The 52917-nt window shown below is 68.7% G+C and carries 60 protein-coding genes and 1 riboswitch (1 of these 61 cut by a window edge); of the genes, 29 read left to right on the top strand and 31 right to left on the bottom strand.

The window, feature by feature from the left end; translation table 11 throughout:
- Nucleotides 1-31: 31 nt before the first annotated feature.
- From LRK53_RS14190 to crcB, 6 genes are all read right to left on the bottom strand, one after another.
- A complete protein-coding gene (locus tag LRK53_RS14190; RefSeq protein WP_027494037.1) occupies nt 32-439 on the bottom strand; it encodes an MAPEG family protein in 408 nt (135 codons plus the stop codon).
- 116 nt (nt 440-555) lie between these two features.
- A complete protein-coding gene (locus LRK53_RS14185; protein ID WP_338109826.1) occupies nt 556-681 on the bottom strand; it encodes a hypothetical protein in 126 nt (41 codons plus the stop codon).
- A gap of 202 nt (nt 682-883) precedes the next feature.
- Nucleotides 884-2239 (bottom strand): dihydrolipoyl dehydrogenase family protein, encoded by a 1356-nt coding sequence (locus tag LRK53_RS14180; protein ID WP_027494036.1) that lies wholly within the window; start codon nt 2237-2239, stop codon nt 884-886.
- A 224-nt stretch (nt 2240-2463) separates the two neighbouring features.
- Nucleotides 2464-3582: a cyclopropane fatty acyl phospholipid synthase gene (gene cfa, locus LRK53_RS14175; protein WP_027494035.1), complete on the bottom strand. Its 1119-nt coding sequence runs from the start codon at nt 3580-3582 to the stop codon at nt 2464-2466.
- A 32-nt stretch (nt 3583-3614) separates the two neighbouring features.
- Nucleotides 3615-3953, bottom strand: a complete 339-nt coding sequence (locus LRK53_RS14170) for a DUF190 domain-containing protein (protein ID WP_027494034.1) — start codon at nt 3951-3953, stop codon at nt 3615-3617.
- Between the two features lie 15 nt (nt 3954-3968).
- Nucleotides 3969-4355 carry a fluoride efflux transporter CrcB gene (gene crcB, locus LRK53_RS14165; RefSeq protein ID WP_027494033.1) on the bottom strand — a complete coding sequence of 129 codons (387 nt, stop codon included), beginning with the start codon at nt 4353-4355 and terminating at the stop codon, nt 3969-3971.
- 70 nt (nt 4356-4425) lie between these two features.
- Nucleotides 4426-4528, bottom strand: a riboswitch (Fluoride riboswitch).
- A gap of 76 nt (nt 4529-4604) precedes the next feature.
- On the opposite strand from crcB, the gene LRK53_RS14160 reads away from it, so the two are divergent.
- Complete coding sequence (locus LRK53_RS14160) at nt 4605-5873, top strand: multidrug effflux MFS transporter (RefSeq protein WP_027494032.1); 1269 nt, start codon at nt 4605-4607, stop codon at nt 5871-5873.
- A gap of 264 nt (nt 5874-6137) precedes the next feature.
- Here the strand turns inward: LRK53_RS14160 and LRK53_RS14155 are convergent, their stop codons facing one another.
- On the bottom strand, nt 6138-7280 hold the full coding sequence (locus tag LRK53_RS14155; protein ID WP_027494031.1) for a DUF2235 domain-containing protein: 1143 nt from the start codon (nt 7278-7280) through the stop codon (nt 6138-6140).
- Between the two features lie 106 nt (nt 7281-7386).
- Here LRK53_RS14155 and LRK53_RS14150 point away from each other — a divergent pair, with 106 nt between their 5' ends.
- The 4 genes from LRK53_RS14150 to chaB all read left to right on the top strand — a co-directional run bounded on the left by LRK53_RS14150 (nt 7387) and on the right by chaB (nt 9713).
- Entirely contained in the window at nt 7387-8232 is an 846-nt protein-coding gene (locus LRK53_RS14150) for an isocitrate lyase/PEP mutase family protein (RefSeq protein WP_027494030.1), read from the top strand.
- A 33-nt stretch (nt 8233-8265) separates the two neighbouring features.
- Entirely contained in the window at nt 8266-8727 is a 462-nt protein-coding gene (locus LRK53_RS14145; RefSeq protein WP_027494029.1) for a carboxymuconolactone decarboxylase family protein, read from the top strand.
- 63 nt (nt 8728-8790) lie between these two features.
- On the top strand, nt 8791-9381 hold the full coding sequence (locus tag LRK53_RS14140) for a DNA-3-methyladenine glycosylase (protein ID WP_027494028.1): 591 nt from the start codon (nt 8791-8793) through the stop codon (nt 9379-9381).
- Between the two features lie 104 nt (nt 9382-9485).
- Nucleotides 9486-9713: a putative cation transport regulator ChaB gene (chaB, locus tag LRK53_RS14135; protein ID WP_027494027.1), complete on the top strand. Its 228-nt coding sequence runs from the start codon at nt 9486-9488 to the stop codon at nt 9711-9713.
- A gap of 28 nt (nt 9714-9741) precedes the next feature.
- Here the strand turns inward: chaB and LRK53_RS14130 are convergent, their stop codons facing one another.
- From LRK53_RS14130 to LRK53_RS14110, 5 genes are all read right to left on the bottom strand, one after another.
- Nucleotides 9742-10242 carry a hypothetical protein gene (locus LRK53_RS14130; protein WP_027494026.1) on the bottom strand — a complete coding sequence of 167 codons (501 nt, stop codon included), beginning with the start codon at nt 10240-10242 and terminating at the stop codon, nt 9742-9744.
- An 83-nt stretch (nt 10243-10325) separates the two neighbouring features.
- Nucleotides 10326-10622, bottom strand: a complete 297-nt coding sequence (gene minE / locus LRK53_RS14125; RefSeq protein WP_027494025.1) for a cell division topological specificity factor MinE — start codon at nt 10620-10622, stop codon at nt 10326-10328.
- Between the two features lie 5 nt (nt 10623-10627).
- A complete protein-coding gene (minD, locus tag LRK53_RS14120; RefSeq protein ID WP_235642335.1) occupies nt 10628-11443 on the bottom strand; it encodes a septum site-determining protein MinD in 816 nt (271 codons plus the stop codon).
- A 37-nt stretch (nt 11444-11480) separates the two neighbouring features.
- Nucleotides 11481-12251 (bottom strand): septum site-determining protein MinC, encoded by a 771-nt coding sequence (gene minC, locus LRK53_RS14115; RefSeq protein WP_027494023.1) that lies wholly within the window; start codon nt 12249-12251, stop codon nt 11481-11483.
- Nucleotides 12248-12871, bottom strand: a complete 624-nt coding sequence (locus LRK53_RS14110; protein ID WP_027494022.1) for a GNAT family N-acetyltransferase — start codon at nt 12869-12871, stop codon at nt 12248-12250. Before LRK53_RS14110 ends, minC begins: the two co-directional genes overlap by 4 nt.
- A 192-nt stretch (nt 12872-13063) precedes the next feature.
- Between LRK53_RS14110 and LRK53_RS14105 the strand changes: the two genes are divergently transcribed.
- The 7 genes from LRK53_RS14105 to LRK53_RS14075 all read left to right on the top strand — a co-directional run bounded on the left by LRK53_RS14105 (nt 13064) and on the right by LRK53_RS14075 (nt 21374).
- Complete coding sequence (locus tag LRK53_RS14105; protein ID WP_027494021.1) at nt 13064-14287, top strand: sensor histidine kinase; 1224 nt, start codon at nt 13064-13066, stop codon at nt 14285-14287.
- A 104-nt stretch (nt 14288-14391) separates the two neighbouring features.
- Nucleotides 14392-15033: a response regulator gene (locus tag LRK53_RS14100; RefSeq protein ID WP_007507744.1), complete on the top strand. Its 642-nt coding sequence runs from the start codon at nt 14392-14394 to the stop codon at nt 15031-15033.
- A gap of 225 nt (nt 15034-15258) precedes the next feature.
- The gene (locus LRK53_RS14095) at nt 15259-16626 is read left to right on the top strand and encodes an SRPBCC family protein (RefSeq protein WP_235642334.1); all 1368 of its coding nucleotides are present in this window, start codon (nt 15259-15261) and stop codon (nt 16624-16626) included.
- A 161-nt stretch (nt 16627-16787) separates the two neighbouring features.
- Nucleotides 16788-17729 carry an ABC transporter ATP-binding protein gene (locus LRK53_RS14090; RefSeq protein WP_027494019.1) on the top strand — a complete coding sequence of 314 codons (942 nt, stop codon included), beginning with the start codon at nt 16788-16790 and terminating at the stop codon, nt 17727-17729.
- Nucleotides 17726-18460, top strand: coding sequence for an ABC transporter permease subunit (locus LRK53_RS14085; RefSeq protein WP_027494018.1), 735 nt, complete (start codon nt 17726-17728; stop codon nt 18458-18460). Before LRK53_RS14090 ends, LRK53_RS14085 begins: the two co-directional genes overlap by 4 nt.
- A gap of 4 nt (nt 18461-18464) precedes the next feature.
- Complete coding sequence (locus LRK53_RS14080) at nt 18465-20381, top strand: GldG family protein (protein WP_027494017.1); 1917 nt, start codon at nt 18465-18467, stop codon at nt 20379-20381.
- Between the two features lie 111 nt (nt 20382-20492).
- Nucleotides 20493-21374, top strand: a complete 882-nt coding sequence (locus LRK53_RS14075) for a cytochrome c oxidase assembly protein (RefSeq protein ID WP_027494016.1) — start codon at nt 20493-20495, stop codon at nt 21372-21374.
- A 15-nt stretch (nt 21375-21389) separates the two neighbouring features.
- Here the strand turns inward: LRK53_RS14075 and LRK53_RS14070 are convergent, their stop codons facing one another.
- Entirely contained in the window at nt 21390-21920 is a 531-nt protein-coding gene (locus LRK53_RS14070) for a copper chaperone PCu(A)C (RefSeq protein ID WP_027494015.1), read from the bottom strand.
- Nucleotides 21917-22534 (bottom strand): SCO family protein, encoded by a 618-nt coding sequence (locus tag LRK53_RS14065; RefSeq protein ID WP_027494014.1) that lies wholly within the window; start codon nt 22532-22534, stop codon nt 21917-21919. Before LRK53_RS14065 ends, LRK53_RS14070 begins: the two co-directional genes overlap by 4 nt.
- A gap of 79 nt (nt 22535-22613) precedes the next feature.
- On the opposite strand from LRK53_RS14065, the gene LRK53_RS14060 reads away from it, so the two are divergent.
- Both LRK53_RS14060 and LRK53_RS14055 read left to right on the top strand, forming a co-directional pair.
- Complete coding sequence (locus LRK53_RS14060; RefSeq protein WP_037090528.1) at nt 22614-22991, top strand: DUF423 domain-containing protein; 378 nt, start codon at nt 22614-22616, stop codon at nt 22989-22991.
- Between the two features lie 50 nt (nt 22992-23041).
- A complete protein-coding gene (locus tag LRK53_RS14055) occupies nt 23042-23452 on the top strand; it encodes a hypothetical protein (RefSeq protein ID WP_027494012.1) in 411 nt (136 codons plus the stop codon).
- A gap of 9 nt (nt 23453-23461) precedes the next feature.
- Here the strand turns inward: LRK53_RS14055 and LRK53_RS14050 are convergent, their stop codons facing one another.
- The 3 genes from LRK53_RS14050 to LRK53_RS14040 are packed head-to-tail and all read right to left on the bottom strand — an operon-like array spanning nt 23462 to nt 25327.
- Complete coding sequence (locus tag LRK53_RS14050) at nt 23462-24235, bottom strand: CPBP family glutamic-type intramembrane protease (protein WP_235642333.1); 774 nt, start codon at nt 24233-24235, stop codon at nt 23462-23464.
- Between the two features lie 25 nt (nt 24236-24260).
- Nucleotides 24261-24455 carry a type II toxin-antitoxin system antitoxin gene (locus LRK53_RS14045; RefSeq protein ID WP_027494010.1) on the bottom strand — a complete coding sequence of 65 codons (195 nt, stop codon included), beginning with the start codon at nt 24453-24455 and terminating at the stop codon, nt 24261-24263.
- Between the two features lie 8 nt (nt 24456-24463).
- Nucleotides 24464-25327 (bottom strand): SPFH domain-containing protein, encoded by an 864-nt coding sequence (locus tag LRK53_RS14040; protein WP_027494009.1) that lies wholly within the window; start codon nt 25325-25327, stop codon nt 24464-24466.
- A 147-nt stretch (nt 25328-25474) separates the two neighbouring features.
- Between LRK53_RS14040 and purT the strand changes: the two genes are divergently transcribed.
- Nucleotides 25475-26656 carry a formate-dependent phosphoribosylglycinamide formyltransferase gene (gene purT, locus LRK53_RS14035; protein WP_027494008.1) on the top strand — a complete coding sequence of 394 codons (1182 nt, stop codon included), beginning with the start codon at nt 25475-25477 and terminating at the stop codon, nt 26654-26656.
- A 331-nt stretch (nt 26657-26987) separates the two neighbouring features.
- Nucleotides 26988-28505 carry an FMN-binding glutamate synthase family protein gene (locus LRK53_RS14030; RefSeq protein ID WP_027494007.1) on the top strand — a complete coding sequence of 506 codons (1518 nt, stop codon included), beginning with the start codon at nt 26988-26990 and terminating at the stop codon, nt 28503-28505.
- 89 nt (nt 28506-28594) lie between these two features.
- Here LRK53_RS14030 and LRK53_RS14025 read toward each other — a convergent pair whose 3' ends face one another.
- The 4 genes from LRK53_RS14025 to LRK53_RS14010 form a co-directional block, all read right to left on the bottom strand.
- Nucleotides 28595-29302: an arginyltransferase gene (locus tag LRK53_RS14025; protein ID WP_027494006.1), complete on the bottom strand. Its 708-nt coding sequence runs from the start codon at nt 29300-29302 to the stop codon at nt 28595-28597.
- Between the two features lie 45 nt (nt 29303-29347).
- On the bottom strand, nt 29348-29737 hold the full coding sequence (locus LRK53_RS14020; protein WP_027494005.1) for a putative signal transducing protein: 390 nt from the start codon (nt 29735-29737) through the stop codon (nt 29348-29350).
- Between the two features lie 13 nt (nt 29738-29750).
- Entirely contained in the window at nt 29751-30617 is an 867-nt protein-coding gene (locus tag LRK53_RS14015) for an acyl-CoA thioesterase (protein ID WP_027494004.1), read from the bottom strand.
- Nucleotides 30618-30764: 147 nt separating this feature from the next.
- Nucleotides 30765-31319 carry an N-acetylmuramoyl-L-alanine amidase gene (locus tag LRK53_RS14010; protein WP_027494003.1) on the bottom strand — a complete coding sequence of 185 codons (555 nt, stop codon included), beginning with the start codon at nt 31317-31319 and terminating at the stop codon, nt 30765-30767.
- A 90-nt stretch (nt 31320-31409) separates the two neighbouring features.
- On the opposite strand from LRK53_RS14010, the gene LRK53_RS14005 reads away from it, so the two are divergent.
- The 3 genes from LRK53_RS14005 (at nt 31410) to LRK53_RS13995 (ending at nt 34596) form a co-directional block, all read left to right on the top strand.
- The gene (locus tag LRK53_RS14005) at nt 31410-31937 is read left to right on the top strand and encodes an alpha/beta hydrolase (protein WP_027494002.1); all 528 of its coding nucleotides are present in this window, start codon (nt 31410-31412) and stop codon (nt 31935-31937) included.
- Nucleotides 31934-34120, top strand: a complete 2187-nt coding sequence (rlmKL, locus tag LRK53_RS14000) for a bifunctional 23S rRNA (guanine(2069)-N(7))-methyltransferase RlmK/23S rRNA (guanine(2445)-N(2))-methyltransferase RlmL (protein ID WP_027494001.1) — start codon at nt 31934-31936, stop codon at nt 34118-34120. Before LRK53_RS14005 ends, rlmKL begins: the two co-directional genes overlap by 4 nt.
- Before the next feature lie 62 nt (nt 34121-34182).
- Complete coding sequence (locus LRK53_RS13995) at nt 34183-34596, top strand: hypothetical protein (RefSeq protein WP_027494000.1); 414 nt, start codon at nt 34183-34185, stop codon at nt 34594-34596.
- Between the two features lie 60 nt (nt 34597-34656).
- Here the strand turns inward: LRK53_RS13995 and LRK53_RS13990 are convergent, their stop codons facing one another.
- Together LRK53_RS13990 and LRK53_RS13985 are read right to left on the bottom strand one after the other, a co-directional pair.
- Nucleotides 34657-35976, bottom strand: coding sequence for an IS4 family transposase (locus LRK53_RS13990; RefSeq protein ID WP_027493999.1), 1320 nt, complete (start codon nt 35974-35976; stop codon nt 34657-34659).
- A gap of 121 nt (nt 35977-36097) precedes the next feature.
- Nucleotides 36098-36544: a DUF6491 family protein gene (locus LRK53_RS13985; RefSeq protein ID WP_027493998.1), complete on the bottom strand. Its 447-nt coding sequence runs from the start codon at nt 36542-36544 to the stop codon at nt 36098-36100.
- Nucleotides 36545-36760: 216 nt separating this feature from the next.
- Here LRK53_RS13985 and egtB point away from each other — a divergent pair, with 216 nt between their 5' ends.
- A complete protein-coding gene (gene egtB, locus LRK53_RS13980; RefSeq protein WP_235642332.1) occupies nt 36761-38011 on the top strand; it encodes an ergothioneine biosynthesis protein EgtB in 1251 nt (416 codons plus the stop codon).
- Nucleotides 38008-38994, top strand: a complete 987-nt coding sequence (gene egtD / locus LRK53_RS13975) for an L-histidine N(alpha)-methyltransferase (RefSeq protein WP_027493997.1) — start codon at nt 38008-38010, stop codon at nt 38992-38994. The genes egtB and egtD overlap by 4 nt, the downstream gene beginning before the upstream one ends.
- A 120-nt stretch (nt 38995-39114) precedes the next feature.
- On the opposite strand, the gene LRK53_RS13970 is transcribed toward egtD, so the two are convergent.
- The 3 genes from LRK53_RS13970 to LRK53_RS13960 all read right to left on the bottom strand — a co-directional run bounded on the left by LRK53_RS13970 (nt 39115) and on the right by LRK53_RS13960 (nt 41951).
- The gene (locus tag LRK53_RS13970) at nt 39115-40620 is read right to left on the bottom strand and encodes a S10 family peptidase (protein ID WP_027493996.1); all 1506 of its coding nucleotides are present in this window, start codon (nt 40618-40620) and stop codon (nt 39115-39117) included.
- 82 nt (nt 40621-40702) lie between these two features.
- On the bottom strand, nt 40703-41329 hold the full coding sequence (locus LRK53_RS13965) for an NADPH-dependent FMN reductase (protein ID WP_027493995.1): 627 nt from the start codon (nt 41327-41329) through the stop codon (nt 40703-40705).
- Between the two features lie 25 nt (nt 41330-41354).
- Entirely contained in the window at nt 41355-41951 is a 597-nt protein-coding gene (locus tag LRK53_RS13960; RefSeq protein WP_027493994.1) for a LysE family translocator, read from the bottom strand.
- 91 nt (nt 41952-42042) lie between these two features.
- On the opposite strand from LRK53_RS13960, the gene LRK53_RS13955 reads away from it, so the two are divergent.
- Nucleotides 42043-42942 (top strand): LysR substrate-binding domain-containing protein, encoded by a 900-nt coding sequence (locus LRK53_RS13955; protein ID WP_027493993.1) that lies wholly within the window; start codon nt 42043-42045, stop codon nt 42940-42942.
- On the opposite strand, the gene trxC is transcribed toward LRK53_RS13955, so the two are convergent.
- The gene (gene trxC / locus LRK53_RS13950; RefSeq protein ID WP_027493992.1) at nt 42943-43386 is read right to left on the bottom strand and encodes a thioredoxin TrxC; all 444 of its coding nucleotides are present in this window, start codon (nt 43384-43386) and stop codon (nt 42943-42945) included.
- 84 nt (nt 43387-43470) lie between these two features.
- Here trxC and LRK53_RS13945 point away from each other — a divergent pair, with 84 nt between their 5' ends.
- Complete coding sequence (locus LRK53_RS13945; RefSeq protein ID WP_027493991.1) at nt 43471-43947, top strand: hypothetical protein; 477 nt, start codon at nt 43471-43473, stop codon at nt 43945-43947.
- A 13-nt stretch (nt 43948-43960) separates the two neighbouring features.
- Here LRK53_RS13945 and msrB read toward each other — a convergent pair whose 3' ends face one another.
- Together msrB and LRK53_RS13935 are read right to left on the bottom strand one after the other, a co-directional pair.
- Nucleotides 43961-44563 carry a peptide-methionine (R)-S-oxide reductase MsrB gene (gene msrB / locus LRK53_RS13940; RefSeq protein ID WP_027493990.1) on the bottom strand — a complete coding sequence of 201 codons (603 nt, stop codon included), beginning with the start codon at nt 44561-44563 and terminating at the stop codon, nt 43961-43963.
- 146 nt (nt 44564-44709) lie between these two features.
- Entirely contained in the window at nt 44710-46431 is a 1722-nt protein-coding gene (locus LRK53_RS13935) for a cytochrome c biogenesis protein DipZ (protein ID WP_235642331.1), read from the bottom strand.
- A gap of 205 nt (nt 46432-46636) precedes the next feature.
- On the opposite strand from LRK53_RS13935, the gene LRK53_RS13930 reads away from it, so the two are divergent.
- On the top strand, nt 46637-47224 hold the full coding sequence (locus tag LRK53_RS13930; protein WP_051257656.1) for an RNA polymerase sigma factor: 588 nt from the start codon (nt 46637-46639) through the stop codon (nt 47222-47224).
- Between the two features lie 4 nt (nt 47225-47228).
- Entirely contained in the window at nt 47229-47882 is a 654-nt protein-coding gene (locus tag LRK53_RS13925) for an NrsF family protein (RefSeq protein WP_027493988.1), read from the top strand.
- 190 nt (nt 47883-48072) lie between these two features.
- Here LRK53_RS13925 and LRK53_RS13920 read toward each other — a convergent pair whose 3' ends face one another.
- Nucleotides 48073-48555: a YajQ family cyclic di-GMP-binding protein gene (locus LRK53_RS13920; RefSeq protein ID WP_235642330.1), complete on the bottom strand. Its 483-nt coding sequence runs from the start codon at nt 48553-48555 to the stop codon at nt 48073-48075.
- 137 nt (nt 48556-48692) lie between these two features.
- Here LRK53_RS13920 and LRK53_RS13915 point away from each other — a divergent pair, with 137 nt between their 5' ends.
- Both LRK53_RS13915 and LRK53_RS13910 read left to right on the top strand, forming a co-directional pair.
- A complete protein-coding gene (locus tag LRK53_RS13915) occupies nt 48693-49661 on the top strand; it encodes a BaiN/RdsA family NAD(P)/FAD-dependent oxidoreductase (RefSeq protein WP_235642329.1) in 969 nt (322 codons plus the stop codon).
- A 73-nt stretch (nt 49662-49734) separates the two neighbouring features.
- The gene (locus LRK53_RS13910) at nt 49735-50619 is read left to right on the top strand and encodes an NAD(P)-dependent oxidoreductase (RefSeq protein ID WP_235642328.1); all 885 of its coding nucleotides are present in this window, start codon (nt 49735-49737) and stop codon (nt 50617-50619) included.
- Between the two features lie 81 nt (nt 50620-50700).
- On the opposite strand, the gene LRK53_RS13905 is transcribed toward LRK53_RS13910, so the two are convergent.
- Nucleotides 50701-51579 carry a PhzF family phenazine biosynthesis protein gene (locus LRK53_RS13905; protein ID WP_027493986.1) on the bottom strand — a complete coding sequence of 293 codons (879 nt, stop codon included), beginning with the start codon at nt 51577-51579 and terminating at the stop codon, nt 50701-50703.
- Between the two features lie 177 nt (nt 51580-51756).
- On the opposite strand from LRK53_RS13905, the gene LRK53_RS13900 reads away from it, so the two are divergent.
- On the top strand, nt 51757-52365 hold the full coding sequence (locus tag LRK53_RS13900; RefSeq protein ID WP_027493985.1) for a rhomboid family intramembrane serine protease: 609 nt from the start codon (nt 51757-51759) through the stop codon (nt 52363-52365).
- 95 nt (nt 52366-52460) lie between these two features.
- A protein-coding gene (locus LRK53_RS13895; RefSeq protein ID WP_235642327.1) for a histone H1-like repetitive region-containing protein crosses the window boundary here: on the top strand, nt 52461-52917 show its 5' portion. It continues 140 nt past the right edge of the window; only the first 457 of its 597 coding nucleotides appear in the window; it begins with the start codon at nt 52461-52463; its stop codon lies off the right edge, out of view.

Below are 52917 nucleotides of genomic sequence, written 5' to 3'. Positions count from 1 at the left end.
AACCCGCGCGGCTTTCGATGGCCATCCGCGACTACAGGCCGAGCAGCAGCCAGGTCCAGTAGAGGCCGATGCCCATTTGTATGGCGAAGGCGGTGAAGCGGGCATTGACGGCGATGACGCTGGTCGAGGTCAGATGGATGCCGGACTGGACGATCCGGGCGCCCAGCAGCCAGGGTGCGAGCGTATCCGTGACTTCCGTCCGGCCCACCACGATGGCGACCAGCAGCAGGCCGCCGAAGACCGGCAGGCTCTCGACGCAGTTGGCGTGTGCGCGGGCGAGCCGCTGCATGAACGGCGAAAGATTCGAGTTGTCGGGCTTGAACTCATTCGAACGGACGCGGCCCGTGGCAACGAGGTAGCCGCGCAGCGCCTCCATGACGGCCAGCAGGAGCAGCGTCCAGGCGAGAAACAGGGTGAGTATCAGGGCTGAGGTGGTCATGTCCGGTCTGCGATTCGCGTGTGGTGATGTTTCGGGGGTGCAGGTGATTGAATCAAATTGATCACCTGCCTCTACTTTGCTCGAAGAGCCGACTTGATTTCCTCCGTTCCGTTATTTCAGTAGCGCCCGGCAAACCATGCCACCCAGTAGCGCAGGGCGTTGGCATAGCTTCGCGCGGTATTGGCCGGCGCTGCTTCTGTCAGGATGTCGTGCACGGCCGCCGCCGCGCTGGCGTCCAGCATGACCGGATCCGGCATGGGAAGGGCATCGGCGTGCGGCAACCGGTCGTGTGACGTCATATATCGATCATCTTGGCGCCCCTGACTACTGCGTCGGTCCACGGAGCGGATGCCTTGCCCGAGGTGGCCGGGTGTACGCGCCGAACTGGCCGTGCCGTTCTCGCATCGGCGGCTCGCCCCGCGCGAGCGCGTCGTCGCGCCGGAACTACACCATCGAACTAATGTCGGAGGCGAAGCTCGGATAGGCAAAGATGGTGGCCTTGATCTGCTTGGCGGTCAGGCCCGCACCCATCGCCATCGCGAACAGGTTGATTTGTTCCTCGGCACCGGGCCCCAACACATGCGCGCCCAGGATCAGGCCCGTCCCGCGCTCGACGAGCGTCTTGTAAGCGCTTCTGCGCGCCCCGACGCGCAGCGAGGAATACCAGCCACTGGTTTTCTCGAATTTGACGTCGAATTGGAGGCCGCGCTCGTGCGCCGTGGCTTCGGACAGTCCGACGGCGGCCACCGGCGGCAACGTGAACACAACACTCGGGATCGGCGGGTATCGGATCGCGTGCTCGTCTTTGCCGGCCAGTAGGTTCTTGCCCGCAATGCGTGCCTCGTAAGCCGAAACCGGCGTAAGGTTCGGACCGCTATCGGCGCAATCGCCGGCGGCGAAAATCGCGGGATTGGTGGTTCGCATGTAGGGACTCACCGTGATGCCGCGCCGACCGCTTTCGACGCCCGCCGCCGCCAGATTCAGGTGCTCGATGTTCGGCACCCGGCCGCCGCCATGCACGACACGCTCGCAGGTGAGGGTCTCGACGCCAAAGGGCGTTTCATAGGTCACGGTATATGCCTCGCCGGTCTGCTCGATCTTCCGGACCTTGGCCTGGGTTTGCAGATGGATGCCCAATGCGGTCGTGGCATCGGCCAGGAGATCGACCAGATCCGGATCGAAATTGCCCAAGGGGCGCTCGGCCATCTCCAGGACGGTGACTTCGCTGGCTCCCGCCCGCTTGGCCACATGGGCGAACTCCATGGCGATGAAGCCGCCGCCGACGAAGGCGATCTTCTGTGGCGTCTCCGGCAGCTCAAGAAACTCGGTGCTGGTGAGCAGCAGATCTTCGCCGGGGATGTTCAGCGTCATCGGCCGTGCGCCGGTAGCCAGGTGGAAGTGCTTCGCGCGCAGCGTGGCGCCGTTGACCTCGACCGTATCCGGACCGGTAAAACGCACGTCGCCGTGCAGCGTGGCCACTCCTGCGCGCTGCATTCCCGCCTCGATCCGCGACGGCATGACATCGGTAAAGCTGCGCTTGAACGCCATCATGGCGGGCCAGTCGATCGAGGTGTGGGCGTCAAGCCCTTTGCCCTTCAGGTTGTGCGCCCATTCCACGCCTTCGGTGACGGCGATCAGCATCTTTTTGGGGTCGCACCCGCGCAACGCACAGGTGCCACCATAGGGCAGGCTGTCGATGATGGCGACGTTCCAGCCCGCCTTCGCGGCCATCCGGGCGACACCATTGCCGCCGGTGCCGGCGCCGATCACGAGCAGGTCATAGTCGTATGTATCGGTCATGGCATTCTGTCCAGTCCCGTCTGGTTATTCAGTCGTCCAACAACGAGATCGCGCCGCCTCTGACGCCACGCTTGCCTCGCTTGCAGGGGCGTCTTGTGTCCCCGGGGCTTTCTGGCGCAAGTGGTCATCGTACATCGCCATCCGGCCGCCGTTCGGGCGGCACAGGGACTGGCCGTGTGGCGTTTCTTTGCCATGACGGCCGCGCAGGCAACCGCGCGGCCCGCTCAGCGCGGCACGCGATACCCGCCGGGCACCCCGTGCGGGCTCAAGGTGAGTTGCCACAGCTGGTCGCGGCGGCTGCGGAACACCGCGGCGGAGACGGCCAGGTAGTAGCGCCACATGCGCCGGAAGCGTTCGTCGTAGCTGGCCGGCAGGCTGGGCCAGGCGGCTTCGATGTTGGCGCGCCAGGCGCTCAGGGTGCGGTCGTAGTCGGCACCGAAGTTGTGCCAGTCCTCGACCACGAACAGGTCCTCCAGTGCGACGGTGAGCTGGCTGGCGGCGGGGATCATCGAGTTCGGGAAGATGTACTTCTCGATCCACGGGTCGGGCTGCGCCGGCGCGCCGTTGCTGCCGATGCAATGCAGCAGCGAGAGGCCGCCGTTCTTCAGGCAGCGGCGCACGGTTTCGAAGTAGGCGCGGTAGTTCCTGCCACCGACGTGCTCGAACATGCCGATCGAGTACACCGCGTCGAACTGTTCGTTGACCTCGTGGTAGTCCTCGAGGCGGATCTCGATCGGCAGGCCGGCGCACAGCTCGCGCGCGTAGTCGGCCTGCTGCTGCGACACGGTGATGCCGACGCCCTCGACGCCGTAGCGTTCGGCTGCGTACTTCAGCGCCTCGCCCCAGCCGCAGCCGATGTCCAGCACGCGCTGGCCGGTCTTCAGCTGCAGCTTGCGGCAGACCAGGTCGAGCTTGGCCGCCTGCGCGTCGTCGAGGTTGTCGGCCTTGGCCCAGTAGCCGCAGGAGTACACCAGGCGCTTGCCCAGCATGGCCTGGAACAGGTCGTTGCCGAGGTCGTAGTGGGCCTTGCCGATCTCGAACGCGCGCTCGCCGCGCTGCAGGTTGACGAAGCGCGCCTTGAGGTGGGCGAGCAGGGTGTCGAGCGTCTTCAGTTCCTGGTCCAGCCCGGCGGTGAGCAGGCGGGTGAACAGCGCGAGCAGGTCGTCGGCGTCCCACCAGCCGTCCATGTAGGCCTCGCCCAGGCCCAGCGAGCCGTGCGCGAACACGCGCGCGTACAGGCGCTCGTCGCGCACGCGCAGGTCGGTCGGGGCGTCGCCGTCGATGCGGATGCCGGCGTGTTCGAGCAGCTCGCTGGCGCGATTCTTCAGGTCGTCCTGGCTCATGCGTGGCCTCGCTGTAGGAAAGGCTCGTGCGGTCAGTGCCCGCCGAGTACCGCAAAGCTTGCCGGCGAATATGCATACGTTGCGTCGACGCCGGCGCGGCGCACCAGTTGCAGCAGCAGCTCGGCCTGCTCTTCGCGCAGCAGGAACTCGATCTTCACCGGCAGGTCGTCGGCCAGCTCGAAGAACTGCTCCTCGTGCAGCACGCCATGGCGGCCGAAGCCGGTGACGGCGCGGAACACCGAACCGCCGCCGATGCCATGAGCCCGGGCCTGTTCCAGCAGCCACTCGGACAGCAGCATGCCATCGTGCTTCGCGCGCGAGTGGCAGTAGAAGGTCAGATGCACGCCATGTTGCAGGGTTTCCCGGTTCATGCGGTGCTCCAGGGTTCAGTGGCGCAGCAGGCTGCGGGTGAGCGCGATGCCGAGCACGGTCATCGCCAGCGAGCCGGCCACGTGCACCGCCACGTGGCCGCTGAACCACAGGTATTGCTGGCGCAGCAGCAGGGTGGCCGACTCCGCCGAAAAGGTAGAGAACGTGGTCAGCCCGCCGAGGAAGCCGGTGAACACGAACAATCGCAGCGCCGGCGACAGTGTCTGGAAGTGGTCGAACAGGCCCATCACGCAGCCCATCAGCAGGCCGCCGGCAAGGTTCGCCGCCAGTGTGCCCAGCGGCAGGGTGGGAAAGACGGGGTTGAGCAGCACGCCCAAGCCCCAGCGCAGCCAGCATCCCAGGGCGCCGCCGATGCCGATTGCCACAAATCCATTCAAGCCCACGTGCATGCCTCCTGACAATCCAAGGTGTCCGGTTGCCGCGGCAGCAGGCACGCCTGCGCCACCGGTAACCGGGGCTGCAGGCATCATCAGCTTCGACGCGGGGCGCTAAGCGGTTGGTTCCGGCGTGCCCATGGGCACGCCGGAACGGGAGGCATGCCATCTCCGATGGGGAATCCTAGTCGATCCGGCGACCCCGCCGTCAAGCGCAGGCATCTATACTGCGCGGCCCCGCCGATGCCCCGCGCCGCCATGACCCCAGCCCGCCGTCCCGTGCGCCGCAGCCTGCCGTGGCTGCTGGCTGCGCTGTCGATGATCGGGCCGTTCTCGATCGACGCGGTGTTCCCGGCATTCCCGCTGGTCGGTGCGCGTTTCGGCGTGGATGCCGCGGCGCTGCAGCAGCTGATCAGCGTGTACCTGGCCACCTACGCCGCGATGAGCCTGTTCCATGGCGCGATCTCCGACGCGGTGGGGCGCAAGCCGGTGATCGTCGCCGGCCTGCTGGTGTATGCGGCGGCGTCGGTGGGCGCGGCGGTATCCAGCTCGTTCGCCATGCTGCTGACCTGCCGCGCGCTGCAGGGCATGTCCGCCGGCGCCGGGCTGGTGGTGGGCCGGGCGGTGATCCGCGACAGCCTGGAAGGGCCGGCCGCGCAGCGGCTGATGTCGCAGGTGATGATGATCTTCGGGGTGGCGCCGGTGATCGCGCCGATGGTCGGCGCGCTGCTGCTGTCGCTCGATGGCTGGCACGGCATTTTCTGGCTGCTGGCCGTGTTCGCGCTGTTGCTGGCGCTGGCCCTGCAGCGGTTCCTGGACGAAACCCATCCGCCGGCACGGCGCACGCGGTTTGCGCCGCGACCGCTGCTGGCCGGCTACCTGTCGTTCGGCCGCGACCGGGTGTTCTGGCCGCTGCTGGTTTCCAGCTCGGTGAATTTCGCCGGCCTGTTCCTGTACATCGCCTCGGCGCCGCACATCGTGCGCGGGCTGCTGCAGCTGTCGGCGCAGGGTTTTCCGTGGTTGTTCGTGCCAGTGGTGAGCGGGCTGATCGGCGGCGCCTGGCTGTCCGGCCGGATGGCCGAGCGCCGCAGCGCGAAGTTCACCGTGAGCCTGGGTTATGCGGTGATGCTGCTGGCGTGTGCGGCGCACCTGTTGCTGGCGCTGGCGCTGCCTGCGCCGCGGCTGCCGTGGTCGATGCTGCCGCTGATCCTGCACGCCATCGGCGTGCAGCTGGCATTCCCCACGCTCACGCTGCTGCTGCTGGACCGCTTCCCGCACCATCGCGGCGGGATCTCCTCGGTGCAGGCCTTCGCCAGCCTGATGCTGTGCAGCTTCGTGGCGGGGGTGATGTCGCCGCTGCTGTCGGGCGACATGCTGCAGCTGGCGCTGGGCGCGTCGGCGCTGACCCTGCTCGGCGTGCTGGCGTGGTGGTGGTACTACCGCATCACGCGCCGGGCGCTGGAGCAGCCGCTGGCCGACGTCGATACGGTCGCCGGGATCCAGGCGGGGATCGCCGAGCCGCGCTGAGAGGTTGTGATTTTTCCAACCTCTCAGGCCGGCCACGGCGAGGGCATGGCGAGGGCATGGATGCCCGAGTTGAGGCAACGCAGGGAGCGGTTGCCCGATGCCCGAGTTGAGGCAACGCAGGAGCGGTTGCCCGAGGGCCGGGCATGAAACAGTCACGCCAGTGACTGTTTCATGTGAGCGAGTCCGGGCGTGTACCGGACTCGCGACTGAAGAAAACCACAGGATGTGGTTTTCTTCACAAGCTCTGAGGCGTCGCCGCACCGGCTACGCCGGTGAATCCGGCATGGCCGCGGGGACGCGCGCTACGGCATCCGTCAATACCAGTGTGCTGCTGTCGGCCAGGGCCCTGACCAGCGAAGGCGAGCGATAGCTGCCATCGGCGAGCCAGCGTTGCCATACCGAACCGTCGATTTTCTCGTTGACGCCGGTGCCGAGCATGCGGTCGAACGGTGGCTTGAATACCTTGTAGAGGCCGTCCATGAATTCCGCGTACGAATTGCGCGGCACGCCGCTGGCGGCGTCGTCTTCCGGCATGAACAGCGCATGGCAGGCCAGCCCGGCGGCGATCGCCTTGCGCTGCAGCCAGGCCAGCGGCAGCCCGGGCAGCGGGTCGGGTCGGCGTCCGGCACCGTCGCAGTCGTTGCCGCCGCCGACGTCGGCGTGCGCGCCGATGAACCAGCGCTGCTCGATTTCGATCTGCTCGGCCTTCTTGGAGGTCAGTGTTTCGCCGGGCTTCACCGTGTACGGGTTGCGCGTCCATACCGTGGGCGCAAAGTCGGCGCGGTGCTCGTCCAGCGCCAGCGCCTGGTAGGCGTACTTCACGATCTTGCTGAGTTCGGTGTCGTGGAACTGGTAGCGCTTGCGCGCGTAGGGAAACCACGAGGCGGTGCCCGGGATGCCGAGCGAGCCGACGGTGTCCCACACGCCGATGAAGTGGATATCGACCACGATCGAATGGTCGGCGCGGAATTCCACCGCGACCGGATCGTCGGGCCTGCAGCGGGTGTCGCGATAGACGTCGTACGCGGCAGCGACGTCGGCCCTGGCCACGCTGCCGTGGCGGTCGCAGCGGAGCAGGCCGCATTTGCGGATCATCCCGCCGAGGCTGCGTGCGGTATAGGCGCCGCGGCTGAAGCCGAACAGGTAGAGCAGGTCGCCGGGCTGCCAGGTTTCGCACAGCCAGCGGTAGCCATCGAGCACGTTGCCGGACAGGCCGTAGCCGAACGCGCCGCCAAGCAGGTGGGCGATGCCGCGCTTTACGCCCACGCCGGGAATGTAGTTGACCAGCTGCGCATGGCCGCCCCCATCGCGCGGCGCGATCAGCCGGCGCAGGCGCTCCACGTTGGTGTCCGACTCGGGCTTGTTCCAGGTGCCGTCGAACAGCAGTGCGAGCCGGCGTGCGGTCATGGTGCCTCCAGCGGGATTGCGCAGGGCAACTCTAGGCCTCGGTGCTGCGCCGGGCCAGTGCCGGGCGCAGCCCGCAGGTGTACTCTATGCGCCCTGACAACAGGCGATGGCAGACGCCACGGTGGACAGGCAGGTCGACAAGGCGCACGCGTTCCGCAGGATGCATGACCGTACGGCGATCCTGCTGCTGCCCAATGCGTGGGATGCGGGCAGCGCGCAGCTGTTCGCGCAGCGCGGCTTCGCGGCGATCGCCACCACCAGCGCCGGCATGGCCTGGTCGCTCGGCTACGCCGACGGCGAGCAGGCACCGCTGACCGAGGTGCTGGCGGCGATCGCGCGGATCGTGCGGGTGGTCGACCTGCCGGTGACGGCGGACATCGAGACCGGCTATGGCGAGACACCGGAGGCGGTGGCCGCCACGGTGCGCGCGGTGATCGCGGCCGGCGCGGTGGGCATCAACCTGGAAGACGGCCGTCCCGGCCACGGCCCGCTGCGACCCGTCGCGGAAGCCGCGGCGCGGATTCGCGCTGCGCGTGGCGCCGCCGAGGCGGCCGGCGTGCCGATTGTGATCAACGCGCGGGTGGACAACTGGATGCAGCACGTCGCCGACCCGGCCGTGCCGCTTGCCGATGCCGTGCAACGTGCGCAGGCTTATCTGGCGGCGGGTGCCGACGGCATCTATCCGATCGGGCTGGGCGACCGCGCCACACTGGCCGCGCTGGTGCGCGCGGTCGACGCAGCGGTCAACGTGGCCGCCGGCCCCGGCATGCCCGACCTGGCCGAGCTGGCCCGGCTCGGCGTGGCCCGCGTCAGCACGGCCACGCGCTTTGCCACGCTGGCGCTGGCGGCGGTGGATCGCGCGGCGGCAGCGCTGCTGGAGAGCGGTCGCTTCGACGGTTTGGCCGCCACCTTCACCTATGCGGACGCACAGCGGCTGTTCGAGCGCGGCTGAGCGGCGCAGCAGTTTTTCATCGAGGAGTCTGTAGTGAGCAAGCGTATCGAGTACGGCAAGGTGGCACCCACGGGCCTGAAGGCCATGCTGGGCCTGGAGATGTATGTGCAGGGCTCCGGCCTGGAGCATTCGCTGGTCGAGCTGGTGAAGATGCGGGTGTCGCAGATCAACGGTTGCGCGTACTGCCTGGACATGCACAGCAAGGACGCGCGCGCTGCCGGCGAGACGGAGCAGCGCCTGCACGTGCTGGCGGCGTGGCGCGAGGCGCCGTTCTACTCGGCACGCGAGCGGGCCGCGCTGGCCTGGGCCGAGGCGGTCACCCTGGTGTCGACGAACGAACTGCCCGATGCCCTGTACGAGGAGGTGCGCGCGCAGTTCGACGAAAAGGCGATGGTCGACCTCACCCTGGCCATCATCACCATCAACGGCTGGAACCGGCTGGCGATCGGTTTTCACGCAGACGTGGGCAGCTACCAGCCGAAGCCGGCGGGCTGAGCATGGCGCCGCTGCGGCCCCGTCGCTGGCCGGCACCGGCTTCCGCGCTGTGGCCGCGCAGGCATGCCTGACCGACCCGTAGCGCTGGGTCGCGCCTTCTACCGGCGCGACCCGCGCGCGGTCGCCCCCGACCTGCTGAACAAGGTGCTGTTGAATGCGGACGGCCGCAGCGGTCGCATCGTGGAAACCGAGGCCTACTGCGGGGTGGCGGATCCGGCCGCGCATTCCTGGCGCGGCCGCACGGCGCGCAACGCGACGATGTTCGGCACGCCGGGGCTGCTCTACGTGTACTTCACTTACGGCATGCACTGGTGCTGCAACCCGGTGTGCGGCGAGGAAGGCGAAGGCGTCGCGGTGTTGCTGCGTGCACTGGCACCGCTGGGCGGGCTGGCCGCGATGCGGGCGGTGCGGCCCGGTTGCCGCCACGACCGCGACCTGTGCCGCGGGCCGGCGCGGCTGTGCCAGGCCATGGGCATCGGCCGCGCACAGGATGGCCTCGACCTGGTCGGCGGCGCCGGCGGCTTCAGCATCGTCGACGATGGCGTGCCGCCGCCCGTTGCGCCGGTGGCTACTACGCGCGTCGGCATTACCCGCGCGGCCGACGAACGCTGGCGCTGGTACGTGCCGGGCGAGCCGCACGTCTCGCGTCGCTGAACGGCGTCGCCGTGTTGTCGTGGCGAGCACGTGCGGTTGACGGTGGCTTGATCGCGCATGGCCCACGGTGGTCGGCATCACTCGTCCATTGCGGGGTCCGCGCCGTGCCTTACGCATCCATCAGCGAACTGCCCGACAGCGTGCGCGAGCACGTGCCGAAACATGCACAGGAAATCTACAAGGAGGCGTTCAACAGCGCCTGGGACGACTACGCCGACAAGGATCATCGCCGCGGCAGCGAGTCGCGCGAGGAGGCCGCACACAAGGTGGCCTGGGCCGCGGTCAAGAAGAAGTACGAGAAAGGCGGCGATGGCGACTGGCACGCCAGGTAGCCGGGATTCGGGATTCGGGATTCGCGTGTCACGCGTGCGGCAGGCCGCGTGCCTTGAGGAAGTCGCGGGCATTGTCGGCGTCGCGCTCGAACCAGGCGCGCGCCGAGCCGAGCCGGAACGTGTAGCCCCAGGCATCCATGTCGCGCATCAGGCGCTCGCACCCCACGTCGGGCAGTTCGTCGGCCAGCACGATCTGCAGGCAGCAGGTGGCGTCCTCCTCCTCGATCGAATCGGTGGCGTCGGTATGGACGTCTGGACGTCTTTCCGGTGGCAGCACGATCAGGTGGCAGGCCTCGTGCAGCAGCGAGTGCACCGGGGTGTCGTCGCGGGCGTAGACGGTGCTGCCGATGATGCCGGCCTCCTCGTCGCCCCAGAAGCTGCCTGGAATCGGTTCACCGGGCGCCACGCGCTGGAGCTTGAGGCCGAAGCGATCGAGCAGGGCAGCAGGCGCATCGAAGCCGATCTGGCCCAGGCGCAGCACGCTGCTGGCCGGGTCGTCGCCGCGGGCGGGAGGAGTGTCGGGGAGCATGGGCGTGCGCGACGGGCGCAGGTGGCTTCGGGGCAAGAGAGGACCGGGCGACGCGGCGTCGCCAAGGACGGAATGGCGCTGGCTCAGCCGGTTTTGGCTTCGCCCTTGGTTTCGCTGCTGGCGGCCTGCTTGCCTTCCGGCAGGGTGACCGAGAGTTCGAGGATCTCGTGGCCGCTGTCGCGCTCGAAATTGATGTTGATCGCCTCGAGGTCGACGTGGACATACTTCTTGATCACTTCGAGCAGCTCGTTGCGCATCATCGGCAGGTAGTCAGGCGCACCGCGGGTGGAGCGCTCCTGCGCCACGATGATGCGCAGGCGTTCGCGCGCCACGCTGGCGGTGGCTTCGGGCTTGCGCTTGAGGAAATCGAGAATGCCCATCGTGATCAACCTCCGAATACGCGCTGGAGAAAGCCTTTCTTCGGTACGTCGATGAAGCGCAGCGGGCGCTCTTCGCCGAGGATGCGGGCGACCGTGTCGCTGTAGGCCTGGCCAGCCTGCGAGGCCGCGTCGACGATCACCGGGATGCCGTTGTTGGAGGCGGTCAGCACGTTCTCCGATTCGGGGATCACGCCGACCACCTCGATGCCGAGGATCTCCTCGACGTCCTTCACGCTGAGCATCTCGCCGATGGCCACGCGCGCGGGGTTGTAGCGGGTCAGCAGCAGGTGCTGGGTGACCGGGCTCTCGCCCTTCTCGGCGCGCCGGGTCTTGCTGGCGAGCAGGCCAAGGATGCGGTCGGAGTCGCGCACCGAGGACACTTCCGGGTTGACCACCACCACCGCGTGGTCGGCGAAGTACATCGCCAGGTGGGCGCCTTTCTCGATGCCGGCGGGGGAGTCGCACACGACGTACTCGAAGCCCTCTTCGGACAGGCCGTCGAGCACCTTCTCGACGCCCTCCATGGTCAGCGCGTCCTTGTCGCGGGTCTGGCTGGCGGCCAGCACGTACAGGTTGTCGTAGCGCTTGTCCTTGATCAGCGACTGCTTCAGCGCGGCCTCGCCGTGCACGACGTTGACGAAGTCGTACACCACGCGCCGCTCGCAGCCCATGATCAGGTCGAGGTTGCGCAGGCCGACGTCGAAGTCGATCACCGCGGTTTTCTTGCCGGCCATGGCCAGGCCGGTGGCGAGCGAGGCGCTGGTCGTCGTCTTGCCGACGCCGCCTTTGCCGGAGGTGACAACGATAATCTCAGCAGTCAAGGGCCCATCTCCGCGTAGTTGTTCTTGTTGTGGGTGGCTACAGTCTGGCAATCAGCAGCTTGTCGCCTTCGAGCCAGCATTGCACGGACTGGCCCTCGAGGTCGCCGGGAATCTGTTCGAACACGCGATACTGCCCGGCAATCGCCACCAGTTCGGCGCGAAAGTCGGAGACGAAGATGCGCGCCTTGCCGTCGCCCTGTGCGCCGGCCATGGCGCGACCGCGCAGGCTGCCGTAGATGTGGATGTTGCCGTCGGCGATCACCTCGGCGCCGTTGGCGACGGCGCCGGTGACGATCAGGTCGCGCTCGCGCGCATAGACCTGCTGGCCCGAACGTACCGAACCGGCATGGTGCTGGGCACCGTGCATGCTGCCGGACGGCGGCGCGGACAGGATCGGCTCGCGCTGCACCGCCGGGGCCGGTTCGGCGCGCGGCGCCGGTTCGGCGGGTGACGCGCTGCCCGCGGCCGGCTCGTAGGCGGCGCGGAACTTGGCGATCAGCGGCAGGCCCATGCGTTTGGCCAGCGCCTCGGTCTCGCTGGTGCCGTAGGCCAGGCCCACCGGCAGCATGCCGGCGCTGCGCACCGCCTCCAGCAGCGCGTCGACGGCGCCATCGTCGGGCAGGCCGGACAGGTGGCTCAGGTCCAGTACCACGGCAGCGCGGGCGAACATCTGCGGGGCGGCGCGCACGCGGCGCTCCAGTTCGTCGCACAGCGCGGCGGCGTCGACCCGGCGCACGCGCACGCAGGCAATACCGACCTGGCCGAAGCGCAGGTCGCAGGCATCGGTGACTTCTGCTTTTGCATTCACGGGCGCCGCTCCCCGGCGAGGCGGCGCGGGGTGGTGGCGTCGTGCAGGGCAGGACGTTCGCGCTCGGCCAGCCACGGCACGTCGGGCAGGCCGCCATGTTCGAGCCAGGTGTCGCGCACGTAGGCGTAGCTGGGCAGGTCGCGGGCGAGCAGGCTGACCTGCGGGCCGTGCTTGCCCATGCGCTGCTGGCCGACTTCCTGGAAGCCGTAGGTGCCATGGAACAGCACCACCACGTCGTCGCGCGGCTCCAGGAACACCTCGCAGGTGAGCAGCGGCACGCGCACCTCGGCGTAGCTGTGCACATCGCAATAGAAGATGCGGCCCAGGCCGTGGCGGCGGTAGGCGTTGGCGATCACGATGCGGTCGATGTAGACGAACTGCGGATAGTGCTCGGCGAACCAGCGGTAGTTCGGGCTGGCGTAGTCGCCGCCTTCGCGCAAGGCGATCAGGAACCCGGCCAGGTGGCCGTCGATCTCGGCCACGCGGAAATACTCGGCGTGCTCGTAGAAATAGCGCAGCTGGGCCGCATCGAGGGCGAGGATGGAGCGACCGGCGGCATTGTTGAGCGCCAGTACGGCATCCAGGTCGTGCTCGCGCACGTCGCGGATGGCAAGGGCCATTCGTTGCTCCGCAATGGTGGATTCGGGTGCGAGGTCGGGCCACAGCCTCGCGCAATGGCCCATTATGACATGCGGCCGTGAGCCTTACATCTCGCAAGGGCACATGTAAAAGCTTCGTAAAGCCGGCATCGTCGCCCGCGGCATGACTTCCCGCGCATTGCGCGAAGCCCCGTCACGACCAATGATGCGCGGATGCGCTGGCCATTCATCAACCACATCCGCCTGCTCCGCTATGCGGGCTTCTTCACCTACCTGTCGGCGGGCACGCCGCTGGTCACCAGCTGGGCCACCGAAAGGCTCGACCAGCTGCATCGCCCGAACTTCTCGTTGCTGCTGTGGACGCTGTGCTACCTGATCTTCGGCCTGATGTACTGGCTGCTGACCAGCAACCTCGGTTCGCGCCGCTATCCGGGGCTGAAATTGCTGGGGCTGACCCTGATGACCGCGGCGGCCGTCGCGGTGGGCTGGTACAGCCACAGCGGCCTGTCGGCGATGCTGATGGTGGTGGCCTCGCTGGTGCTGCCGTGGCTGCTGCCGTTCTGGCTCGCCGCTTCCTGGCTGGTGCTGCAGCACCTGAGCCTGGTGGCGGTGTTCGCCACCTTCCCCGAATACGACCACAGTATCGCGGTGGGCTTCATCCAGGCCAGCATCTACCTGGGCATCTCGGTGCTGGTGTTCATCACCTCGACCGTGGCCAGCCAGCAGGCCGAGCAGCGCGAGGTGCAGCGTCGGCTGAACTCCGAGTTGCGCGCCACCCGCGCGCTGCTGGCCGAGTCCAGCCGGATCGCCGAGCGCATGCGCATCGCGCGCGACCTGCACGACCTGATCGGCCACCACCTGACCGCGCTGAGCCTGAACCTCGAAGTGGCCAGCCACCTCAGCAACGAGGCGGCGTGCGCGCACGTGCGCAAGGCACAGGGTACGGCCAAGCTGCTGCTGGCCGACGTGCGCGAGGTGGTCAGCGAGCTGCGCCAGGACGATGCGATCGACCTGACCCAGGCGCTGCGCAGCCTCACCGAAGGCGTGCCCGGCCTGAATGTGCACGTGATCATGCCGCCGCGCTTCAGCGTGGAGGACCCGCGCCGCGCGCAGGTGCTGCTGCGCTGCGCGCAGGAAATCATCACCAACACCGCCAAGCACGCCGGCGCGCGCAACCTGTGGCTGAACTTCGCCTACGCGGGGGAAAACCTGCTCGGCCTGCACGCGCGCGACGACGGCCGCGGCGCGGAGAACGTCGAGCCGGGCAACGGCCTGTCCGGCATGCGCGAGCGGCTGGCCGAATTTGGCGGCAGCGTGGTGCTGGACACCGGCCTCAGCCAGGGCTTTGCATTGACCGTGCGGCTGCCGCTGGGTGAGCACATCGCACTGGCGCACGCGCCGACCCGGCTTGAGCCGCCGGCGCTGAATGTGTCGTAATCTGGCAGCCGCGCGGCGCGCAAAAATGCGCCGGTGTCGGCAGCGGTCCGGCCCGGTGGCTGTCAACATCACTTTCTTGAGTCATGTCTGCCCGAGGATCCGCGATGATTTCCGTTTGTCTCGTCGACGACCAGAATCTGGTGCGCCAGGGGGTTCGCTCGCTGCTCGACCTCGCCGAGGACATCCGCGTGGTGGCCGAGTGCGCCGACGGCGCCCAGGCCGTGCAGGACATTCCGCGGGTCAAGCCGGACGTGGTGCTACTGGACCTGCGCATGCCGAACATGAGCGGGCTGGAGGTGCTGCAGGCGCTGTCCGCCCGCAACGAGCTGCCGCCGACGATCATCCTGACCACCTTCGACGACGACCAGCTGGTGCTGCAGGGGCTCAAGGCCGGCGCGCGCGGCTATCTGCTGAAGGACGTCTCGCTGGAACAGCTGGTCGAGGCGGTGCGCACCGTGGCCGGCGGCGGCTCGCTGGTGGCGCCGATGGTTACCCAGCGGCTGATGGCCGGGGTGGCGCGGATGCAGAACAGCTTCACCAGCCTGGAGCAGCCCGACCCGCTGACCGAGCGCGAGACCGAGATCCTGCGCCTGCTGTCCGGCGGCTACAGCAACAAGGAGATCGCCAACTCGCTGAAGGTGGCCGAGGGCACGGTGAAGAACCACGTGTCCAACATCCTGTCCAAGCTCGGCGTGCGCGACCGCACCCGTGCCGTGCTGAAGGCGCTGGAAATGGGCATCGTCTGAGGCGATCGGGGCCGCTGCGGCGGCCACGCCGTGGCCCGCTTTTGGCCTTCCGGATGGCATGCGACGGGCGATAGCGTTCCGGCCCGCGAGCAAGTAACATCCGTTGCTTCGGCGTTTGCCGACCCCCTGCCGTGGCCTACGGGTGAACCCTCGGGCGGGCCCGCGTGGACGGCTGGGGCAACCCTAATCTAGGTATGGCGTAAAGACGCTTCGGAGAACTCTGGAATGATGCGTGTCTTTGAATTTCTTGCTGCCCTGGTCATTGTGGCGGTCATCGGCGTCCTGGCGGCTGTGGTCATGCCCGGCAGTGGCCACGTGGAACGCCAGCTGGTCGTCGGCAAGGACATGCGGCAGGTCTACGACGTGCTCAACAACTACCGGCGGCTGCCCGACTACTCGGTGCTGCGCTCGTACGACCCGCGCATCGAGTTCAGCTTCTCTGGCAAGACCTACGGCCCGGGCGCCGAGATCAGCTGGGCCAGTACCGACCCGAAGGTCGGCAAAGGCGGCCTGACCATTGCCAGCGCCACCCCGGATTTCAACAAGATCGACAGCAACACCAAGTCCGCCAGCATCGTCTGGAACCTGGACAACAGCTGGCGCGGCCTGGACAAGCATTTCACGCTGGACCTGGAGCGCCAGGGCAGCCGCGGCCAGCTGACCCAGGTCACCTGGTCGTATGACGTCGCCTACGGCTGGAACCTGGTCAACCGCTTCGCCAACCTGTACATCCACGGCGATCCGGACTCGTTCATCCAGTTCAGCCTGAACAACCTGCAGAACGTGCTGGCCGGCGTGCCGAACATCGACTACAGCCAGCTGATCCCGTACATCGAACAGACCCAGCCCACTCCGGTGCTGCTGGTGTCCACCTCGATCCAGCGCAAGGACGGCATGGAGGCGGTGGAAGACGCCATCGCCAAGGCCAATACTGAAATCCAGGCGGCCGCCAAGAAGCTCGGCGTGAACGTCACCGGCTCGCGCATCCTGATCACCACCAACTACGGCGACCAGACCTACAGCTTCGACGTGGCGTTCCCGATCGACTCCAGCACGCTGACCATCAACGGCCAGAGCGAGCAGCTGACCGCGGCGACGCCGCCCGCGCTGGATGCCGCCGGCGCGCCGGCCGAGGCCAGCAGCGCCGCTGTCGCCGCGGACGCCAACGCCGCCGCCGGCAGCCGCGACCGCTACGGCCGCCTGGTGGTGGACGGCAACGTGCGCGCCACGCTGGCCTTCGGCGGCGCGGCGTTGAAGGGCGTGTGGACCGGCACCTTCGCCGGCGTGCCGCAGACCCGCGACATGCTCAAGGCCTACGCGCAGACCCACGGCTACAAGTACGACGAGGTGGTCAACCGCCCGTACGACGTGATCGCCACGCCGGAAGTGAAGGATGCCGGCGGCAACATCACCGCCTACGCCAAGTACAACGTGTTCCTGCCGATCAGCAACGCGCCGGAGCACACGCCGGAGCAGGAAGCCGGCCTGCAGCCGCCGACGCTCGACGAGGGCGCCCCGGCCGCAGCGGGCTCCGCCCCGGCACCGGCCGCCAGCGCCGCCAAGCCGGCCGCGGCGGCCAGCGCGGGCAAGTAAGCCGGCATCGCTGCGGCGCATGAAAGGCCCTTCCGTTCGGAAGGGCCTTTTTCTATTCGGGCCGCGAGCCGGCGTCTTGCGGTACATTGCGGGGCGATCCGCGGCGACGGCAGGCGGGTTCGCCCGCGCCATGCGCGCACCCGCCCAGCCCACCATCGGACATGATCGAAACCGACCAGCTCACCCGACGCTATGGCAACCTGACCGCAGTGGATGCGCTGAGCATCCGTGTCGAGCCGGGGCAGGTGCTGGGGCTGCTCGGACCCAACGGCGCGGGCAAGTCCACCGCGATGCGCATGATCGCCGGGTTCCTGGTGCCCAGCTCGGGCACCGCGCGGGTGTGCGGGCACGATGTCGGCCGCGAGCCGCTGCAGGCCAAGCGCGCCCTGGGCTATTTGCCCGAAGGCGCGCCGAGCTACGGCGAGATGACCGTGCGCGAATTCCTGCAGTTCATCGCGCGCATGCGCGGGCTGAGCGGCGAGGCCGCTTACCGCCGCTTCGACGCGGTGGTGCAGCAGTTGCAGCTGGAGGAAGTGCTGGGCTTGTGCATCGACACGCTGTCGAAGGGCCTGCGCCGGCGCGTCGGGCTGGCCCAGGCGATCCTGCACGACCCGCCGGTGCTGATGCTGGACGAACCCACCGATGGCCTCGACCCGAACCAGAAGCACGCGGTGCGCCAGCTGATCGACGTGATGGCGCGCGACCGCACCATCCTGATCTCCACCCACCTGCTGGAGGAGGTGCACGCGCTGTGCAACCGGGTGGTGATCATTGCCCGCGGCAAGCTGCTCGCCGACGCCACCCCGGCCGAACTGGAGGCGCGCTCGCGCTATCACGGCGCGGTGTCGTTCAGTGCGCCGGGCAGCGGCATGTCGCAGGAAATGCTGGGCCGCCTGCCGCAGGTGGCGGCGATCGAGGTGGATCCGCTGGACGGCCGCATCACGGTGTTCCCGAAGCCGGGTGCGCGGGTGCTGGAGCCGGTGGAGACGCTGCTGCGCGAGCAGGGCCTGGAGGTGTCGGAGATCCAGCTCGAGCGCGGCCGGCTGGACGAGGTGTTCCGCCAGATCACCACCGGCGGCGACGTCGCGGAGGGGCGCGCATGAGTCCGGTCAATGCGGTATTGCGGCGCGAGCTGCGCAGCTACTTCGTGACGCCGGTGGCGTACGTGTTCCTGGTGATCTTCCTGGTGCTGGCCGGCATCCTCACCTTCTATGCGGGCGACTTCTACGAGCGCGGCCAGGCCGACCTGCAGCCGTTCTTCACCATGCATCCGTGGCTGTACCTGATCCTGGTGCCGGCGATCACCATGCGCATGTGGGCGGAGGAAGCCAAGGGCGGCACGCTGGAACTGCTGCTGACCCTGCCGCTGACGCTGTGGCAGGCGATGCTGGGCAAGTTCCTCGCCGCATGGCTGTTCATCGGGCTGGCCTTGCTGCTGACCTTTCCGATCTGGATCACCGTCAACTACCTCGGCTCGCCGGACAACGGCGTGATCCTGGCCGGCTACCTGGGCAGCTGGCTGATGGCCGGCAGCTTCGTGGCGATCGGCGCCTGCCTGTCCGCGCTGACCCGCAGCCAGGTGGTGGCGTTCATCCTGACTGCGCTGGTATGCGTGCTGCTGATTCTGGTTGGCCAGCCGCAGGTGCTGGATTTCTTCTCCGGCACGCTGCCGCGCAAACTGATCAACGCGGTGGCGCACCTGTCCATGCTGCGGCACTTCGAGGCGATCGCACGCGGCGTGCTGGACGCGCGCGACCTGATCTATTTCCTGCTCAGCACGCTCGGCTGGCTGGCCGCCGGCGTGTTGCTGCTCGACCTGAAGCGGACGCGCTGACGCCATGCCCCGCTCGCGCCTGCATCGACTGCTTGCCACCCCGCTGCACCTGACCCGGCGCGGTGCGCTGTACGGTGCGCTGGCGCTGCTGCTGCTGCTGTTCGTGCCGCTGATCGTGGCCAGCAGCCGCTGGTTGCATGCCTCGCGGGTCGACCTCACCACCGACAAGCTGTACACGCTGACGCCGGGCACGCTGCACATCGTCGACACGCTGCAGCGGCCGTTGCGGCTGACCCTGTACTTCTCCGAACACGCCACCCGCGACCTGCCGCAGCTACGCAGCTACGAGCAGCGCGTACGCGAGATGCTGCAGGAGATGGTGGCGCGTTCGCATGGGCGCATCCGGCTGCAGATCATCGACCCGGTGCCGTATTCCGACGACGAGGCCAGCGCCGAGGACAACGGCCTGACCGCAGCGAACGGCGGCAGCAACGGCGAGCGGGTGTTCTTCGGCCTGGCCGGCAGCGCCATGTCCGGCGGCCTGGAGAACGAGGCCATGGACGATCGCATGCCGGAGAAGGCACTGGCGATCGCGTTCTTCGATCCGGCCCGCGAGGCCTTCCTGGAATACGACATCGCCAGGCTGCTGTACGAGTTGAACCAGACCAGCAAGCCGCCGATTGGGGTGATCAGTTCGCTGCCGGTGCAGGGCAACCCGGTGCTCGGCGCGCCGCCGTGGGCGGTGTTGCAGCAGTTGGGCCAGCTGTTCGACGTGCAATCGCTGGATGCATCGACGTTGCGCAGCATCGACGAGCACATCAAGGTGCTGCTGCTGATCCACCCCAAGCGGCTGCCGCCCGATGCGCAGTACGCGATCGACCAGTACGTGCTGCGTGGCGGCCACCTGGCGGTGTTCGTCGACCCTGATGCGGAGCTCGACGCCTCGCCGTATGCGCCGGACAGCACCACCTTTCCCGACCACGGCTCGGACCTGCCGCGGTTGTTCAAGGCCTGGGGTGTGAGCTACGACCCGCACAAGGTGGTGCTGGACCGCGCCCGCGCGCTGCAGATCGAACTGGCCGGCAGCAGCCTCAACCATCCGGCGATGCTCGACCTGGGCACGCAGGAGCTGAACCGCAACGACGTGGTCACCGCCAGCCTGCAGCGGATCAACGTGTCCACCGCCGGCTACTTCGACCTCGCTGCGAATGCGCACGCGCGGCTGCTGCCGCTGCTGCAGAGCAGCGCCGAGGCCGAGGTGGTGCCGACCCAGCGGGTGCTGGACGCGAGCAGCGACCCCACCTCGCTGCTGCAGGATTACAAGCCCGACAACGCGCACTACGTGCTGGCGGCGCGCCTGCGTGGCACCTTCGACAGCGCGTTCCCCGAGCGTGCCGGCGTGGCGGGCCACCGCGCCAGGTCGGCGCCGGATGCCGAGGTGATCCTGGTCGCCGACACCGACCTGCTCAGCGACCGGCTGTGGGTGGAGCCGCAGACCATCCTCGGCCAGACCATGATGCGGGTGTTCGCCAACAACGGGGATTTCGTCACCAACCTGGTGGACAACCTCAGCGGCTCCTCGGCGTTGCTGTCGATCCGCGGGCGCTCCACCTCGCAACGGCCGTTCACGCGGGTACAGGCGCTGCGCAACGTGGCCGACCAGAAGTTCCTGCAGAAGGAACACGAACTGGAACGGGAGCTGGCCGACACCCGCCGCCGGCTGGATGAACTGCAGCCGGCCAAGGGCAGTCATGCCAGCACCGCCACCACCGAGCAGCGCCGCGAGATCGAACAGTTCCGCCAGCGCCAGCTGGCGATCAACAAGGAACTGCGCGACGTGCAGCACCAGCTCAATGCCGAGATCGACGCACTGGGCCTGCGCCTGAAGTTCATCAACATCGTGCTGGTGCCGGCGTTGGTGGTGCTGCTGGGCCTGCTGTATGGCTGGCGACGAACCCGCCACGGCCGGCGGCGGCGTTGAGTCGGCTCTTGCGCGGCAACCCGGCGCGAGCCCGAGGCTGACTCCTCCGGCGCGCGGCATTATGCTGGGCGGTCGCCGGCCGTTACCGGTGCAGACCGAAGTGCCGTTGCAGTGACCGCTACCTTGCTGAAATGGATCGTGCCATGGGAGTTCTCGTGGGTGCTGCTCGCGTGCTTCGTGACGGCCGCCGTGCTGTACCTGCGCGGCAGCCGCCGGCGGTCGGTGGGTTTCGGCCGCAAGCTCGCGTTCTGGTGCGGCATGGCGATCATCTACCTGTCGCTGCACACCTATCTGGATTACTACGCCGAGCATGAGTTCTTCATGCACCGCATCCAGCAGCTGCTGTTGCATCACATTGCGCCGTTGCTGATCGTCACCGCCTATCCGGCCACGGTGCTGCGCGCCGGCCTGCCGCTGGCGTGGCGGGTGCGCCTGCTGCGGCCGCTGCAGCGTTCATGGCCGTGGCGGCTGGTCGGCGGGGTGTTGCTGAATCCCACCGTGGCGACGCTGCTGTTCATCGTCTTCATCCTGATCTGGCTGATCCCGTCGATGCAGACGCTGGCGATGCTGGACTGGCGCATCTACCGCTTCATGAACTGGAGCATGCTGGTCAGCGGCTTCGCCTACTGGTCGCTGGTGCTCGATCACCGGCCGCATCCGCCGGGGCGGATGACCGCCGGGCTGCGCGTGCTGTCGCCCGCGATCACCATGACGCCGCAGATCGTCGCCGGCGCGATCGTCACGTTTTCCAAGACCGACCTGTACCCGATCTTCGAGATCTGCGGCCGCGCGTTCATCTTCAACGTGCTGACCGGGCAGCTGATCGGCGGCGTGATCATCTGGGTGCCGTCGGCGCTGGTGGAGTCCATCGGCGGCCTGATGGCCTTGCGCATGTGGTTGCGGCTGTCGCGCCATGGCCGCTTGCCGCGCAAGCCGCTGCCGCGGCCTGCCGCGCGCCATGCGGCCGCGGTGGATGCGAGCGCGCCGGACTGAGAACTTCGCTGCGGCTCAGTGGCCGTGCGGCATGGCGCCGTGGTCCATCGTGCTGTGATTCATCGCCGGCATGGCGTGCTCGTCGCCCGCGTCCATGGCATTGGCCGGCCGTGCGATGAAGTCGGTGGCCAGCGTGCTGCCGTCGGCGAACTGCAGCGTCAGCGTCACCGTGTCGCCGGGTTTCACTAGTGCATGCGGCCGCATCAGCATCAGGTGGTAGCCACCCGGCGCCAACTCCACCTTGCCGTGTGCGGGTACGTTCAGCGCGTCGACCATGCTCATGCGGCTCATGCCGCCTCCGCGCGAACTCTGGTGCAGCATCACCTCGGCATAAACCGTGCTGCCGGCGCCGCGCAGCGCGACTGGCTGGTCGCCGTCGTTCTCCAGCGTGACGTAGGCGCCGGCCGGCAGTGCGCTCGGCAGCACGCGGATCCAGGCGTGGCTGGCGCGGACGTGGTCGGCATCGGCGGCGTAGGCGCCGCCGGCCAGCAGCAGGCCGGCCAGCAGCAGTGGCAGGGCGGCTGACTTCAGGCGGGATGACTTCATGACGTGGCTCCGGTGTCGAGCAGCAGGTGCAGGTCGTGCACCAGGTCGTCTTGCGAGGCGGACGGGGTGGCCAGCAGACGGGCGCGGCCGTCGCGGTCGAACACGTAGATCGCCGAGCTGTGGCTGACTTCGTAGCTGCCGTCGGGCGAACTGGGTTCGCGGGTGAAGGCCGAGCGGTAGCGCTTGCTCAGCGCCTCGACGCTGCGCGCATCACCGACCAGGCCCACCGACCGCTTGTCGAACGCGTTGACGTAGCCGTGCATGATCGCCGGCGTGTCGCGCGCCGGGTCGACGCTGACGAACAGGATGCGCGCACCGTCGGCCAGCGGTCCCAGCCGCTGCATCACCACGTGCAGTTGCGCCAGGGTCAGCGGGCAGACGTCGGGGCAGTGGGTATAGCCGAAGTACAGCAGCACCACCTTGCCGCGGTAGTCGGCACCGGTGACGGCCTTGCCGTTGTCGTCGGTGAGCTTGAAATCGAGGTCGGGCATGTGCCCGCTGATATTGGTCAGCCGCAGCGGCAACGGTTCGCCGCGATGGCAAGCGCCCAGCAGCACGCCGGTGGCGAGCAGCAGGAGCAGCAGGGCGGGGCGCAGCCAGTGGCGGGGCTTCATGCGAGAATCCTGGGTGTTCACCTATTCAAGCATACGACACCGGCCGCATGGCCGGGTTCGTCCGGGCCGGATACGCACGATGCGAGCACCTGTCACTTCCCGCGTTGCCCTGCTGGTCGGCTTGGCCGGAGCCAGCGCGGTGCTGCTGGGCGCGTTCGGCGCGCATGCGCTGCGCGGCGTGCTTGATGTCCGTAGCAATGAGCTGTGGCGCACGGCGGTGGACTATCACGCATGGCATGCGTTGGCGCTGACCGTGGCGGTGGCACTCGGGCGCGGCCGCAGCAGACGTCTTGCGGCCACGGCATTTGCCGTCGGTATCGTGTTGTTCAGCGGCAGCCTGTACGCGCTGGCGCTGGGCGTGCCGCGCTGGGTCGGAATCATCACGCCGTTTGGCGGCGTGGCCTTCATCCTCGGCTGGCTCGCGCTCGGCTGGGCGTTGCGCACGCGCGACGAATAGTTCTTGCGGCTGTCATCCGCCGGTCATCGCCGCTTGCGATGGTGCGGGGCATGAACCCGCAGATCGTCCTTCGCCAATGGCCCGCCGTGGCGTGGTCGCCAGGCCGCTTCTCCCGCGGCATGGCCGGCGCCGCGCTGCTGCTGGCGTTGGCGGCAGCGCCGTTGTGGTGGTGCTGGCCGGTTGCCGGTCGCGCGGCGGGAACACCGTCGACGTCGTCGCTGGTGCACTGGCAGGACGCAGCCCACGACTGGCTGCTGGTGGTCGACCCGGCGACCCGCGAACTGGTGGTCTACGACGCCGCCAGCGGTCGTCCGCTGCAGCGGCTGGGCGCTGACGACGGCCTGCCGGAGGTGCAGTCGATCGCGCGGCAGGGACCATGGCTGTGGGTAACGGGCAAGCAGCATCCGACGGTGCGGCTGAAGCTGCCGCAGTTGCAGGCGGTGGCCGCCAGCGGCCGCTGAGGCGGTGGGTCAGGCGGTACCGGTCAGCGGCAGTGCCACGTGCAGCACCAGATCGGCGCAGAAGTGCGCCAGCATCGCGTGCTCCAGCCCGTACTTCCAGAACAGTCCGCCGCAGGCGACGCCGACCATGGCATTGAGCAGGACGATGCGCGCGATCAGCAGCGGCGTGCCGAGCTGGCCGGCGGCATGCGCGGCGGGCAGGTGGCCGATGCCGAACAACAGCGCGGCCAGCACGATCGCCAGCACGAACATCCACGGGCGCGCCACGCGCCGGTTGCCGCGCGCCAGCAGCCAGATCAGCGCGCTGATCGGCAGCAGCCGCATCAATATTTCTTCCACCGTGCCGCCGTAGAACGAGGCCAGCGCGCCCCGCCACGCCGGGATGGCAACGTGGGCGTGTCCGGCGCTCGCCTGCGGGCCGAGCAGCGACAGTCCCGCCACCAGCAGCGCTGCGGCCACGCCGAGCAGGCCGGCCAGCCACCAGCGCGAGTGCCACGCCGGATCGCGCGGCCGCCGGTACACCCAGGCGCGCAGCCAGGGCGCATCGAGGCCATACGGCGCGCCCAGACGCAAGCCGAGCCAGCCCAGCAGCCAGCACAGCACGCCAGTCTCCACCACCGCTTGCAGCACGATGACGGGCAAGGGCAACGGCGCTGCGGCGAACTGCTGCGGCATCAGCACCATCGCGTAGGGCATCAGCGCCAGCGTGGCCAGCGCGCCGGCGAGACCGAGCAGCGCGGCGAGCTTCAGGTGCGGGCCGCTGACCGGCGGATGGGCAGGCATGCGCTCGTCCTCCTTCGTGGGTTGCTCAATCGGCGTCGTGGTCGTCGGCCGCCGGCCTCGCCGGACCGGCCTTCAGCCGGCCGGCCTTGCGCAGCGCCTCGCGCAGCACGTACTCGATCTGCGCGTTGAGGCTGCGCAACTCGTCGTCGGACCAGCGCTGCATGGCCTCCAGTACGGCAGCGCTGATGCGCAGCGGATAGGCTTTTTTCTCGCCGGCCATCGCGACGATCAGTACAAGGTGCCGGTGTTCAGCACCGGCTGGGTGCCGCGCTCGCCGCACAGCACCACCAGCAGGTTGCTGACCATGGCCGCCTTGCGCTCCTCGTCCAAGCTCACCACGCCGCGTCGGTTGAGCTGGTCCAGTGCCATCTCGACCATGCTCACCGCGCCCTCGACGATCTTCGTGCGGGCGGCGATGATCGCGCCGGCCTGCTGCCGCTGCAGCATCGCCTGGGCAATTTCCTGGGCGTAGGCGAGGTGGCTGATGCGCGCCTCGACCACCTGCACGCCGGCCTTGCCGAGGCGGGTCTGGATCTCGTCGCGCAGGTGCGAGTTGATCACCTCGCCGTGGCTGCGCAGCGACGGCTTGCCGTCGTCGTGGGCGTCGTACGGGTAGCTCTGCGCCATCTGCCGCAGCGCCGATTCGCTCTGGATGTGCACGAAATTCTCGTAATCGTCGACGCAGAACACCGCCTCGGCAGTGTCGATCACCTGCCACACCACCACTGCGGCGATCTCGATCGGATTGCCGTCGTTGTCGTTGACCTTTAGCTTGCCGCTCTCGAAATTGCGCACGCGCAGCGAGATGCGCTGGCGGCTGCAGAACGGGTTGGTCCAGCGCAGGTCTTCCCTGCGCACGGTGCCGGCGTATTCGCCGAACAGCTGCAGCACCTGACCCTCGTTCGGCGCGACCTGGAAAAAGCCCTTCAGCATGAAGCCGTCGATGGCCAGCACGATCGCGCCGGCAATCGCCGGCGTTGGCGACTGCCCCTGCGCCGTGGACAGCACCAGCGCGACGCCGATCGCGGCGAGCACCAGGCACAGGCTGACGAAGGGAATGCCGGCGACGGAAAAACCATGGCGTTCGTTCATGTGCGATCTCCCTGAGGTTTGCTGATTAGATATCAAATTGATATCACATTAAAGTAATGTGGCATGCTTCCTCCGGCATCGGCCAAGGCGCGCGGCGCCGGGCGGCGTAGCGCATACAATGCCGGCTCGTCCGCAGCGGAGAACCCGATGAAACCTTTCGGCACGCCCCATTCCGACCACGCGCTGCGCGTGCTGCTGCTGGGCGCCGGCGAGCTGGGCAAGGAGGTGGCGATCGAGCTGCAGCGCTACGCGGTGGAGGTGATCGCGGTGGATCGCTACGCGAACGCGCCGGCGATGCAGGTGGCCCATCGCAGCCACGTGATCGACATGCTGGACGGCCAGGCACTGCGCGCGGTGATCGAGCGGGAAAAGCCCGACGTGGTGGTGCCGGAGATCGAGGCGATCCACACGCCGACCCTGATCGAACTGGAGAAGGAAGGCCAGCGGGTGATCCCGACCGCGCGCGCGGCGTGGCTGACCATGGACCGCGAGGGCATCCGCCGGCTGGCCGCCGAGGAACTCAGGCTGCCCACCTCGCCCTACCGCTTCTGCGACGACGAGGCGCAATACCGCGACGCGGTGGCCGCGATCGGCTACCCGTTCGTGATCAAGCCGGTGATGAGTTCGTCGGGCAAGGGCCAGAGCGTGGTGCGCAGTGCCGACGCGCTGCAGCGCGCGTGGGATTACGCGCAATCCGGCGGGCGCGCGGGCAAGGGCCGGGTGATCGTCGAGGGTTTCGTCGACTTCGACTACGAGATCACCATGCTCACCGTGCGGCATGTCGACGGCGTCAGCTTCTGCGCGCCGATCGGCCATCGCCAGGAAGAAGGCGACTACCGCGAGTCATGGCAGCCGCAGCCGATGAGCGACGCCGCGCTGGCCGAGGCGCAGCGGCAGGCTGCCGCGGTCACCGGTGCGCTGGGCGGCTGGGGCGTGTTCGGCGTGGAGTTCTTCGTCAAGGGCGACGCGGTGATCTTCTCCGAGGTCAGCCCGCGGCCGCACGACACCGGCCTGGTCACGCTGATCTCGCAGGAGTTCTCCGAGTTCGCGCTGCACGCGCGGGCGATCCTCGGCCTGCCGATTCCGGTGATCCACCAGTACGGGCCGGCGGCGTCGTGCGCGGTGCTGGTCGAAGGCGCCGGCGCCGGGCCGCGCTACCACGGCGTGGCCGCGGCGCTGGCCGAGCCGGATACGCAGCTGCGCATCTTCGGCAAGCCCGCGGTGAAGGGGCGCCGGCGCATGGCGGTGACGCTGGCGCGCGGGGCCACGCTGGAGGCGGCAGTGGGCAAGGCGGTGCGTGCGGCGGGCCATCTGCGCATCGAGCTGTGAGCGCATCCGCCTGAACGAGTCCATGCGATAGGCTTGGCGATGGCGGCCGCGTCGTCGCCACCGGTATTCGACTGAGAGGTTGTAATTTTTTCAACCTCTCAGGTCGGCCAGGGCGATGGCATGGCGATGGCATGGCGAGGGCATGGCGAGGGCATGGATGCCCGAGTTGAGGCAACGCAGGAGCAGTTGCCCGATGCCCGAGTTGAGGCAACGCAGGAGCAGTTGCCCGATGCCCAAGTTGAGGCAACGCAGGAGCGGTTGCCCGATGGCGACTGAAGAAAACCACAGGATGTGGTTTTCTTCACAAGCTCTGACGGTAAGGAGAGGCAGGATGGAATCAAGCGGCTTTGCGCACTGGCTGGTGGTGCTGGTCGAACTGGTCACGGCTTTTGCCCTGCTGCTGGCCCTGGCGGTGGTGGTGTTGGCGGTGACCTGGGTGGTCGACCGCAACCAGACCGGCAACGCGGTGCTGCGCAACTTTCCGGTGGTCGGCCACTTCCGCTACTGGTTCCTGCACCTGGGCGAGTTCTTCCGCCAGTACCTGTATTCCAGCGACCGCGAGGAGCTGCCGTTCAACCGCGCGCAGCGCACCTGGGTCTACCGCGCGGCGAAGAACGTGGACAACACCAACGCGTTCGGTTCCAGTCGCGACCTGCGCGCCGAGGGCGTGCCGTTCTTCGTCAATGCGCCGTTCCCCGACCTGGGCGTGGACCACGTCGAGCCGGTGCCGGTGACGATCGGCCCGTATGTGCGCGAGCCATACAGCCACGCGGCGTTCTTCAACATCTCGGCGATGAGTTTCGGCGCATTGTCGGCACCAGCGGTGCGTGCGTTGTCGCGCGGTGCGGCCAAGGCGGGCATCTGGATGGATACCGGCGAGGGTGGCCTGGCGCCGTACCACCTCGAAGGCGGCTGCGACATCATCTTCGAGATCGGCACGGCCAAGTACGGCGTGCGTACGCCGGACGGCAAGCTCGACGATGACAAGCTGCTGGCAATCTGCGCCCACCCGCAGGTGAAGATGGTCAGCATCAAGCTGGGCCAGGGCGCCAAGCCCGGCATGGGCGGCCTGCTGCCCGGCGCCAAGGTCACCGCCGAGATCGCGGCGATCCGCGGTATTCCGGTCGGCGAGGATTCGCAGAGCCCGAACCGGCACCTCGACATCGGCAATGTCACGCAACTGATGGACAGCATCGGCCATATCCGCGAGCTCACCGGCAAGCCGGTCGGCTTCAAGGCGGTGCTGGGTGGCGTGGAGTGGATCGGCGAGCTGTGCGACGAGGTGAGGAAGCGCGGTATCGTGAGCGCGCCCGACTTCATCATCGTCGACGGCTCCGAGGGCGGCACCGGCGCGGCGCCGCAAACCTTGATGGAAGGCGTCGGCCTGCCGCTGCACGAGGCGCTGCCGGCACTGCTCGACATGCTGATCGTCAAGGGCCTGCGCCAGCGCATCAAGGTGGTCTGCTCGGGCAAGTGCATCACCGCCTACGACGTGGCGTGGGCGCTGTCGCTCGGTGCGGACTTCGTCAACTCGGCGCGCGGCTTCATGCTGGCGCTGGGCTGCATCCAGTCGCTGCAGTGCAACCGCAACACCTGTCCCACCGGCATCACCACGCAGAACCCGAAGCTGCAGCGCGGCCTGGTGGTCAGCGACAAGAGCGAGCGGGTGTACCACTACGCGAAGAACCTGATGCACGAGGTCGGCATCATCGCGCACAGCTGCGGCGTCAGCGAACCGCGCCAGCTCAGGCGCAGCCATTGCCGCGTGGTCGGCGACGACGGCCTGTCGATCCCGCTGGAGCAGCTGTTTCCGTATCCGCAGGCAGACGCCCAGGCCCAACGCCTGTAGGAGCGCACCCCCGGATCGAGTCCGGGGCAGGCTCTGTGCGCGATGCTCTTCGCTCTGGTCGACATCGGAGCATCGCGCACAGGGTGCGCTTACGGCATCGCCTGCCAGCCTTCGGCGGTGCGGATCTGCAGCGGCTTGAAGCGCCGCTTGTAGTCCATCTTCGGGTGGCCGTCGATCCAGAAGCCCAGGTACAGCCAGGGCAGGCCGCGACGGCGGCACAACGCCACCTGCTGCAGGATGGCGCAGGTGCCGAGGCTGCGCGCGGTCTCGTCGGGGTCGTAGAAGGTATAGACGGCCGACGCGCCGTTCGGGCAGACGTCGGTAACCGCCACCGCGAGCAGGCGCTCGCCCAGGCGCAGCTCCATGAACAGGGTGGGGCTCCACGGTGCGGTGAGGAAGCGGCGGAAGTCGCTGGCTTCCGCATCGTCCATGCCGCCGCCGGCGTGGCGGCTCTGCAGGTAGCGCTCGTACAGCGCGTGGCGCTCGCGGTTGTAGCCGGGGATCGACTCGCTGAGCACGAGGTCGGCGTTGCGCTTCAGGCAGCGGCGCTGGGCGCGGTCCGGCTGGAAATTCGCCACGTCGATGCGGCACGGCGTGCAGGCGTGGCATTGCGCGCAGTGCGGGAAGTACAAGTGGCCGCCGGCGCGGCGGAAGCCGCGTTCGAGCGCCGGGCCGTACAGCTTGTCCAGGTTCGGTGCGGCCGGGTCCAGCACCAGGTTCTGCGCCGTGCGGTCGGCGTAGTAGCCGCACGCGTGGGGCAGCGTCTGGAACAGGCGGACTTGGTCGGAACGGCGCATTCCCCGATTCTATGCCGCGCGCCGCGACGGCGCATCCCGGGGGTGTTACATGCGCAGGAAGCGCAGCATCGCCACGGCCAGCACCGCCAGCACCACCAGCAGCACGATGCGGCGCACCCGCGTTACCGTGCGGTTGCGCCGGTCCAGCGGGCTGGGGTTGCGCGCCGCGGCCAGTTCCTCGCCGTGGCGCACCACCGGCTCGATGCCGATCTGGCGCAGCAGCGCGCGCGCCCTGGGGTAGTCGTCGGCGTGGGTGATCCACACCTGCGCCCAGCGGCCGCGATCATCGTTGCGCGCCGAGTAGCTGAAACGCTGGTAGCTCGGCCGGTTGTAGTTGGAGCGGTTTTCCACCGTCGCGGCGATGCCGTGCTCGGCCATCAGGGCGACCACGGCGTCGACGCTTTCCGGGCGGGGCGAGGTGTAGATCTGACGCATGCGGCGATTCTACTCAGTCGCCGCGCACGCGGATCAGCCCTTCCTGCGCGGAGGAAGCCACCAGGCGACCGTCGCGGCTGAAGATCTGCCCGCGCGCCAGGCCGCGCGCGCCCTGCGCGGTGGGACTATCGAACGAGTACAGCAGCCATTCGTCGACGCGGACCGGACGGTGGAACCACAGCGCGTGGTCGAGGCTGGCCATCTGCACGTTGTGGGTCATGTAGGAGATGCCGTGCGGCAGGGTAGCGGTGCCGATCAGGTGGAAATCGGAAGCATAGGCCAGCAGCGCGCGGTGCAGGATCGCCGCGTCGTCGATCGGCGAGGTGAGCCGGAACCAAATGTGCTGGATCGGCGGGCGCTTGACCGGGTGCATCTCGTCGCGTGGCCACACCTGGCGGAACTCGAACGGGCCGTCAATGCCAAGCCAGCGTTGCAGCTTCACCGGCAGCCGCACCAGCTCGTCGGGCGGCAGCGGATGCAGCGGCTCGATGTCTTCCGGCGCGGGCACCTCGGGCATGCTGATCTGGTGTTCCACGCCCGGCTCGGGCGCCTGGAACGAGATCGAGCCGTTCAGGATCGGCTGGCCGTGCTGGATCGCCACCACCCGGCGCGAGGAGAACGTACCGCCGTCGCGGGTGCGTTCCACGCTGTAGATGATCGGCGCCTCGATGTCGCCGGCACGCAGGAAGTAGGCATGCAGCGAATGCGCCTCGCGCGAGGGGTCGACGGTCTGCTGCGCCGCCGACAGCGCCTGCCCCAGCACCTGGCCGCCGAACACGAAGCGCGTGCCGATGTCGCGGCTCTGGCCGCGGAACAGGTTGTCTTCCAGTCGCTCCAGGCGAAGCAGCTGGACCAGTTCGGCGACGTGGTCTTCGCTCATGGCGGATCCCTGCAAAAGGGTGCCAGTATAGCGGCGGCGGCCTGCGTCCGGGCATGGCGAAGTGTGTGGCGGGGCGTGGTCGAGTCTGGCGATCACCGAACGGGGCGACGGGCATCGCCACCTGCGCAGCGGGCGCGCAGGGCGCGTCTAGCGCAGCCGCTCGAGGCCGCTGGCGGGCACGATGGCATCCCATGGAAAGCGCGGGCCGGGGTCGAGCTTGCGGCGGATCTGTCGCGCAGGATCGTCGCTGGCGGGCATCAGATCGGTGTCCAGCTCCTCGTGGCCGGCGATCCGGCGCAGGTGCGGGAACTCCGCGCGCAACTGCGCCAGCAGGGCGAGCAACGCGTCGATCTGCGCGGCGGGGTAGGGCTCGGTCATGGTCTGGCGGCGCGAGTCGAACCAGTCGGGATAGCGGCCCGCGTTCACCAGCTCGATGCCAATGGAATTCGGATTGTGCCCGCGCACGTGATGGGCGATGCGGGTGCCGGGTACGTAGCGATACACCGCGCCGTCGCGGTCGACGTAATAGTGGCCGCTGTTGCCGGTACCGCTGGCGTGCAGCGCGCGTTCGCCGTATTCGCGCGCGGTGGCCAGGTCCGGCAGCTCGGTGCAGTGGATCACCACCAGCTCGACCGCTGCGGCCGGACGTTCCGGCAACAGGTCGACGTAGGGCAACGGCTGGTCGTGGATGGTCAATGGCATCGGCCAAGTCTCGCATGCGGCGGGCGGGGGCGAAAACGCTGCCTGTTACCATGCACGCCTCGGCTTTCGGCACTTTCCACGGAGACCGCCATGCGCGGCCAGATCATTCTTTCGCACGGCTCGGATTCCGGGCCGGACGCCACCAAGGTCAGCGCGCTGGCCACTCTGGCCGAATCGCTGGGCTGGCGCACGCAGCGGCCGGACTACCGCGCCGACGACGCACGCGGCTTTGCCGGTTCGGTGGCGCCGCGGGTCGCTCGCCTGCGCGCCACCATCGAGGCGCAGGATGCTCCGCCGCTGCTGGTCGGCTCCAGCATGGGTGCTTTCGTCTCCGGGCTGGTCTCGCTGGATGTGCCAGTGGCCGGTTTGCTGCTGCTGGCCACGCCCAGCGAAATCCCCGGCTACGCACGCAAGTTCGACTTGCGCGAGGACGTGCCCGCGCTGCTGATCCACGGCTGGCGCGACGAGATCTGCCCGCTGGCCGGCGTGCACGCGTTCGCCGCGAAGCGCCGCCTGCCGCTGCTGGTGCTGGACGACGACCACCGGCTGGGTTCCAGCATGGGCATGATCGCGGCGCAGTTCCGCGGCATGCTCGACCAACGGGCGGCGGCCGCATGAGTCAGTACTTCGCCACCTGCCCGAAAGGCATGGAATACCTGCTGCGCGACGAGCTGGCTGCACTGGGTGCGCTCGACGTGCGCGAGGCGCTGGCCGGCGCGCACTTCGCCGGCACGCTGGAAACCGCATACCGGGCCTGCCTGTGGTCGCGCCTGGCCAGCCGCATCCTGCTGCCGCTGGCCGAGTTCGACGCCGCCGACGACGAGGCACTGTACCGCGGCGTGCAGGCGATCGACTGGAGTGAACATCTGGCCGCGCACGCCACCTTCGCGGTGGACGCCGGCACCGCATTGAGCAAGCTGACCCACAGCCAGTTCATCGGCCTGCGCGTGAAGGATGCCGTGGTGGACCAGTTCCGCCAGCGCGACGGCTCGCGCCCCGGCATCGACACCGAGGAGCCGGACATCCGCATCAACCTGCGCCTGCGCCGCGACCGCGCGATCGTGTCGCTGGATCTGGCCGGCTCGCCGCTGCACCGGCGCGGTTGGCGCGAGGAGCAGGGCGAGGCGCCGCTGAAGGAAAACCTCGCCAGCGCGATGCTGCTGCGCGCGCATTGGCCCGAGGTGTACGCCGCCGGCGGAGCGCTGCTCGACCCGATGTGCGGTTCCGGCACGCTGCTGATCGAAGGCGCGTTGATGGCGGCCGACGTGGCGCCCGGCTTGCGCCGCGAATACTTCGGCTTCCTCGGCTGGCAGCAGCACGATATCGCGCTGTGGCGCAGCCTGCTGGACGAGGCGCAGCAGCGCGCCGAAGCCGGCCTGCGTGCGCTGCGCCCCTGCTTCTTCGGCAGCGACGCCGACCCGCGCATGGTGCAGACGGCCAAGCGCAATGCGCAGCAGGCGGGCGTGGCCGGCTTCTTCACCCTGGACCGGCAGGACATGGCGCATGCCGCGCCGCCGCCGGGCATCGACCACGGCCTGGTCATCACCAACCCGCCGTACGGCGAGCGCCTCGGCGATCGCGCCGAGATGCCGAAGCTGTACCGCGCATTGGGCGACACCCTGCGCCAGCGCTTCGTCGGCTGGCGCGCCGCGGTGCTGGCCGGGGATGTGGAACTGGGTCGCGCGATGCAGCTGCATGCGGACAAGCGCTACGCGCTGTACAACGGCGCGCTGGAAACCGTGCTGCTGACCTTCGACCTGAAAACGCGCGAGCAACCGCCGCGCGAAGCCAAGCCGCTGTCCGCCGGCGCACAGATGCTGAAGAACCGGCTGGAAAAGAACGCCAGGCACCTGCGCAAGCGGCTGGCCCGCGAAGCCATCCATTGCTGGCGTGCCTACGACCAGGACCTGCCCGAGTACGCCGCCGCGATCGACGTCTACGGCGACACGCGTGGCGACGAGCACCTGCATATCCAGGAATACCGCGCGCCCGCCGACGTGCCGGCCGACATGGCGCGGCTGCGCCTGCGCGAGATTGCCCGCGTCGCCGGCGAGGTGTTCGGCGTGCCGCGCGAGCGCATCGTGCTGAAAACCCGCGAGCGCGGCAAGGGCGGCTCCAAGTACGGCCAGTTCGACCAGCGCGGCGAGTTCATCGAAGTGGAGGAGGGCGGCCTGAAGTTCCTGGTCAACCTCACCGACTATCTGGATACCGGCCTGTTCCTCGATCATCGCCTGGTGCGCGCCAAGCTGCGCGAGCTGGCGCGCGGCAAGTGCTTCCTCAACCTGTTCGCCTACACCGCTACCGCCAGCGTATACGCCGCAGCTGGCGGCGCGCTGGAGACCACCAGCGTGGACCTGTCGGCGACTTATCTCGAATGGGCTTCGCGCAACCTCGTGCTGAACGACTTCAGCGGTGCGCGCCACCGGCTGATGCAGTTCGACGCCATGGAATTCCTGCAGCGCGACCGCGGCCATTACGGGCTGGTGTACGTCGACCCGCCGACCTTCTCGAACTCCAAGCGCGCCGAGGATTTCGACGTGCAACGCGACCATGTGGCCCTGCTGGAAGCCTGCAACGAGCGGCTGACCCGCGACGGCGTGATCGTGTTCTCCAACAATTTCCGCCGCTTCAAGCTCGACCGGGAAGCGCTGCAGGCGCACTTCGAGATCGAGGACTGGAGCGCGCCCAGCATCCCGTTCGACTTCGCCCGCCGGGGCGACATCCACGGCTGCTGGCTGCTGCGCCGGCGCCAGGCCGTGACGGGGATCAATCCCTGGGAAAACGCACGCCCGAAAACGTGAACCCTTCAGTGCAGATTAAGCGTGATCGGATGAGCATCCGCCCCGTACAACGGAGAACGATCATGACCAAGAGCATCGGCAGGACGGGCAGGCTGGCGGCCATCGGCCTGGCGGTTGCAGTGGCTGTGGCGGTGCCACTGGGCGCGTCGGCGCACGACCATGGTGGTCACGGCTGGGGTGGTGACTACCACGGTTACCACGGTGGTTACTACGGCCATGGCGGGCACTGGAGCGGCGACCACTGGATCGCCGGCGCCATCGTCACCGGCGCAGTGGCGGGCCTGGTCAGCGATGCGCTGCGCCCGGCGCCGGTGTACTACGAGGCACCGGTGGTGTACGGCCCGCCGCGCACGGTGATCTACGAGGATGCCCCGGTGGTGCGTCGTCGTGTGGTCGAGCGCACGGTGGTGTACGACGACCCGTACCGGGTGCGCTACATCCGCGACGATGGCTACGACGATGACGACGACGATTGAGCCCGGCGACCGCGTCGGCAGCGTGTGACCGCGAAAGGCCCGGCCATGCCGTAATGCCAGTCAGTTAAGCTGACTGGCGTTTTTCGTGGGGTACTTGTGGGGTCGCCGTTTGACTTCACGGGGGCAAGATCGTCGTCGTCGCGGCGGCAACAGGTAGACGCGGGCTTGTTGTCGGAGCCGGGCCAGCCGTTTGGGAAAGGCGCCGGGGGTTTCCAGCGGGGCATGGCGCAGCTCCGCGACGATGGCGCGCGTGAAGCCCTGGAAGCTGAGCCGGGCCGGCGGCACGCCCAGTGCATCGGCAGTTTGGTGCATTTCCCAGCGCAGCAGGTTGTAGGCAATCAGCAGGCCCCAGATTTCCTGTCGCACCAGTTCCGGCCGCTTGCTGCGCAAGACGGTGTCGTTGGCTTGCATGCCCTGCTTGATATCCCGGAAGCCCAGTTCGATCTCCCAGCGTTCGCGATAGCACGTGGCCACCTGCTCGGCCGGATAGCGGGCCGGATCGGCCAGTGAGGTCAGATAGCGCCGGCCGGACGAGCAGACGATCAACCGGGCTTCCCAGAATGCCGGCAGCTCCGGATGCTGGCGGCGCGCCTGCGGCGAGACCGGCAGGCGCACCCACGCATCGCCTTCCCCGAGCGGGTGGAGCACCTCGTAACGTAACGAGGACTTGGCCCGCATCAACCAGTGCCGCTGCTTTCCCGCGCGCTGCCACGCCAGCAGGAAGGCGGCCGAGTAGTAGGCGCGATCGAAGATCGTCAGCGACTCATCGGGGGCCGCGGCCATCAGGTTCTGGGCATAGCTGAGCTCGCCGGTGGTGTACGCCCCGAAAGCGGCGGCCCGGATCAGGTGCGTATGGACCTCCATCAGGCACACGGCGCGCACCTGCGGCCAACTCCCGTCGCCATGCTGCGAGCGCCCGCCACCGAAGACCTCGCGATGCCCGGCGGTATCGGGCGTCGACCACACCACGCCATCGACCGCCAACAGGCGAAGTCCCTGGAAGCGGCCGGCGGCCGGCAGCGGCGTGGTGCACCACGCACGGCTGATCTGGTCGAACAAGTGCGCCAGTGGTGCTTCGCCCAGGCGCTGCCGCCCTTGGGCAGCCGCACTCGGTACGGGCACGACTTGCGCCTCAGTACCCAACGCCAAGCCCAACTGACGCACGATGTGCCAGATCGGTTCGTTGCGAAACAGCGCCAGCCCGATGACCAGCCAGATCAGTCGCTCGGCGGGCAGGCGACGACGGCGCAGGGACGCGGTACCGGTCGCTTGCAGGGCCTGCTCGATCCAGGCGGCCGGAATGAGCTGACTGAAGCGATCGAACGCCTCCGCCGACAGCTCGCCTACCGCATCGAGTTGGGCTTGCAGAGTGGTGGTCAAAGCAAGAGGCTCATGGAAAACCATGAGCCTCTTGGGTCGTTCCCGTCGCGTCAATACCTTAACTGACTGGCATTAGGCCATGCCGGGCCTTTCCGTTTTCACGGCCATGCCGGCTTGGCGCTCAATGTGCGGGCATGCGCGTGGGTAGTTCCGCGCCGCTGCCGTGGTGCAGCGCGTGCGCGCCGAGCTGGTCGAAGCGCGCCTTGTCGATCTTGCGGACCGACTGAATCGCGCACGGCGGCTGGTAGCGCGAATGCACGGTCTCGCCCACTTCGCCGCAGATGCGGCCGCGATTGACGACGGTGTTGGACGGGTTGGCCCGGAAGATCAGCCCTGGCGGCGGCGTACCCAGGCGCGGACAATCGTTCTGCAATGTCACCAGGTAGCGTTTCGGGCCGGTGCGCACGATGGCGGTGCGGGCGTCGACGATATGCCACTCGTTGATCTGCGTGGTGTCGATGCAGTCGGCGGCCGGCAGCGGCGAGCGCGCCGGCACCGCCTCGGCAGCGTACGCGGCACCGCTGCCGGCAACGAGCGCGAGCAGCAGGGAGGGGAGGGGCGTTTTCATCGGCGTTACCTCGTCCGTTCGTATGCGTGCGTGCCGTGATGCGGTGGCGCGGTTGCATGCCGGTATCCGGCAGGGCGGCTGCAAAGTATCTGCCACCTGGGTATCACGATAAGTGAACGGTTGAGGCGGCATGCTGGCGGTCATGCATCGCAGCACTCCAGCATCCGGCACCCCAGCTCATGCGGCCACTCCGATGGCCACCGGCGGCAAGTCCCCATGACGACCGGGCACACGTGCGCCGTTGCAGGCATCGCCGCCCGATTCCTGCAGTTGCGGCAGCGAACGCTTGAACTCTGTGCCGGCCTCAGCGCCGAGGACCTGCAACTGCAGTCGATGCCCGACGCCAGTCCCGGCAAGTGGCACCTGGCGCATACCAGCTGGTTCTTCGAGCAGTTCGTGCTGGGCCGCGACCCGGCGTACCGGCCGCGCGATCCGGCCTGGCATTACCTGTTCAATTCCTACTACCAGTCGGTTGGCCCGATGCATGCGCGGCCGCAGCGCGGCCTGCTGTCGCGGCCGTCGCTGGACGAGGTGCGCGATTACCGTCGCCGCATCGACGACGCCGTGGCCGAGCTGCTCGACCGCGGCGACGACGCGGAGGCGCCCGGGCTGGTCGAGCTGGGTCTGCAGCATGAGCAGCAGCACCAGGAGCTGCTGCTGACCGACATCAAGCATGCGTTCTGGTGCAATCCGCTGCAGCCGGCGTATCGCGCGCCGATCGCCGCGCCGGCGGACGCCAAGGCGGTGCCGCTGCAGTTCGTCGCGGGCCGCGAGGGCATCGCCGAGATCGGCCATCGCGGCGAGGGTTTCGCGTTCGACAACGAGACCCCGCGCCACCGCACCCTGCTGCAGCCGCACGCGCTGGCCAACCGACTGGTGACCAATGCCGAGTACCTGGCCTTCGTGCGCGAAGGCGGCTACCGCGAACCCGGCCTGTGGCTGTCCGACGGCTGGGCCACGCTGCAGCGCGAGGGCTGGCAGCATCCGCTCTACTGGCAGGACGACCTGGCCAGCGAGTTCACCCTGGCCGGCGTGCGTGCGCTCGACCCGTACGAGCCGGTGTGCCACCTCAGCTATTACGAAGCCGAGGCGTTTGCGCACTGGGCCGGCGCGCGGCTGCCTACCGAGGCGGAGTGGGAGTCGGCGGCGCAGGGCGTCACGATCGACGGCAACCTGCAGGACGCGCAGCGCTTCCAGCCGCGTGCGGCCGGCGTCGGCAGCGGCCTGCAGCAGCTTTACGGCGACGTGTGGGAATGGACCGCCTCGCCCTACATCGGCTACCCGGGCTTCCGCCCGCTGCCCGGTTCGCTGGGCGAGTACAACGGCAAGTTCATGTGCGGCCAGTGGGTGTTGCGCGGCGGTTCCTGCGCCACCCCGCGCGATCACATCCGCGCCACCTACCGCAATTTCTTTCCACCCCAGGCCCGGTGGCAATTCGCCGGGCTGCGATTGGGACAGGACCGATGAGCAGTGTGCAACCCTTTGGCCTCAGCGACGACGACCGTCGCCCGCCTTCGAGCGATCTGCTGGAAGTCGTCCAGCGCGGCCTCGGCGCCCGCCCCAAGCGGCTGCCGTCGTGGCTGTTCTACGACGAGCGCGGCTCGGCGTTGTTCGAGCGCATCTGCGAGCAGCCGGAGTATTACCTCACGCGCTGCGAGATCGCGCTGATGGACGAGCATGCTGCCGAGATTGCCGACGCGCTGGGCAGCGGCGTGCGGCTGGTCGAATACGGCAGCGGCAATGCGCACAAGACCCGCATGCTGCTGCAGCACCTGCATGCGCCGGTGGCCTACGTGCCGGTGGAGATTTCGCCCGAGCCGCTGCGGCAGAGCGTCGAGCGGCTGGCGACGGCGTTCCCGCAGCTGCCGCTGCAGCCGTTGTGCGCGGATTTCAGCAAGCCGCTGCGGCTGCCGATTCCGCCGCGCGCGCCGCGGCGCACCGTGCTGTACTTCCCCGGTTCCACCATCGGCAATTTCGAGAACCGCGAAGCCGCCGTGCTGCTGCGCAAGATGCGCAACGAGATGGGCGATGCCGGTGGCATCCTGATCGGGGTGGACCTGAAGAAGGATCCGGCGCTGATCGAGGCGGCCTACAACGACCGCGCCGGCGTCACCGCCGAGTTCACCCTGAACATGCTGGCGCGGCTGAACCGCGAGATCGGCAGCAACTTCGAGCTGTCCGCGTTCGCCCACCGCGCGCACTACAACCCGATGGCCGGTCGCATCGAGACGCACCTGGTCAGCCGCCGCGAACAGCAGGTCAAAGTCGGCCGGGTCAACGTGCCGTTCCGCGCCGACGAGGCGATCCAGGTCGAGTACAGCTGCAAATATTCGCCGGAGGACTTCGCCGCGCTGGCCGGCCGCGCCGGGCTGGCCGTGCAGCAAGTGTGGACCGACCCGCAAAGGATGTTCAGCGTGCAGTACCTGGTGCGCGCCGGCATGTCGGTGTGACGCCGCGACCGCTTGCTGCCGCTTCCTTGTGTAGGGCGGGCACCGCCCGCCGGCTTTCGATTCCGTGACGCAGCAGCGGCGGACAGTGTCCGCCGTGCGAAGCCGGAGAGACGCACGTCATCAGTGGATGCCGTACAACGCCCTCACGTCGGCGGTCAGCGCGGCCTGGCTGTCGGCCCGCGCGTAGAACATGTGGCCGCCGGGATAGTTCTTCACCTGCACGCGGATCGGGTCGCCCATCGCCGGCATCTGGTCGACGATCAGCACCGAGGCCATGAACGGGCAGGACAGGTCGTCCCAGCCGTGCGTGATCAGCACGCGCAGGCCCGGGTCGTTGGCGACCGCCTCGCGCAGCTGCGACACCGACCCCTTATCGGCGTCCTCGTCTTCGTGCCACAGCTTGTTCACCTCGTAGCTGAGCGCGTTGTAGCGGCCGTCGTATTTCCAGCCCACGACGCGGGTGACGAAGTCGACCATCGCGCTGGTGGTGGGCGCGATGATGCCGTTGAGGATCGGGTCGCCGGTTTGCTGGTGCGGCGCGTAGGGAAACGGGTCCCAGGCGGTGACGTTGGAGTCGTAACGGCTGCCCAGCTTGCCTTCGGCGCGGTACACCTCGCGCAGGTAGGCCTGGGTCTCGATGCGGCCGCCGGAGCGCTTCACGAACAGCGGGTCGAGCCCGGTCAGCTCGGTGACCTTCTTCACCACGCGTTCGGTGGCTTGCGGGTCGGAACGGCCGCGCATCAGGTCGCTGGCGTATTCGCCGCGGGTGTATTCGACGATCGGCGCCATCGCTTCGGCGCTAAGCTTGTGCTCGCGCTCCAGGTGCGCCGCGGCGATCGAGGGCAGGGTGAGCATCCACGGCAGCGGCGACACGTTCTCGTCGTGGTAGGCCGCCGGGTCGAGGTAGGGCGACAGCAGCACCACGCCCTTCATCGCCACGCCGAGCCGGGTCTGCAGGTACTCGGTGATGCGCGGGCCGCGGAAGCCGCCGTAGCTCTCGCCGACCAGGTACTTGCGCGAACCCATGCGACCGTTCTTGACCAGCCAGTCGTAGACGATGCGCGACAGGTACTTGATGTCGTTGTCGGTGCTGTAGAACTGCTTGGCGGCTTCCTTGTCGTCGATCAGCGCGCGGCTGTAGCCGGTGCCGACGGGGTCGATGAACACCAGGTCGGTGAAGCCCAGCCAGGTGCCGGGGTTGTCGTGCAGCGTGGCCGGGTCGGACGGGCTGTCGCCCTCGACGCCGAAGTTCACCTTCTTCGGCCCGATCGCACCGAGGTTCAAGTACACCGACGCGGCGCCTGGGCCGCCATTCAGCGCGAACGTCACCGGGCGGTCCTTGCCAGTCATGGTGTAGGCGGTGAACACCACTTCGCCGGTGGTCTTGCCCTTCTCGTCGCGCACCGGCAGCGAGCCGACGGTGACCGTGTACTTGAGCGTCTTGCCGTCCACCGTGGCCGATTGCGTCACGTGCGCATCGGCCGGCAGCGGCGGCAGCTGGAAGCCATCGCTGCTGCTTGCCTCCGCTGCCGCCGGCTTGTGGCTGTCGGCGGCGAAGGCTGGGGCGACGCTTGAACCGGCCAGCACGAAGGCGGCCAGCAGCACGGAGGGCAGGGATTGGCGCACGACGTTTCCTCGCGGACGAAAGCGGCCAGCATAACCGGCGCCGCGGCGGCGGAGGCGTGCATAAAGGCATGGGTGAGCGCGTTCAGCACCGCGCCGCTGCGACCGGTTCCGGCCTGGCGCGCGGCGGCGCCACGCGTGCCATCCAGCGCTCAAACGCCAGCAGAAAGTCCTGCAGCGACTGCACGGTAGCCAGGTCGGCCAGTGCGCCATCGGCGTCGAAGCGGCTGGCCGCGTTCGCCACGAACAGGGTCGGCGCTGGCATCACCAGCGCGCAGCAGGTGTGCAGCACCTGGCGCAGCGAGGCCTGCGCCAGGCGTGTGCCCCACGGGCCGCTGCTGGCGCCGAGCACGGCCACGGGTTTTTCCGCCAGCACGTCGCCGGCAGGGCTTTCGCGCGAGAGCCAGTCCAGCGCGTTCTTCAGCACGCCAGGCATGGAGTGGTTGTACTCGGGCGTGGCGATGACGAGGCCGTCCGCGGCGGCGACCGCCGCGCGCAGCGCCTGCACGCCGGCGGGGCCGGCCGGGTCGTGCTGCTCCAGGTCTTCGTCGAACAGCGGCACGGCAGTCAGCGCGTCGTAGACGTCCAGTTGCAGCGTCGCCGGTGCCTGGGCCACGGCCGCCTGCAGCAGGCGGCGGTTCCAGGAATCGCGGCGCAGGCTGCCGGCAAGGCACAGCACGCGGCGGGCGGGAGTCGGGTGGAACGTGGTCATCTCGGTGTCTCCGGTGAGCAAGGCGTCAGGGTTCGATCAGCAGCAGCAAGGCGCAGGCGACCAGCAGGACGCCCATCACGACGTCGACGCCGCGGCGCACCGCAGGACGCACCAGCCAGCGGGCCAGCCACGCGCCCAGCGCAGCCCACAGCAGCAGGCACAGGATGGGGATCAGCACGAACAGTCCGGCCAGCGGCAGGTAATCACGCAGGCTGGTGGCCGGCACTGTCGCCAGCACGGTCAGCACGATCACCCAGCTTTTCGGGTTGAGGAACTGGAAGCCGATCAAGCCCAGGGTGCCGGCCGGCAAGGCCGCCGACGTCGCGGCGGCGTGTCGTGGGGCCATGCCGGCCACACACAGCGACAACCCGAGCCAGGCCAGGTACAGCGCGCCGATCGCGCCGGTCCAGCGCCGCAGCGGCGGGTGCGCTGCTAACATCGCGCCCGCGCCCAGCGCCGTCACCGCGAGCAGCAGCAGGCCGCCGCACACGATGCCGGCGATCGCCGGCAGCGCGCCGCGCAGGCCGGCGTGCCCCGCCGCGCGCAGCACCACCAGGTTGTTCGGGCCGGGCGTGATCGCGGCCACCAAGAGCAGGCCGCACGCGGTGAGCAGCGAATCCATGCAGGTTTCTCATCGGCAATGGTCGAATAAAGTGCATGTTCAAGCGGCTAAGTGGTCTGTGCCGCATAGCTTATGGTCTAGAATTCCGACCATGAACGAGCTGCCGCTGAATGCCCTGCGCGCGTTCGCCATGGTCTACGCGCATGGTGGCGTGCGCGCCGCCGCGCGCGAGCTGGGCATGGCGCACTCCTCGGTGAGCAGGCACCTGGGCGAGCTGGATCGCTGGCTGGGCGTACCGCTGCTGCGCGCGGCGGCCGGGCGCGGCCCGCTGGTTTTCACCCCACAGGGCGACGCGCTGGGTCGCGCCACACTGTCCGGCCTGCGCGAGATCGAACAGGCGGTGGCGGCGTTGCGCGAGACCCGCCCGGCGCATGCGGTGACCTTGTCCACCTCGCCGTCGTTCGCGATCCGCTGGCTGCTGCCGCGGTTGCCCGCGCTGGAGAAGGCGCACCCGAAGATCGAGCTGTCGGTGCAGGTGGAGCAGCGGCTGGACGCGCTGGACGACGGACGCATCGACCTGGCGATCCGCATGGGCAACGGACTGTGGCCGGAGCTGCACGCCGAGCCGCTGATGGATGACGCGCTGTATCCGGTGATGAGTCCGGCACTGTGGCAGGCATCCGGGCGTCCGTCGAAGCCGGCGCAACTGGCCGACCTGCGCCTGCTGCACGACCGCGATCCGCAGGCGGCGTGGGAGCTGTGGCGGCAGGCGCACGGGCCGGCAAAGCTTTCGCTGCAGGGCGGCGCGCGCTACACCTCGTCCGATCTGGTGCTGCGCGCGGCGATGCAGGGCCAGGGCGTGGCACTGGCACGCCATCGGCTGGCCGCGGACGACGTGGCGAACGGCAGCCTGCTGCGCCTGTTCAGCGACCTCGACGTGCCGCTGGGGCCGTCATACTGGATCGTGCGGCCGCCGGCGAAACCGCGCGCGGCGGTGGCCGCGGTGATCGACTGGCTGCGCTGGCAGGCGGCCGGCGCCGGAGCGCGCTGATCAGCCGCGCGCCAGCGCACTCTCGACAAACTGCGTGAGCTGCGCCGCGTTCAGTGCGCCGGATTGCCGCGCGATCTCGCGGCCCTGCTTGAACATGATCAGCGTGGGGATGCTGCGGATGCCGAAGCGCCCGGCCAGTTGCGGCTGCGCCTCGGTATCCAGCTTGGCCAGCCGCAGGCGTGGTTCGAACTTGCCGGCGGCCTGCACGAACACCGGCGCGAAGCCGACGCACGGCCCGCACCATGGCGCCCAGAAATCCACCAGCACCGGCAGGTCGCCGCGACCGGCGATCGCGTCGAAGTTTGCCGTGGTCAATTCCACCGGATGTCCCTCGAACAGTGGCTGCTTGCAGCGGCCGCAGTTCGGATGTTCGCCCACGCGTTCGGCCGGCACGCGGTTCAGCGCGCCGCAATGCGGGCAGGGGATGGCCAGTGGTGTACTCATGGCAGACTCCGGTAACAGGTCAGGCGCCAAGCGCCAACGCCGACAAGATGGCGGCGCCCTTTGCCGAAACCAAGCCGAGCCGACATGCCGCAACGCCCCGACACATCCGCTTCACGCTGGCCGCAGCGGAGCCTGCTTGCGCTGGGCATGTTGTGGACGTTGCCGAACAGCCTGCCCGGCCTGCTGCTGGGCCTGGCCGGCCTTCCCTTCGGCGCGCGGCTGCGCTGGCGGCGGCGCGAGCTGGCGCTGGTGGTGCGGCGCTGGCCGTGGGGGCGCGGCGGGGCGCTGACCCTGGGCAACGTGATCGTACACACCGGCGAGCGGCTGGACGTGCCGTGCCTCACCTACGCGCATCGCGCCGGCCGCTGCATCGAGCCGCCGGTATCGCTGGCTGACCATGAGCGCGCCCACGTCTACCAGTACATGCTGCTCGGTCCGCTGTTCCTGCCGCTGTACCTGCTGTGCGGCGGCATCAGCGTGCGCAATCCGTTCGAGCGCGCAGCCGACCGCTATGCACGCACGGGCCGCGGCTGGTGGCCGTGGTCGCGGGAGGGTCGCTGAGCCGCTTGCGCGGTCAGGCCGCCGTGTGCGGCACGAAACGCAGCGCCACCGAGTTCATGCAGTAGCGCAGGCCGGTCGGCTGCGGGCCGTCGTCGAAGACGTGGCCGAGGTGGCTGTCGCAGCCGGCGCAGCTGATCGCGATGCGGTCCATGCCGAACATGCTGTCGTGGCGCTCGATCACGTTGCGGGCGGCGATCGGCTGCCAGAAGCTGGGCCAGCCGGTGCCGGAGTCGAACTCGGTGGCGGCGTCGTACAGCGCGGTGGCGCAGGCGATGCAGCGGAACAGGCCGGGCACGGCGGGCCGTTCGTGCTCGCCGCTGAACGCGCGTTCGGTGCCGTCGCGGCGCATGATTTCGTACGATGCCGCCGCCAGCCGCTGCCGCCATTGCGCGTCGCTGAGCACCAGCTTCGCCACCTGGCGCGCGCCGAGGTCGCGGCCGGCGTCGTCGAAGATTTCCAGCAACACCTCGCCGGGCTTGCCGACCGGCGTGTTCGCCGCCGCCAGCAGGCGCGGCAGCAGCCATCCGCCGCCGATGGCCAGCAATGCACCGCCGCCGAGTACGGCGCGCAGGAAGCGGCGGCGGTCCATCGCGAGGGTTTCGTCAATGCGTGGCATGGCAACCTCCGTGGATGTTGCTTTGTAGGAGCCCGCTCGCGGGCGATGCTTTCCACCGGGATTCGGGATTCGGGATTCGGGATTCGGGATTCAGGATTCAGGATTCGCGAGAGCATCGCCCGCGAGCGGGCTCCTACGAGAGCCGGTCAGCCGAAGGTGAAGGCGTACGCCTGCACGCCGGGGTCGAGGAAGGTGATCTCGAACAGCCGCTCGCCGCTGCCGCCGGCTTGGCGCACCAGCTGGTACAGGCGTTGGCCGGTGACCGTGCCGTTGCCCTCGGCGTCGGTGTCCATGCCGTGGTCGGCGCCGGGCGGCTGGCCGTCGATGCTGACGCGGTAGCGGATGGGCTTGCCGTCGCTGGCGGGGCCGAGCACCAGGTGCAGGTCGCGGCCGCGGAAGCGGTAGACGATGGCGCCGCCGGCCCGGTCCAGCTGCGCGTTCTCGTCGCGCACGGTCCAGCGGCCGTCGAGCGACCACTGGTTGGCGGCCAGCGAGGCGGGCGCGCGATAGTCGTGCGTTTCATCGCGCGCCACCCGACCGCCGACGAAGTTCATCGTGCGGGCGTAGCCGACGTAGGTTTCCGGCGAGCGGGTCAGGTCGTCCGACGCGGCGGCTTCGACGCCGCGATGGTCGTCGCTGACGTAGCCGCCGGGCAGGTTGTTCTGGCCGGCATCGGCCAGCAGCTGGCGGATCACGTCCTCGCTTTCCCGGTACTCGCCTTCGCCGAAGTGGTGGTGGCGGATCTGCCCCTGCGTGTCGATGAAGTAGTGCGCCGGCCAGTATTCGTTGTTGAAGCCTTTCCAGATCGCGTAGTCGTTGTCGAGCGCGACGGGGTAGTCCACGCCTAGGTCCTTCACCGCCTTCGCCACGTTGACCGGGTCCTTCTCGAACGCGAACTCCGGTGCGTGCACGCCGATCACCACCAGGCCGTGGTCCTTGTACTTGTCGGCCCAGCCACGTGCGTACGGCAGTGCGCGGATGCAATTGATGCAGGAGTAGGTCCAGAAATCGACCAGCACCACCTTGCCGCGCAGCGACTCGGCGGTGAGCGGGGGGCTGTTCAACCACTGCGTAGCGCCGGCCAGCGACGGGAACGTGCCTTCCACCGGCAGCGGCTCGCCGGCTTTCGGCGCCGGCCGCGGCGCGGGCGCCGGGCGTACGGCGTTGATCAGCTTCTGCTCGATGCCGCCGGTGCTGGCCAGCGAGACGCGGGTGAGCACGCCGGTATCCAGACCCAGCGCGATCGCGGCGACGCCACCGAGCACCAGCACGCCGAGCGCGCGGCGCACCCATTCGCCGGCGCCGAGCGAGCGCTTCATCAGCGCGAATACCTGGCCGCCGATCAGCAGTGCCAGGCCCAACGACGTGGCCGCGCCGGCGGCGTAGATGAGCAGCAGCAGGGTGGTCTGCACGCTGGCGCCGTTCAGCGCCGCACCGGTCAGCAGCAGGCCCAGGATCGGCCCCGCGCACGGCGCCCATAGCAGGCCGGTGGCCACGCCGAGGCCGGCCGATCCCCAGATCGAGTCGCCATCGGCGGCCGAACGCTGCGACAGCCGGTTGCCCAGCGCCACGAATGGCCGCGTGATCCATTCGGCCAGCCGGGTCGACAGCAGGGTGAGGCCGAGGACGGCCAGCACCGCCATCGCCACCCAGCGGCCGTACTGGTTCGCGTGCACCGCCCAGCTGCCGCCCAGCGCGGCCAGCGTGGCGACCGCGGCGAAGGTGATCGCCATGCCCAGCAGCATCGGGAAACCGTTGCGCATGAACGGCCGGTCGGAGCGGGCGAACACGAATGGCAGCACCGGCAGGATGCACGGGCTGAGGATGGTCAGTACGCCGCCGAGGTAAGCGAGGATCAACACGAGCATGGGAGGTATCCGCGGGAGCTTGTCTGGTTATTCGCCGGCGTGCCGACGGCGGTTACCTGCAGGTACGGAGTAACGCCGTGGCCGGATGCGGCGAATACCCCACAGGCGTTCCGCCGTGGAGCGAAGCATGTCGCAAGCCTTGACCGCCACCGCCGGCATGGGTCTAGATAGTGGACTTTCCCTGCGGGCGAGTCTCGAGCAGAGCATGCCAGCCGATGTCGCCACGGTGAACGACAGCGCATCGCCCGACCGGCGCCGGGCAGCGTGGATGGCCGCGGCGCAGGCCGGCGACCGGCGTGCCTACGAGAAACTGCTGGCCGATTCGGTGGCGCTGATCCGCGCCGTCGCGCGACGCCAGGGCGTGGCGCCGGACAGCCTGGACGACGTGGTGCAGGAGACCCTGATCACCGTGCACCGCGTGCGCCATACCTACGACCCGGCCCGTTCGTACGATGCGTGGCTAAGCGCGATCGCCACCCGCCGCGCGATCGACGCGCTGCGCCGCCGTGGCCGTCGCGACAGCCGCGAACTGCACGACGACTACGCGCTCGATCGGTGCCCGGACGGCGACGACGCCAGTGCCGCTGCCGAGAGCAGCCAGCGCGCGCAGCGCCTGCACGAGGCGATCGCCGAACTGCCGCCGGGCCAGCGCGAGGCGGTGGAACAGCTGGGCCTGCGCGAGCGCTCGCTCAGCGAGGCGGCTGAGCTGACCGGACGTAACGCCGGTGCGCTGAAAGTGAACCTGCATCGCGCGCTGAAAGCGCTGCGCGAACGTTTCCATGGAGAACCCTGACGTGATGCCCGAGCCGTCATCCCATGAGGCGCTGATCGACCGTCTCGGTACCGGGCTGGTGCCGGTGCGGCGGCTGTTGCCGCCATGGCTGCGCACCGTCGGCTGGCTGCTGTTGGTGGCTGCGCTGGCGGCCGGCTTGCTGTTGCACTACGGCGCAGGCCCGATGCTGCGGCGCTGGGCCGCCACGCCGGACCTGGCCTGGGCCGGCGTCGGCGCGGCGATCACTGCGGTCACCGCGGCGTGGGCCGCATTCGCGCTGGGCGTGCCCGGGCGGCGGGCGGCGTGGGCATGGCTGCCGCTGCCCGGTGCCCTGCTGTGGATCGGCGCCAGCGGCCTCGGCTGCCTGCGCACGTGGATCGCGCCGGGGACGCAGATTGCCGGCCTGCATCAGAGTGCCGACTGCCTGCTCTTCATCATCGGCTTCTCGATTCCGCTGTCGGCGCTATTGATCGTGCTGCTGCGCCGTGCCTGCCCGCTGCGGCCGGTGCTCACGGCCGTGCTGATCGGGCTGGCCAGCGCGGCTGCCTCGGCCAGCCTGCTGGAGATCTGCCACGCCTACGATTCGGCCGCTACCGACCTGCTGACGCATGCGCTGGCGGTGGCGGTGGTGGTGGCCGTCAACGCCGCGATGGGCGGGCGATTGCTGTCGAAAGCGTAGATCCCGCCGCTGCCCGTAGGAGCCCGCTGGCGGGCGATGCCTTTCGTTGTATCGAAGAGCATCGCCCGCCAGCGGGCTCCTACGGCGAAGGATCAGTTTGTCGCAATGTCGCAAGGCAAGAGCCGGCGGGCGGTGCCCGCCCTACGCGGTTCGCGCACGCGTGACGCTTGCCCGTATCCCGAATTCCGGCTCAATCCCGGAAGTTGTCGAACTGCAGCGGCAGTTCCACGTCGGACTTGCGCAGCACGGCCATCGCCAGTTGCAGGTCGTCGCGCTTCTTGCCGCTGACGCGCAGCTTGTCGCCGTTGATCTGCGCCTCGACCTTGAGCTTGGCCGCCTTCAGTTCGGCCACCAGTTTCTTGGCGATCGGCTGCTCGATACCCTGCTTGACCGTAATCTTCTGCCGCGAGCCACCCAGGTTGGTTTCCGGCTCACCCGCGTCGAGCGCGCGGATGTCGATCTTCCGCGCGGTCAGCCGTCCGCGCAGGATGTCCAGCATCTGCTGCAGCTGGAATTCGCTGGGTGCGCTCTGGGTGATCACGCCGTCGTCCAGCACGTAACTCGCGTCCACGCCCTTGAAGTCGAAGCGGTTGCCCAGTTCGCGGTTGGCCTGGTCGACCGCGTTGGTCAGCTCGTGCTTGTCGACTTCGGAAATCACGTCAAAGGAAGGCATGGCGGCGGCTCGCTGGTAGCTGAAGAACGGAGTGTAAGCGATGCGGCTGGGCGATAATGCACGACCTTCATTTCCTTCATTTCCTTTATTCCGGCGAAAGCCGGGACCCAGTGCCTGTACCGGTTGCGAGGCACTGGATGACCAGCTGCGCTGTTGTAAAGCGCCTCCGGCCTTCGCCGGGATGGCGAACAAAAGCGCAATGGCGTGGCCATGGACTGGGCCAGCTGTTCTGCGACGACTCGTCCAAGCAGATCGTGCGCATGCTGCTGGACGAGTGCGCTGCGGCCGGCGTGACGGTGGAGGCGAGTTGCGGCGTGCAGCGTGTGCGCAGGACGCCGGAAGGCTTCAACGTGCTCACCGCGCGCGGCGAGGTGCATGCCGAGTCGCTGGTGGTCGCCTCGGGTGGCCTGTCGATCCCCAGCATGGGCGCCAGCGGCTTCGGCTACGAACTGGCGCGCCAGTTCGGCCACGCCGTGCTGCCCACGCGCGCGGGACTGGTGCCGCTGACCTTGAGCGGCAAACACCAGGAGCATTACCAGGACCTCGCCGGCGTGGCGCTGCCTGCGGTGGAGGCGCGGGTCGGCAAGCAGGGCTTTCGCGCCGGCCTGCTGTTCACCCATCGTGGCCTCAGCGGACCGGCGATCCTGCAGATTTCCTCGTACTGGCAGCCGAGCGACGACCTGCGCATCGATCTGCTGCCGGACCTCGACATCGGCGCGTACCTGGTCGAACAATGCACCGCACGGCCGCTGGCGGAACTGAAGACCGTGCTCGGCGAGGTGCTGCCGAAGCGCCTGGCGCAACGCCTGTGCGAGCAGTGGCTTGGCAATCGGCCGATGCGTCAGTACCGCGAAGCCGAGCTGGTGCAGCTCGGCACGCAGCTCAGCGCCTGGCCGATCACCGCCAGCGGCACCGAGGGCTATCGCACCGCCGAGGTCACCCTGGGCGGGGTCGATACCGACGAGCTGTCCTCCAGCACCATGCAGTCGAAGCGGGTGCCGGGGCTGTATTTCATCGGCGAGGTGGTCGACGTCACCGGCTGGCTCGGCGGCTACAACTTCCAGTGGGCGCGGGCCTCGGGGCAGGCGGCGGGAACAGTGGCGTGATATGGCGGATTTCGCGCGGACTGAATATCGCGCGTGTTTCACTGGGCGCCGGTTTCGGCATGAGGACACCTGCATGGAAGTCGGATTCATCGGCCTCGGCGCGATGGGCAGTGCGATGGCCAGCAACCTGCTGGCGGCCGGCCACACGCTGACGGTGTGGAACCGCTCGGCGGCAGCCACCGAGCCGCTGGCCTCGCTGGGCGCAAAGGTGGTGAAGACGGCCGACCGCGCCGTGCAGGGCGAAGTGCTGTGCAGCATGCTGGCGAACGACCAGGCGGTACGCGAAGTGTTCCTTGAGGGCGGTGTGCTCGATGCGATGGATCGCGGCACCGTGCACGTCAACCACGCCACCATCTCGGTGGCACTGGCGCAGGAGCTGGCCGCGCAACACGGCAGGCGCGGGCTGGAGTACGTCGCCGCGCCGGTGTTCGGGCGCCCGGACCTGGCCGCCGCGGCGAAGCTCAACATCCTGGTGGCCGGCAAGCCTGCCGCCATCGAACGCGTACGGCCCTTGCTGGAGGCGATGGGCAGCAAACTGTGGCCAATGGGCGAGGCGCCGGAGCGCGCGAACGTGGCGAAGATCGCCGGCAACTTCATGCTGGCCGCCGCGATCGAGAGCATGGCTGAAGCCACCACGCTGACCCGCGCCCACGGCGTCAGCGCGGCGGAGTTTCTCGACGTGATGACCAGTACCCTGTTCGCTGCGCCAGCCTATCAGGGCTACGGCAAGCTGATCGCCGAGCAGCGCTTCAAGCCGGCCGGGTTCGCATTGCCGCTGGGCTACAAGGATGTGGGGCTGGCGCTGGCAGCGGGGGAGGCGCAGCGCGTACCGCTGCCGTTCGCCGGCGTGCTGCGCGACGCCATGCTGGAGGCGCTGGCTGCCGGCGATGCGGAACTGGACTGGTCGGCGCTGGCGCTGGTCGCCGCGCGCCGGGCACATCTGGACGAACGCGAATGACCCTGCATCTGGATCGTGTGGTTTCGTAGGGAGGGCATTGCCCGCCGGCTTCTGCCTGACCCAGAGCGGCGGGCGGTGGCGCTATGGTTGCCAGGCCAGCGAGCCGTCGATCACCGTATGGCTGCGTCCGCCGACCCAGATCGCGTTGTCGTCGATGTGCACGATCAGTTGTGCGTCGTGGCCGATCTCGCGGCCCTGGCTGACCTTGTAGCCGCGGGCCAGCGGGCCGTGCGGTTCGGCATGGGCGATATACGCGGCGATCAGACCGTTGGCGGCGCCGGAGGCGGGGTCCTCGACGATGCCCACACCCGCCGGGAATGCGCGTACTGCCAACTGGTAATCAGGCTGACGGCTTCGTGCGAACGCGCACAGGCCCATGCTGTCGCTGGCGTGGGCCAGTGCGGCGATCGCCGCATGGTCGGGTTGCCACGCGCGCAGGCTGGCTTCGTCGGCCAGCTCGGCCAGCCACCAGCGGCGGCCGCCGTCGACCAGCGCCGGCGGCAGCACGCCCGCTTTGATGCCGGCCAGCGTGGCCGCCAGCCGCGGGTGGGCGTCGTGGCCGGTATCCAGTACACGCTCGCCGGGCGACTGCAGCAGCAGTTCGCGCCCGGCGCCGTTGCCCAGTACGCGGATCGGCAGCACGCCGGCACCGCATTCCTGCCACAGCAGGCCGTCGCGCGGCTCGGCCAGGCCGCAGGTGAGCGCGGCGTGCGCGCTGCCGATGCTGGGGTGGCCGGCGAACGGAATCTCCTTGTGCGGGGTGAAGATGCGCACGCGGTAGCTGGCGCGCGGATCGGTCGGCGGCAGCAGGAAGGTGGTCTCGACCAACGCCGTCCAGCGCGCGAAGCGCTGCATCGCCGCGGCGCTCCAGCGGTCCGCGCCGAGTACCACGCCGAGGTGGTTGCCGCCGCCCTGGGTGGCGGTAAAGACGTCCAGATGCAGGTAGCGAAGTGAGGTCATGGCATGCGCCGGGCGACCGGACGGCCGCGTAAAGCGGCGAATGATAGCCGCCTGCCATGGGTGCGGGCAGTGATTTCCCGGAATATGGCGCGACGGCAGATGCATAAGCGCGAAAGTCGACAAGCCGCGGCGACGGCGCCAAGATGTCCGCTTTTGTTGCCGGACGCGGAACCGCCCATGCTGATCACCCTGGCCATCATCGCCATCACCTGCATCGTCTCGTTCATGGCGTTCAAGAACAGCCGCCTGCTGAACGACCTGATCCTGTGGCCGCCGGCGATCGCCCGCCAGCGCGAGTACCACCGCCTGGTGACCTACGGCCTGGTGCATGCGGACTTCGGCCACTTGCTGTTCAACATGATCACGCTGTTCTTCTTCGGCCGGGTGATGGAGGGCTTCTTCGCCTCGCGCATGGGGCCGTTCGGTTTCGCGCTGTTCTACATCGGCGGCCTGGTGGTCTCGATCCTGCCGACCTACCTGAAGAACCGCGGCAACCCGAACTACCGCAGCCTCGGCGCCTCGGGCGCGGTGTCGGCGGTGCTGTTCGCCTTCATCCTGCTGGCGCCGTGGTCGCGCATCATCGTGCTGGTGATCCCGATGCCGGCGATCGTCTACGCCGTGCTGTACACCGGCTACTCGATCTACATGGACCGGCGCGGGCAGGGCAACGTCAACCACAGCGCGCACCTGTGGGGCGCAGCCTACGGCGTGATCTTCACCCTGCTGGTGGAGCCGCGGGTGCTGCCGCATTTCCTCGACGCGCTGATGCATCCGAGCTTCCGATGATGAACGCTTCTTGCGCTGCGTAATGCCTGCCGCGGCCGGGGCGTGCATACTGGCCACAGCTATATCGCCCACCGCAGGAGAACGAACGCATGGCTATGACCCGCAAGTCGGCTGCGAAGAAATCCGCGGCAAAGAAAGCTATCGCCAGGAAAGTGCCGGCCGGGAAGACCGTCGCGAAGAAGTCCGCCCCGCGCAAGGTCGCGGTGAAGAAGACCGTCGCGAAGAAGGCTGCCGCGAAGAAGACGCCAGTGCGGAAGCCTGCCGCCGGCAAGGCGGTGGCAGGGAAGACCGCGAAGAAGCCGGCGACGAAAAAAGTGGCGGTCCGCAAGGTCGCCGTGAAGAAGGCGGCGGCGAAAAAGCCCGTGGCGAAGTCGGTGGCCAAACCGCGCATGGCCAGGGCTGCTGGCCAACCCGCCGTTGCTGCGAAAGGGCCGGCCCCGCGCAAGCGTGCGCCGGAGCCGGCAACCCGCTACCTCAGCCAGGAGGATGCCGTGGCAAAGATCCAGGCCTTGCTTGCGGTCAAGCAGGAACGGGCAAGACAGGCGCCGATCT

The organism is Rhodanobacter thiooxydans, assembly GCF_021545845.1.
Classification (GTDB): Bacteria; Pseudomonadota; Gammaproteobacteria; order Xanthomonadales; family Rhodanobacteraceae; genus Rhodanobacter.
The sequence above is the reverse complement of the archived record's forward strand: the minus strand, read 5'-3'. Positions and strand labels throughout refer to the sequence as shown.

What these genes read in the sequence shown, in the direction of transcription:
- LRK53_RS14190 (WP_027494037.1), bottom strand. Translation starts at nt 439, where the DNA reads ATGACCACCTCAGCCCTGATACTCACCCTGTTTCTCGCCTGGACGCTG.
- LRK53_RS14185 (WP_338109826.1), bottom strand. Translation starts at nt 681, where the DNA reads ATGCTGGACGCCAGCGCGGCGGCGGCCGTGCACGACATCCTGACAGAA.
- LRK53_RS14180 (WP_027494036.1), bottom strand. Translation starts at nt 2,239, where the DNA reads ATGACCGATACATACGACTATGACCTGCTCGTGATCGGCGCCGGCACC.
- cfa (WP_027494035.1), bottom strand. Translation starts at nt 3,582, where the DNA reads ATGAGCCAGGACGACCTGAAGAATCGCGCCAGCGAGCTGCTCGAACAC.
- LRK53_RS14170 (WP_027494034.1), bottom strand. Translation starts at nt 3,953, where the DNA reads ATGAACCGGGAAACCCTGCAACATGGCGTGCATCTGACCTTCTACTGC.
- LRK53_RS14160 (WP_027494032.1), top strand. Translation starts at nt 4,605, where the DNA reads ATGACCCCAGCCCGCCGTCCCGTGCGCCGCAGCCTGCCGTGGCTGCTG.
- LRK53_RS14155 (WP_027494031.1), bottom strand. Translation starts at nt 7,280, where the DNA reads ATGACCGCACGCCGGCTCGCACTGCTGTTCGACGGCACCTGGAACAAG.
- LRK53_RS14150 (WP_027494030.1), top strand. Translation starts at nt 7,387, where the DNA reads ATGGCAGACGCCACGGTGGACAGGCAGGTCGACAAGGCGCACGCGTTC.
- LRK53_RS14140 (WP_027494028.1), top strand. Translation starts at nt 8,791, where the DNA reads ATGCCTGACCGACCCGTAGCGCTGGGTCGCGCCTTCTACCGGCGCGAC.
- LRK53_RS14130 (WP_027494026.1), bottom strand. Translation starts at nt 10,242, where the DNA reads ATGCTCCCCGACACTCCTCCCGCCCGCGGCGACGACCCGGCCAGCAGC.
- minE (WP_027494025.1), bottom strand. Translation starts at nt 10,622, where the DNA reads ATGGGCATTCTCGATTTCCTCAAGCGCAAGCCCGAAGCCACCGCCAGC.
- LRK53_RS14110 (WP_027494022.1), bottom strand. Translation starts at nt 12,871, where the DNA reads ATGGCCCTTGCCATCCGCGACGTGCGCGAGCACGACCTGGATGCCGTA.
- LRK53_RS14105 (WP_027494021.1), top strand. Translation starts at nt 13,064, where the DNA reads ATGCGCTGGCCATTCATCAACCACATCCGCCTGCTCCGCTATGCGGGC.
- LRK53_RS14100 (WP_007507744.1), top strand. Translation starts at nt 14,392, where the DNA reads ATGATTTCCGTTTGTCTCGTCGACGACCAGAATCTGGTGCGCCAGGGG.
- LRK53_RS14095 (WP_235642334.1), top strand. Translation starts at nt 15,259, where the DNA reads ATGATGCGTGTCTTTGAATTTCTTGCTGCCCTGGTCATTGTGGCGGTC.
- LRK53_RS14090 (WP_027494019.1), top strand. Translation starts at nt 16,788, where the DNA reads ATGATCGAAACCGACCAGCTCACCCGACGCTATGGCAACCTGACCGCA.
- LRK53_RS14085 (WP_027494018.1), top strand. Translation starts at nt 17,726, where the DNA reads ATGAGTCCGGTCAATGCGGTATTGCGGCGCGAGCTGCGCAGCTACTTC.
- LRK53_RS14080 (WP_027494017.1), top strand. Translation starts at nt 18,465, where the DNA reads ATGCCCCGCTCGCGCCTGCATCGACTGCTTGCCACCCCGCTGCACCTG.
- LRK53_RS14070 (WP_027494015.1), bottom strand. Translation starts at nt 21,920, where the DNA reads ATGAAGTCATCCCGCCTGAAGTCAGCCGCCCTGCCACTGCTGCTGGCC.
- LRK53_RS14065 (WP_027494014.1), bottom strand. Translation starts at nt 22,534, where the DNA reads ATGAAGCCCCGCCACTGGCTGCGCCCCGCCCTGCTGCTCCTGCTGCTC.
- LRK53_RS14060 (WP_037090528.1), top strand. Translation starts at nt 22,614, where the DNA reads ATGCGAGCACCTGTCACTTCCCGCGTTGCCCTGCTGGTCGGCTTGGCC.
- LRK53_RS14055 (WP_027494012.1), top strand. Translation starts at nt 23,042, where the DNA reads ATGAACCCGCAGATCGTCCTTCGCCAATGGCCCGCCGTGGCGTGGTCG.
- LRK53_RS14050 (WP_235642333.1), bottom strand. Translation starts at nt 24,235, where the DNA reads ATGCCTGCCCATCCGCCGGTCAGCGGCCCGCACCTGAAGCTCGCCGCG.
- LRK53_RS14045 (WP_027494010.1), bottom strand. Translation starts at nt 24,455, where the DNA reads ATGGCCGGCGAGAAAAAAGCCTATCCGCTGCGCATCAGCGCTGCCGTA.
- LRK53_RS14040 (WP_027494009.1), bottom strand. Translation starts at nt 25,327, where the DNA reads ATGAACGAACGCCATGGTTTTTCCGTCGCCGGCATTCCCTTCGTCAGC.
- purT (WP_027494008.1), top strand. Translation starts at nt 25,475, where the DNA reads ATGAAACCTTTCGGCACGCCCCATTCCGACCACGCGCTGCGCGTGCTG.
- LRK53_RS14030 (WP_027494007.1), top strand. Translation starts at nt 26,988, where the DNA reads ATGGAATCAAGCGGCTTTGCGCACTGGCTGGTGGTGCTGGTCGAACTG.
- LRK53_RS14025 (WP_027494006.1), bottom strand. Translation starts at nt 29,302, where the DNA reads ATGCGCCGTTCCGACCAAGTCCGCCTGTTCCAGACGCTGCCCCACGCG.
- LRK53_RS14020 (WP_027494005.1), bottom strand. Translation starts at nt 29,737, where the DNA reads ATGCGTCAGATCTACACCTCGCCCCGCCCGGAAAGCGTCGACGCCGTG.
- LRK53_RS14015 (WP_027494004.1), bottom strand. Translation starts at nt 30,617, where the DNA reads ATGAGCGAAGACCACGTCGCCGAACTGGTCCAGCTGCTTCGCCTGGAG.
- LRK53_RS14010 (WP_027494003.1), bottom strand. Translation starts at nt 31,319, where the DNA reads ATGCCATTGACCATCCACGACCAGCCGTTGCCCTACGTCGACCTGTTG.
- LRK53_RS14005 (WP_027494002.1), top strand. Translation starts at nt 31,410, where the DNA reads ATGCGCGGCCAGATCATTCTTTCGCACGGCTCGGATTCCGGGCCGGAC.
- rlmKL (WP_027494001.1), top strand. Translation starts at nt 31,934, where the DNA reads ATGAGTCAGTACTTCGCCACCTGCCCGAAAGGCATGGAATACCTGCTG.
- LRK53_RS13995 (WP_027494000.1), top strand. Translation starts at nt 34,183, where the DNA reads ATGACCAAGAGCATCGGCAGGACGGGCAGGCTGGCGGCCATCGGCCTG.
- LRK53_RS13985 (WP_027493998.1), bottom strand. Translation starts at nt 36,544, where the DNA reads ATGAAAACGCCCCTCCCCTCCCTGCTGCTCGCGCTCGTTGCCGGCAGC.
- egtB (WP_235642332.1), top strand. Translation starts at nt 36,761, where the DNA reads ATGACGACCGGGCACACGTGCGCCGTTGCAGGCATCGCCGCCCGATTC.
- egtD (WP_027493997.1), top strand. Translation starts at nt 38,008, where the DNA reads ATGAGCAGTGTGCAACCCTTTGGCCTCAGCGACGACGACCGTCGCCCG.
- LRK53_RS13965 (WP_027493995.1), bottom strand. Translation starts at nt 41,329, where the DNA reads ATGACCACGTTCCACCCGACTCCCGCCCGCCGCGTGCTGTGCCTTGCC.
- LRK53_RS13960 (WP_027493994.1), bottom strand. Translation starts at nt 41,951, where the DNA reads ATGGATTCGCTGCTCACCGCGTGCGGCCTGCTCTTGGTGGCCGCGATC.
- LRK53_RS13955 (WP_027493993.1), top strand. Translation starts at nt 42,043, where the DNA reads ATGAACGAGCTGCCGCTGAATGCCCTGCGCGCGTTCGCCATGGTCTAC.
- trxC (WP_027493992.1), bottom strand. Translation starts at nt 43,386, where the DNA reads ATGAGTACACCACTGGCCATCCCCTGCCCGCATTGCGGCGCGCTGAAC.
- LRK53_RS13945 (WP_027493991.1), top strand. Translation starts at nt 43,471, where the DNA reads ATGCCGCAACGCCCCGACACATCCGCTTCACGCTGGCCGCAGCGGAGC.
- msrB (WP_027493990.1), bottom strand. Translation starts at nt 44,563, where the DNA reads ATGCCACGCATTGACGAAACCCTCGCGATGGACCGCCGCCGCTTCCTG.
- LRK53_RS13935 (WP_235642331.1), bottom strand. Translation starts at nt 46,431, where the DNA reads ATGCTCGTGTTGATCCTCGCTTACCTCGGCGGCGTACTGACCATCCTC.
- LRK53_RS13930 (WP_051257656.1), top strand. Translation starts at nt 46,637, where the DNA reads ATGCCAGCCGATGTCGCCACGGTGAACGACAGCGCATCGCCCGACCGG.
- LRK53_RS13925 (WP_027493988.1), top strand. Translation starts at nt 47,229, where the DNA reads ATGCCCGAGCCGTCATCCCATGAGGCGCTGATCGACCGTCTCGGTACC.
- LRK53_RS13920 (WP_235642330.1), bottom strand. Translation starts at nt 48,555, where the DNA reads ATGCCTTCCTTTGACGTGATTTCCGAAGTCGACAAGCACGAGCTGACC.
- LRK53_RS13915 (WP_235642329.1), top strand. Translation starts at nt 48,693, where the DNA reads ATGACCAGCTGCGCTGTTGTAAAGCGCCTCCGGCCTTCGCCGGGATGG.
- LRK53_RS13910 (WP_235642328.1), top strand. Translation starts at nt 49,735, where the DNA reads ATGGAAGTCGGATTCATCGGCCTCGGCGCGATGGGCAGTGCGATGGCC.
- LRK53_RS13905 (WP_027493986.1), bottom strand. Translation starts at nt 51,579, where the DNA reads ATGACCTCACTTCGCTACCTGCATCTGGACGTCTTTACCGCCACCCAG.
- LRK53_RS13900 (WP_027493985.1), top strand. Translation starts at nt 51,757, where the DNA reads ATGCTGATCACCCTGGCCATCATCGCCATCACCTGCATCGTCTCGTTC.